Here is a 57671-nt window from a genome sequence, read left to right as displayed (position 1 = left end):
GCCGTGGATGTGGTTCACCGGCTCGGTCTCCGACTCGACGCGCGCGTTCATCAAGGAGACCAAGCTCATCCGGTCGACGACGATCCCCCGCAGCATCTGGGTCGCACGGGTGGTCGCGTCGAAGGGCATCGAGTTCCTCCTGAGCTTGCCGGTGCTCGCGGTCTTCGTCATCGCCACCGGCGCGACGGTGCACTGGGAACTCGCCCTGTACCCGCTGGCGATCGTCCTGCAGTGCGGACTCGTGTACGGCCTCGGCCTCATCGTCGCGCCGCTCGTGGTGTTCTTCCGCGACCTCGAGCGTGCCGTGAAGCTCGTGCTCCGCTTCCTCTTCTACGCATCCCCGATCATCTACGGCACGCAGGCGCTCCCGGACAAGCTGCACGACCTCGCCGCGTTCAACCCGCTGAGCGGCATCTTCGGCATCTACCGGTCAGCGTTCTTCCCGAAGCAGCTCGACTGGTTCGAGGTCGCGGTGTCGGTCGTCGTGACGGTGGTCGTCCTCGTGATCGGGCTCGTCGTGTTCCGCCGCAGCGAGCACCGGGTCCTCAAGGAGCTGTGATGACCGCCACCGAACAGACCGACCGGACCGCGGTCGTCGCGCCCGTGATCTCGGTGCGTGGCGCCGGCATCCGGTTCAAGCGGAACCGGCGGGCGAGCCGGAGCTTCAAGGACCTGTTCGCCGGCAGCAACCGGCGGAAGCGCGCGGACGAGTTCTGGGCGCTGCGAGGCGTGTCGTTCGACGTCCGTCCGGGCGAGGCGATCGGCGTCGTCGGCCGGAACGGTCAGGGCAAGTCGACGCTGCTCAAGCTCGTCGCCCAGGTGATGCTGCCGGACGAGGGCCGCGTGCACGTCGGCGCCGGCGTCGCGCCGCTCATCGAGATCACCGGCGGGTTCGTCGGGGACCTCTCGGTGCGGGACAACGTCTACCTCACCGCGGGGCTGCACGGCATGTCCCGTGCGGAGATCCGGGACGCCTTCGACGAGATCATCGAGTTCGCCGAGATCGGCGACTTCGTCGACACCCCCTACAAGCACCTGTCGAGCGGGATGAAGGTGCGCATCGCGTTCGCCGTCATCTCCCGCCTCGACGAGCCGGTGATCCTCGTGGACGAGGTCCTCGCGGTGGGCGACAAGGGGTTCCGCGAGAAGTGCTACAAGCGCATCGAGGAACTCCTCGCCGGCGGGCGGACGCTGTTCTTCGTCTCGCACAGCGACAAGGACCTCCGACGCTTCTGCGATCGCGGGCTCTACCTCGACAAGGGGCAGCTGCAGTTCGACGGTCCGATCGAGGAAGCACTGACCCGCTACTCGGCCGACTACGGCGTCTGACGGCCGAGCACTCTCCTCCACAACCAGGGTTCCCCGCGCCTCCCTCCACAGCCGTCGACGCCGACGGCCGGAACGGGACCCGGACGTCGGACCCTCCCCCTACGGTGGCGGCATGCACCACCCGACACCGGCCTACGCAGTCCCGTTCACGATCGACCGTTCCCTCGCTCCACGCCGCTACGACCTGGTGAACGCCGGCGACGAACCCGTCGACGGTCTCACCCTCACCCACCTCGGCAACGGCTACTGCCCGCCGCTCGCCGTGCGCCGGCTCGAGCCCGGTCGTGGGCTCTCCATCGCCGTGTTCGGCGCCGACCCCGAGGACACCGGCGTCGTGGTCGTCCGCTGGCGTCGACCGGACCGCTCCGAGTACCTGTGGCGGATGTCGCTCGTCGGTGACGATCGTGCTGCCTGACCGGGCGACCCGGCCGCGGCGCTCAGTCCTCGCCGCGCTCCGACGCGACCTCGTGCCAGCGGGCGAGCAGCCGTTCGACCGCGCCGTGGAACCGTGCGGTCGCCACGCCGGGCGTCGTGTCGCCGAAGTACCGGTGCACCCAGTGCCGGAGCTTCGCGAGCTCCTCGGCGTCGTTCGCGGCGGCGTCGACCCGTGCGACGATCTCGGACGCATCGGATGCCCGCAGCCAGTTCGCGTCGCTCAGGTACCCGCGCTCGTCGACGTCCGCCTCGTCCGCGACGGGACGGGTCACGATGAGCGGCTTCCCGACCGCGAGCCGGTCGTAGATCATCGCGCTGATGTCGGTGATCGCCACGTCGGCGTCCGCGAGCTGCCAGCCGAGCTCGGGCCCGTCGTCGTACACGTGGTGCGCGCTCGGGTCGGCGGCGTTGGCACGGGCGATCGCGGCGACGATCCGCTCGTGCGCGGCCTTGTAGTCGGCCTCACGGACGCCGCTGCGGGGGTGCGGGCGGTACACGAGCCGGTGCCGGGGCGACGCGAGCACCTGGTCGGCGATGGTCGTGCCGTGGCTCGCGATCGATCCGTACGCCGCGGCCGGGCGGTCGCCCTCCCACGTCGGCGCGTAGAGCACGACGGTGCGGTCGTCGGACGGGTAGGGCACCGCTCCGGCGAAGTGGTCGGCCTGGGGGCGACCGATGGCGATCGCTCGGGCGTCGAGGTCGTAGTCCCACAGGGCGTCGGCGAGACGGTCACGAGCGGCGTCACCGGCGATCAGGGCGTAGTCGTACGCCTTGAACTGGTTCGTCGTCATGTACATCTTGTCGCTCTCGCCGTGGTTCACGAAGACGTGCCACATGCGCCCGTACCGCATCATCTGGAAGTTGCGGGCGTTCTGGTTGACGTAGAGCACGACCTTGGGCGCCTGCTCGTCCACGAACCGCTCGAGGTCGACGACCTGGCGCGCGTAGACGGCGGGCACCGGGGACTCCTCGAGCAACTTCAGCATCGTGCCGGGGCTGCGCGAGATGATCGCGACCGGGTGCGTCGCGGCGAGTTCGGCGAGCGGCGCGTACCACTGCCGGACCTGGTACATGTTCACCGGACCGTCGGCGAAGTACACCGCGATCTCGATCGTGCCCGGGGTGGGGACGGGAGCCGACGGCAGTTGGCGAGCGAGGTCACGACGGCTGCGGCGCGACTTGAGCAGGCGCTCCGCGAGCCGGACGGCGGTGCGCACGTCGCTGAGGATCGGCATGGTCCCTCTTCCGGTGTCGGCGTGGTGGTCGGGTCAGATGACGGGCGGGCGGCCGGCGAGCGTCATGCGCCCGATCGTCAGCCATCCCATGATGTGCACGGGTCCGCAGTCGGTCGTCCAGCCTTCGCGGACGCCGCCGAACCAGGTGGCCAGGCGACGCGGGTGCCGCCACCAGCGAGCGACCTGGATCGCGGCCCACGAGCCGACGTACAGCGGACGGAGCACGGCCGGCAGGTTGCGGCGGGCGAGCCATACCCGGTTGCGTGCGTTCAGCCGGTAGTACTCACGGTGTCGTGCCGGGTCGATGGCCGGGTGGTTCGCGACGAGGTCCCCGGCGTACCAGGCGCGGCGGCCGGCTTCCCACACGCGCCAGGCGAGCTCGATCCCCTCGTGGGCGTAGAAGTACGGGGCGCCCCAGCCCCCGGTCGCACGGTAGACGTCCATCGGCAGGACGACAGCGCCCTCCCAGACCGAGAACACCGGCGACGAGTGGTCGGCGTCGCCCTTCCGGATGCGCGGGATCCAGCGGGTGGGGTTCGCCACGCCGGTGGGGTCGACCACACGGGGCTGCACCAGCCCGAGCGACGGATCACGTTCGAACAGGCTGATGGCGTCACGCAGGAACGTCTCCGACGGCACCGATGCGTCGTCGTCGAGGAAGAAGACGTAGTCGCCGTCGACGACCTCGACCCCGGCGTTCCGCCCGGCGGGGATCCCGACGTTCTCGGGCAGTGCGAGCGCGCGGACACCGTCCGGCAGACCCGTCGGCTCCCAGCCGTTGCCGACGCACACCACGTCGAGCTCGACCTCCTGCTGGGCGAGGACGCTCTCGAGCCCACGGCGCAGGTCGTCCGGCCGGGTGCCCTGTGACAGGCTCACCACGGCCACCCGCGGCCGTTCGCGGTGCGGGACCGCGTGCCGACGGACCGTGCCGGGAGTCATCCGCGGACCCGCTTCGACGCGAGGATCGCGACGAAGTGCCCGAACGTCGCCAGCACGGCGAGCGGCAGGAGCGCGCCGACCAGGATCCGGTCGGCCAGCGGGTGCCCGATCACGAGCGCGAGCAGGGCGAACACGAACGCCAGCATCGTCAGCTCGACCGAGTGGTACAGGCGGTGGAACGGCAGGAACCGAGCGGCCCGGCGCAGGGTCGCGAGCCGACGGCCGGACGGGACCGTGCCGGCGTCGCGGCGGTCGACGAGCTTGTCGAGGCCGGAGTTCGCACGGGCGACGTGCACCATGTCGTTGAGGGCCTTGTTGAGGACGATCACGAGGCCCAGGGCGCACCCGATCGTGGTCCACATCCAGTCCGCGCCGTGGATCGGCCACGTGGCCGCACGCACACCGAGCGCGATCGGGATCAGGCCCTCGGTCGTGTAGTGCCCGACCTTGTCGAGGAAGACCCCGGCGGGCGACCGGGTCCCCCGCCACCGCGCGACCTCCCCGTCGGAGCAGTCGACGAGCATCTGCAGCTGTCCGAGGACGAGCGCGAGCAGCGCACCCCAGATGCCCGGGATCAGCAGCGCCGCGGCGACGCTCCAGCCGACCAGGATCATCAGGCCCGTCACCTGGTTCGCGGTCACCCGCGTCTTCAGCAGCAGCCAGGTCAGGTAGGGCGAGACGTCGCGCAGGTAGAGGGACGCGGTCCAGTGCTCGGCGTTCGCCCGCGAGCGGACCTCGTGCGGCTGGGCGACCGCGCGGAGCTCGGCGATCGAGGTCGGGCGGGAGTCGCCGCGACCGGTGGTGTCATCGGTCAAGAGGTCAGTTCACCGTCCCGTGTGGGTGGTCAGCTCGGACGTCCGGGTGAGGAAGCCGATGATGAAGCCGACACCCCAGCCGACGTGGATGCAGGGCAGCACCACGAGCAGCCAGAGGAGCGTCGGCAGCCCCGAACGCCGGGCGACCGCGACGGCCCCCAGGACGACGAAGACGATGTAGACGGCGGGCACCACGAAGCCGAGCAGCGCCCAGGCCGCTCCGGTCCCGAGGGCCGCGCCGATGATCCCGACGACGCCGGCCACGATGCCGAGCGCCATCGCCGCGACCATCGCCGGCGGGACGAAGTAGCGCAGTCCGTTGTTCGCGGGGAACCGGCGAGCGAGTTCGCCGCGCCAGAGACCGGTCGCGACGAACTGCCGGACCAGCCGCTTGAGGCTCGGCCGCGGACGGTACGTCACCACGAGTTCGGGGGTGAACCACACGGTGCCGCCGGTCTGGCGCAGCCTGCGGTTGAGTTCCCAGTCCTGGCCGCGCTTGATGCCCTCGTCGAAGAGGCCGACCTCGAACAGGCGGTCGCGTCGGAACACGCCGAGGTACGCGGTTTCGGCCGGTCCCGCCTGCCCGCCGACGTGGTGCGGGGTACCGCCGAGCCCGACGCGGCTGCCGTACGCCAACGCGACGGCCCGCTCGAAGGGCGTGCGGCCCTCGGCGTGCATGATCCCGCCGACGTTGTCCGCGCCCGAGTCCTGCAGCACCCGGACCGCGATCCGCGTGTAGTCCGTCGGCAGCACCGAGTGCGCGTCGACACGGACCACGATCGGGTGCACCGACGCCCGGATCGCCACGTTGAGGCCGGCGGGGGTCGACCCGACCGGGTTGTCGATCGCCCGGATCCGGGGATCGGCGTCGCTCATCTCGGCCACCAGCTCGTTCGTGCCGTCGATCGACGGTCCGAGCGCGAGGATGACCTCGAACGCACCGGCGTAGTCCTGGTCGAGCAGGCTCTGGACGGCGGCGCGGACCTCGGTGACCTCGTTGAGGACGGGCATCACGTACGAGACGCCCGGCAAGGGCTGTCCGTCTGTCTGCATGCGTACCTCGGGGTCCTGGCTGGGTGCACGGGACGCACCGCGGACGGTGCCGCCCCGCAGAGCGACCCTGAGCCTATCAAGGACACCACCCGTCGACGACGCGACCAGCGGCCCGGGACCCAACCCGGAGACGGACGGGAGGCATGGTGCCAGCTGGCACCGTGCCTCCCGTCAGGCGTGTCCTGCGTCGACCGCCTCAGCCCTTGTAGGTCCCGAGCGTCACGTCCGTCTCGCGGGTCTCCCCGCCACGGAGGTAGGTGATCGTCGTCTTCGCGCCACCCGCGAAGTAGCGGACCTGCGCCGTCAGGTCGGTGGCGTCGGAGACCGTCGCCGAACCGATCTTCGTGACCACGTCGCCCTTCTGCAGGCCGGCCTTGGCCGCGGCTCCGCCCGACGAGACGGACTTGATGAGTCCGCCCATCTGGGTGGCCTTGGCGTCCTCGGCGGCGTCGCCGACCGTGGCTCCGAGGAGCCCGTGCGTCGCCGAGCCGTTGTCCTTGATCTCGTTCGCGACACGCTTCACGAGGTTCGCCGGGATCGAGAAGCCGACGCCGATGCTGCCCGACTGGCTCGTGGAGTCCGACGAGCTGCTCGCGCTCGCGATCGCCACGTTGATGCCGATCAGCTTGCCCTTGGAGTCGAGCAGCGCACCGCCGGAGTTGCCCGGGTTGATCGACGCGTCCGTCTGGATGACCGGCAGGGACACGGTGCTGGTCGAGGACGAGCTGCTGCCGTTGTCGCCGTTGCCCCAGAAGTCGAACGGGCCGCCGCTGCCGTTGCCGCCCTCGTTCGAGTCGCCGCCCTCGCTGGGCGCGCTCGACGTGACCTGGATGCTGCGGCTGAGGGTCGAGACGATGCCGTCGGTCACGGTGTTCGACAGCCCGAGCGGCGCACCGATCGCGACCGCGGTGTCGCCCACGTTGAGGTTGGACGAGTCCGCGAAGCTGATCGGCTTCATCCCGCTGGCGTCGATCTTGATGACCGCGAGGTCGACCGTCGGGTCGGTGCCGACGAGCTTCGCCGGGTAGATCTTGCCGTCCGAGGTCGTCACCGTGATCGTGCCGTTCGAGCTGTCACCGTCGAGCGTCACCACGTGGGTGTTCGTGACGATGTAGCCGTCCTTGCTGAACACGACGCCCGAGCCGGTGCCGGCCTCGCTGCTCGACGAGACGTTGATCGTCACGACCGACGGGGTCGCCTGCGCGGCCACGGCGGTGACGACGGTCGCGTTGTTGTAGTCGTTGACCGTCAGGTTCCCGCCGCCCTGCGAGGACGAGGAACCGACGACGGTGCCGCCGTCCTGCGAGGACCCGGCGAGCCAGCCCGCGCCGCCACCGACGAGACCGGCGACCACGAGGCCGGCGATGATCGGGAGGACGAGCTTGCTGCGACCGTCCCTCGAGCGGGTCCGGGTCGCGGTGCCGACACCGGCCGCGCCTGCTGCTCCCGCGGCACCCGCGTCGCCGAAGTAGTGGCCGTTCCGCTGGTTGGAGCCGTCGACGTCACCGAACGCGCTCGTCGCGGAGCTCGGTGCCTGCGCCGAACCGGCGGTGGCGTACTCGGACGCGGACGCCGGGGCGGAGGTCGGCTGGGCGTACTCGCCGTAGCGGGGCTGCTGGCCGTACTGACCCGCCTGCTGGCCGTACTGGTCGCCCTGCTGCTGGCCGTACTGACCCGCCTGCTGGCCGTACTGGTTGCCCTGCTGCTGGCCGTACTGGCCCGCCTGCTGGCCGTACTGGTCGCCCTGCTGCTGGCCGGACTGGGCGTGGTCGCCGCCGTAGGGGCTGGCGTGCTGCCCGTAGCCGGCCGACTGCCCGTACTGCGGTGCCTGGCCGTACTGGCTCGGCTGCCCGTACTGCGAGGTCTGGCCGTACTGGCCCTGATCGGCCGCGCCCTGGCCCTGGCCCTGGCCCTGGCCCTGGCCCGACACTGTCGGGTACGGCGCTGTGTAGCGGTCCGTGGGGTGGTCGGTCGACGCCTGGATGACGTCGGTCTCGTTCGCGGGAGCGGGGTCGATCACGTCGGTGTGGTCCGCTCGCGCGCTCGTCGGAGCATCGTTCACGTGCTGGGAGTCGTTCGGCGATGCGTCCTCGGCGGCGGCCTGTGCTGCCGAGTCGTCCGGACGGAAGTCGTCGCCCTGCCCGTTGGGCGTGGTGTTCGTCATGCTGGACGTGCTCCTTTCAAGCTCGTGCAGTCTGTCGGACGCACCTGAGCGGTGCTCCTGGCGACGCTGCGAGCGACCTATGGCGATCTTATGCGTGACCTGTGGGACCGTTCCCGGATGGTGCTCCGAGGGGCCGCTAGGTTGGATCGGATCGACGGGTCGCGGAGCCGTCGGGACCACGTCGGAGGGAACCACATGCGTCAGGCAGGACCCTGGTTGCGAGCAGCCGAGGGAGCGATGCTCCTCGGACCGGACGGCGTCCCGGCCCCGACCGTCTTCGCCGAGATGAGCGCCCTCGCCGCCGCGACCGGGTCGATCAACCTCGGGCAGGGGTTCCCGGACGAGGACGGCCCCGCCGAAGTGCTCGACGCGGCCGTCGACGCCATCCGCCAGGGCGTCAACCAGTACCCGCCGGGGCGTGGGACCCCGGACCTCCGCGCGGCGATCAGCGAGCACCAGGCGCACTGGTACGGCCTGCAGGTCGATCCGGACCGCCAGGTGCTCGTCACGGCCGGCGCGACGGAGGCCCTCGCCGCCACGCTCCTCGCCCTCGTCGAGCCGGGCGACGAGGTGATCACCTTCGAGCCCTTCTACGACGCGTACGGCGCCCTCATCCGGCTCGCCGGAGCGACCCACGTCACGGTCCCCCTCACCGCGCCGGACTTCCTGCCCGACGAGGACACGCTCCGCGCCGCGTTCTCCGACCGCACCCGGGCCGTGCTCGTGAACACGCCGCACAACCCGACCGGTCGGGTCCTCCCGGCCGAGGTGCTCGCCACCGTCGTCGAACTCGCGGAGCAGTACGACGCCCTCATCGTCACCGACGAGGTCTACGAGCACCTCACGTTCGACGTCCCGCACGTGCCGATCGCGACGCTGCCCGGCGCCGCCGAGCGGACCGTGACCGTCTCGAGCGCTGGGAAGACCTTCAGCACCACGGGCTGGAAGGTCGGCTGGCTCACGGCTTCGCCGGCCCTCGTCGACGCGATCACGACCGTCAAGCAGTACCTGACCTTCGTGAACGGCGCACCGTTCCAGCCGGCGGTCGCCACGGGGCTCCGGCTGCCGGACACGGTGTTCACCGGCATCGCGGCCGAGCTCTCGGCGAAGCACGAGCTGCTCGCCGGCGGGCTCCGCGCCGCGGGCTTCGACGTGATGCGCCCCGACGGCGGGTACTTCGTCCTCGCCGACGTGGCACCGCTCGGCTACACCGACGCACGGGAGTTCTGCCTCCGCCTGCCCGAGCTCGCCGGCGTCGTCGGTGTGCCGGTCTCCGCGTTCGTCCGGCCCGACCACGCCGTCGGCTACCGCTCACTCGTCCGGTTCGCGTTCTGCAAGCGACGAGACGTCCTCGCGGACGCGGCGGCCCGTCTGTCGGGTCTCGCGGACCGCACCTGACGGCCTGGAGGCGCGACCCGCCTCCACAGCACCCGTCACCTCCCACGCATGGTCGGCACCGACCACCGTGGCACGTCGGGAAGGTGCGTCACGCTGGGAGGTGCGCCGCGCCTCCAGGCTGCTCGCGCAGCACCACGTCGTAGCGGCGCAGTGACAGCGAGGGGTTGGTCTGCCGGACCGCGTCCGTGACCGTCGTGTCGACGGTCGCGACGAGCGTGCCGGGCACGGCGCCCGCCGCGGCCACGGCGACTCCGGAGGGGTCGAGCACGACCGATCCGCCGATGCCGATCGGCGGGGTCTGACCGACGCCGACGACCCACACCGTGTTCTCGATGGCGCGGGCGGTCAGGAGCGTCCGCCAGTGGTGTTCCTTGCCGGGGCCACGGACCCACTCGGCCGGCAGGACCACGACGTCGGCGGCGCCGTGCTCGGGGGCTGCGAGGCGGCGGGTGACCTCGGGGAAGCGGAGGTCGTAACAGGTCTCGAGGCCGATCCGGACGCCCTCGAGGTCGAACACCGGCAGCTGTTCCGGGTCGCCGGACTCGATGCGGTCGGACTCCCGCGAGCCGAACGCGTCGTAGAGGTGCACCTTCCGGTACGCCACGGCGATCTCGCCGTCGGGTCGGACTGCGACGAGGGTGTTCCGGAACCGGTCCGGCACGTCGGCCGTCTCGGCGACGCCGACGACGAGCGCGATGCCGGTCGTCCGCGCGATCTCCTGCAGGCCGGCGACGAACGGGCCGTCGAGCGGTTGCGCGGCGGCCACGAACCGGTCGTCGATGTCGGGCGTGAAGTACGACGTGTACTCCGGGGTGACGAGGAGCGCTGCGCCGCGGGCGGCGGCGTCGACCGCTGCCACCCGGACCGTCTCGAGGTTCGCGTCCGGGTCGTCCACGGGCGCGAACTGCGCCGCCGCGATCGTCAGGGTGCCCATGCGCCGAGCGTAGTCGGCGGGGGCGCGGCCGTCGCCGTCGCCGTGGCCGTCGCCGTGGCCGTGGCCGTGGCCGTGGCCGTGTCCGTGTCCGTGTCCGTGTCCGTGTCCGTGTCCGTGTCCGTGTCCGTGTCCGTGTCCGTGGCCGAGTCTCGGCCCCGCGGACATCCTGCGCGTGCCGGAAGCCGCCAACTGCCCGCTCAGCCGAGACTCGGCCCCGCGGACATCCTGCGCGTGCCGGAAGCCGCGAACTGTCCGCCCGGCCGAGACTCGGCCCCGCGGACATCCTGCGCGTGCCGGAAGCCGCCAACTGCCCGCTCAGCCGAGACTCGGCTCCGCGGACATCCTGCGCGTGCCGGAAGCCGCGAACTGTCCGCCCGGCCGAGACTCGGCGCGGCGGGCTCGGCGCGGCGGACTCGGCGCGGCGGACTCGGCGCGGCGGACTCGGCGCGGCGGACTCGGCGCGGCGGACTCGGCGCGGCGGACTCGGCGCGGCGGACACGATGCGGCGCCGGAACGAGCACCGGTACGCCGGGCACACGAAGAAGGCCCCGGTCCGACTGGACCGGGGCCTTCTTCGTTTTCTGTGACGCTTGGTTGCGGGGGCAGGATTTGAACCTACGACCTCTGGGTTATGAGCCCAGCGAGCTACCGAACTGCTCCACCCCGCGGCACATTGAATAGCCTACACGGGGCCGTGGCGAGGCACAAATCGAGTGCCCCGCCACGGTGTGTCAGCTGCCGCTCTCGGCCTCGGTCGCGGCCTGGATCGCGTCCTGGAGACGCTGGTCCGCCTCTGCGGCAGCGACCAGGTCGTTGTCCGCGTAGGCGTCCTGGCGGTCCTGCAGCGCCTGCTTCGCATCGCTCAGGGCCTTCCGCAGCGCGGCGTTGTCCGTGGTGCCCGAACCCGAATCACCCGTCGAACCGCCGGTCGAACCGGAGTCCGACGAGCCCGAGTCCGAGGAACCCGAGTCCGACGAGCCGGAGTCCGAGGAACCAGAGTCCGAACCGGAAGCGCCCTGGTCACCCGCGGCAGCACCGGAGTCACCGCCGAACAGGCTGTTGAGTGCTTCGTCGAGGGTGTCCTCGAACGCGATCTTGTCGCCGAAGGCCACGAGCACCTTCTGCAGCAGGGGGTACGAGCCGCTCGACGTCGACTGGACGTAGACGGGCTGGACGTAGAGGAAGCCGCCACCGACCGGGAGCGTCAGCAGGTTGCCCTGCTTCACGGTCGAGTTGCCCCGCTTCAGGATGTTCAGCTCCTGCGACACCGTGGTGTCCGAGTTGAAGAGGTTCTGCACCTGCGCCGGACCTGGGATGTTGTCCGTCTTCGGCATCGTCAACAGCGTGAGTTTGCCGTAGCCGGAGCCCTTCTTCCCCTTGCCGGCACCGCCCGCGTCGGAGTCCACCGCCAGGTACCCGGTGAGCACGTTTCGGTTGTTCGACCCTGCCGACTGCTGCGGTATGTAGGTCGTGTACAGCGTGTACGCGGTCCCCTGCCCCGGCACCTTCATCGTCAGGTAGTACGGATCCTGCAGGTTGGCCCGGGTCGTCGTCGTGGTCGTCCCGAGAGCACTCGTCCCCGAGTTCGTCGTGGTCGACGTGTCGGCGGTGTCGGACGTGTCGTTCGTGCCCGACGTCGGTTCCTGTGGCGTGTTCCACGCGTCGTCACCCGAGTAGAACGAGTTCGCGTTCGTCACGTGGTAGGTGCCGAGGATCGACCGCTGCACCTTGAACAGGTCGGTCGGGTACCGCACGTGGTCGAGGAGCTCGGCGCTCATCTGCGACACCGGCTTGACCGACGTCGGGAAGATCTTCTGCCAGGTCTTCAGGACCGGGTCCTTCGTGTCCCACGAGTACAGCGTCACCTTGCCGGTGTACGCGTCGACCGTGGCCTTCACGGAGTTCCGGATGTAGTTCACCTGGTCGGTGCGGTAGGCCGAGCTCTCGGCCCCCGCGATGCTGTCCGACAGGCTCTGGCTCTGCGAGTACGGGTACGCGTCGCTCGTCGTGTAGCCGTCGACGACCCACTGGATGCGGTGGTCGACGATCGCCGGGTAGGCGTCGCTGTCGAGCGTCAGGTACGGGGCGACCTTCTGCACGCGGGAGATCGGGTCGCGGTCGTAGAGGATCTGCGAGTCCTGGTTCACCGCGTCCGACAGCAGGATCTGCTCCGACTGGAACTTCGCCGCGTAGACGAGTCGGTTGAAGAAGTTGCCGAGGCTCGGTCCACCGTTGCCGGAGTACGTCGTCGTGGCGTTGCCGCCGTTGTCGTCGTCGGAGCCGGACGGGTAGTCGAGCTCGACGTTCTTCGACCCCTTCGGCGCACCCACGATCGAGTACGCCGGCGAGGTCTCGCCGAAGTACACGCGCTGCTGGAAGTCACCCAGTGCACCGTTCGACGGGATGCCCGACTCGAGGAACACCGGCTTGCCGTCGCTCGCGCGCTGGTTGCCGAACGCCGCGGTGACGCCGTAGCCGTGGGTGTAGACGAACGCACGGTTGTACGGCGTGTTGGCCTGCGAGCTCAGCCCGTCGAGGTCGATGTCGCGGACCGCGATCACGGTGTCCTCGGTCTGGCCCTTGACGTCGTAGCGGTCGACGTCGAGCTCGTCCGGGAACTGGTAGTACTGCCGGTACTGCTGCAGCTGGCTGAAGGTGTCGGAGACGATCTTCGGGTCGATGAGGCGGATGTTCGCCGTCGTCTGGGCGTCCTGCGCGAGGGCGCCGGAGCTCGCCTCGGTCGTGGCGTCGTAGTTCTGCTCCTGCACACCCGAGACGCCGTACGCGTCACGGGTCGCCTTGATGTTGCGCTCGATGTACGCGGACTCGAAGGTCCGCTCGGACGGCTTCACCTGCAGGCGCTGGACGATCCACGGGTAGATGCCGCCGATGACGATCGCCGCGACGAGCAGCAGCCCGGTGCCGACGATCGAGATGCGCCAGCGGCCGATGACCGCCGTGACGATGAAGAGGATCGCGACGATCGCCGCGATGCCCGCCATGATCTCGCGGCCCGGGATGACCGCGTTCACCTCGGTGTACTGGGCACCGGTGATGAGCGAGTTCGACTTGGTGAGCGCCGCGTACTGGTCGAGCCAGAGGCTGACGGCCTGCAGGGCGATGTAGACGGCGGCGGTGATCGCGAGCTGGATCCGCGCGGCCTTCGAGATGCGGACCTCACGCCCGCCGAAGCGCATCGCCCCGTAGAGGTAGCAGGCGGCGAGCGCGGCGAGGCCGGCGATGAGCACGACGGCCGACGAGTACGCCACGATCGAACGCCAGAACGGCAGCTCGAACACGTAGAAGCCGATGTCCAACCCGAACTGCGGGTCGGTCTTGCCGAACGGCGTCCGGTTGAAGTACTCGAGCACCATGCTCCAGCGCCCGGCGGTCGACAGCCCGGCGAAGATGCCGAGCACGACCGGGATGCCGATCATGACGGCGCGGCGCAGCGGCTCGATGACCTGCTGGTAGCGGTCCAGCTGCGAGTTGAGCTTCGCGTACACCGGCCGGAACCGGAAGGCGATCGCGATGCTCAGGTAGACGGGGACCGCCATCCCGAGGAAGCCGGCGAAGAACATCAGCGTCCCGGCGATCCACCGCGTGGTCAGGACCTGCTGGAAGCCGAGCTGCGCGAACCACGCGTAGTCGGTGTACAGGCTCGCGAAGATGAAGAAGGCGATCACCAGTGCTGCCAGCACGATGATCGTGACCACGATCGGGACCCGCGGCGATCGCCGCCCGGAAGGAGAAGAACCCGAGGTGGACGAGGTTGTCGTCACTTGATGTGCTCCAGACGTGTCGAACCGGCGGGCCCGGCGCGGCGGGCCGTCAGTGCATCGATCCTATGTGGCCTGACCACGTCTGAAACTGTACGGCGACTCAGGAAGGCGATCCGCGCCTCCAGGACCGGGTCAGGAGCCGCAGCGCGCGAGCTTCGCGGTGCTCTTGCCGGAGGCGATGGTCTGCAGGTCGGTGACCGCCTGGTCGAGTGTGGCGACCTTGTAGACGTCGAGTCCGTCGGGGACGTGTCCGACGACCTCGTCGCAGTTGTCGGCCGGTGCGAGGAACACCGTCGCCCCCGCGTCCTTCGCGCCGTACAGCTTCTGGCGGATGCCGCCGATGGCACCGACCTCGCCGTCGGCGCTGATCGTGCCGGTGCCGGCGACGTGCTTGCCGCCGTTGAGCTTGCCGGGCGTGATCTCGTCGATGATCCCGAGCGCGAACATCATGCCGGCCGAGGGCCCCCCGACGTCCTGGAGCTTGATGGAGACCTTGAACGGGAAGTCGTACTCCTCGGTCACGCCGACGCCGATGAGCGCGGTGCCCTGCTCGCTGCGCGGGGTGAGCTGGACGGTCTTCTCGGCGCCGTCGCGCTCGAGCACGACCGTCGCCGGACCCGAGGTGCCGTGCTTCGCGACGAGTTCCCGGAGCGAGGTCGCGTCGGCGTTCGTGGTCAGGGACGTGCCGTCGAACGACCGGATGACGTCGCCGTCCTCGATGACGCCGTCGGCGGCCGACCCCTTCTGGACGGTGCCGACCTCGAGGTCCGTGGGCAGGTCGAATCCCTGCTGGATGAGGGCGGCCGCCACCGCGGACTGCTGCGAGGCCTGCATGTCGGCTGCGTCCTGCTGGTTCACCTGGTCGGTCGTCGTGCCCGTCGGGTAGATCGCCTCGACCGGGATGACCGCCTCGGACCGGCTGAACAGCGCGCGGATCACGCTCGTCCAGGACGGCCGGTTCGTGGCGTCGCCCTGGATCCCCACCGTGAGCATGTCGAGCGCGCCCGCGGTCGGGTAGGTCGGGTGCCCGGTGACCTGGATGAGCTGGACGTCCTTCGCGTCCTTGCCCGTCCCCTGCTTCTGCGTGCCGATGGTGTTGTAGACCGGCCCGGGCACCTCGATGAGGTACGGGCTCGGCAGGATGCTCGCGAGGAGCCCGAGGACCACGGCGCCGATCACGAAGGCCCACCCCACCGTCCGGGAACGCGAACGACGACGGGGTTCGGCGGCGAAGAGGGTCACGGACGTCCTTCCACGGGGGCTCGTTCGCCCCTTCGACAGGTGCTGTTCGCCCTCGGCGCAGCGGTTCGGGCGTTCCCACGGGGGCGTCCCAGGTGCGGCCCCGTGAGCAGCGATTAGCGTAGTCGTCATGCCTGATGAACCGCAGCCGGGGCCGGACGACGACTTCCAGGAGATGCTCCGGAAGCTCCTGTCCGGCGAGGGCCAGATCGACCCGTCGCAGCTCGCCGGTGCCGCCGGCCTGCCGAACGACCCGGCCTTCGTGGCGAACCTGATGGGCCAGCTGCAGCGCGCCGCGCAGTCCGGCGGGGACGGCATCGACTTCACCGTCGCGTCGGAACGCGCCACGGCCATCGCTCGTGAGGGCGGCCACCCGGTCGACCCCGCGACCTCGCAGGCGGCCGACCAGGCGTTCCAGGTCGCCGCGCTCTGGCTGGACGAGGCGACCACCGTCGCCGAGCTCACCGCGACCCCGAGCCTGTACACCCGTGAGCAGTGGGCGAAGGCGACCACCCCGGTCTGGGCGCAGATCGCCGAGCCGGTCGCCCTGAGCATCGCGAACGCCCTCACCGAGGCGATCGAGCAGCGTGCACCGGAACAGTTGAAGGCCATGCTCGGCGACGTCTCGAAGGCGATGCGCGGCGTCGGGGGTGCCCTCTTCGCGATCCAGCTCGGCCAGGTCGTCGGTCAGCTCTCGAAGGAGGTCGTGTCCGGCGGCGACGTCGGCGTCCCGCTCCTCGACGAGCAGGTCGCCGCACTCCTGCCGCAGAACGTGGCCGAGTTCGCGGAGGGCCTCGACGTCCCCGAGGACGAGGTCCGCATCTACCTGGCAGTCCGCGAGCTGGCGCACGCACGGCTGTTCCGTTCGGCACGGTGGCTGCGCCTGCACATCATCTCGTCGATCACCGACTACGCGCGGGGCATCCACATCCCCTTCGACCGGGTCGAGGAACTCGCGTCGGAGATCGACCCCACCAACCAGGAGCAGCTCCGGGACGCGCTGGCGTCCGGTGCGCTCATCCCGCCGCGCACCGAGGAGCAAGAGGCAGCGCTCGCCCGGCTCGAGACGATGCTCGCGCTCGTCGAGGGCTGGGTCGACACCGTGACCGCGGCCGCGACCGAACGCCTGCCGAAGTCCGGCGCGATCGCCGAGATGGTCCGCCGCCGCCGTGCCGCGGGCGGTCCCGCCGAGTCCGCGTTCGCGACGCTCGTCGGGCTCGAGCTGCGTCCCCGTCGCCTCCGCGAGGCGGCCGCGATGTGGCAGCACCTCACCGACGAGCTCGGCACCGACCAGCGCGACGCCCTCTGGTCGCACTTCGACGCCGTCCCGACGTCGGAGGACATCGACTCCCCCGAGGCCTTCGTGCTCCGGCTCCGGAACCCCGGCCGCTCCGCCGAGGACGACGAGTTCGACAAGGCCCTCGAGGACCTGCTCAACGACTCCACCGGCGACCGTCCGCGCGAGGACGAGAGCGGACACGTCGACGAGGGCGGGACCCCGGACGACGACGCACCGTCCCGCTAGTTCTCCACAGATCGTCCGCTGCTCCCCCGCTGCGCCGTCCGTTCGGCCAGCGTGGGGGCATGGGCATCCGCATCGATCCGACGCTCGAGTTCGTCTGGCGCGACCCGGCGACCGTCCAGCTCGGCGTCGATCCTCCGCGCGCCGTGGTGCCGGTTCCGACCACCGGCGAGGAACGGTTCCTCAGCGCGCTGCGCCGTGAGACCGGACGCGACGCCCTGTCCGGCGTCGCTGTGTCGACGGGCTGCCCACCGGGGATCGCCGCCCGCGTCCTCGGGGCGGCCTCACCCGCGGTCGTCGACGTCCTGCCGGAACCGCTGGCACGCGTCGAGGTGCACGGCACCGGCGCGTTGCCGGACGCGGTCGCCGAACTGCTCTCCGGCGAGGGCGTCACCGTCGCCCGCACGAGCGCGCCACGTGGCGGTCCCGTCCTCCTGCCCGAGCAGGACCCGCGCCTGGCGGTCGTCGTGGCGGACCACGTCGTCGACCCGGCCCTCCGCGCCGCGTGGACCCGCCACGGCGTGCCGCACCTGGCGGTGGTCGTCGGGGACGGACGGATCCGCGTCGGGCCGTTCGTCGTGCCGGGCGCCGGACCCTGCCTGCAGTGCGTCGAGTACGCGCACGCCGAGGACGACCCCGCCTGGCCGGCGATCGCCGCGCAGGTGTGGGGTCGGCCGGCGGCGCCGCTCTCGCCGTACCGGATCGCGGCGATCGGGGTGGCGGCCACCCGTCTGCTCCTCGAACGGCTCCCGCGCACGACGCAGCACCCGGGCGACGAGCAGCTGGTGTTCGAGCGCGACGACCTGTCGGTCAGCCTGCAGCCGGTGGCGTTCCATCCGCGCTGTGCGTGCCGAGCGCTGCCAGGAAACGACTCGCCGCCCGGGCGCCCCCACGCGTGGAACCCAGTCGCGACCACGTGATCGTGACCGTGCGGCGGGCACGGGTCAGGCCGACGTAGAACAGCCGGCGTTCCTCGTCGACCTCGGTGTCGGTCGTCGCGTACGAGATCGGCAGCAGACCCTCGGCGGCACCGATCACGACGACGTTCTGCCACTCGAGGCCCTTCGACGAGTGCAGGGTCGCGAGCGTGACGGCGTCGAGATCGGGCTCGTGGTGGGTCGCGGCACGGTCGACCAGGTCCTGCGTGAACTGCTGCATCGTCGTGCCGGCGGGAGCGGCCTCGGCGAGCCCCATCACCGCCTGCAGGGCCTCCCACTGTTCGCGGACCGCTCCGGTGCCCTCCGGCGGGGTCGGCGTCCACCCGCTGACCTGCAGCACGAGCCCCACCCGCCGGGTGAGCTCGTCATCGGTCTGCCGGACCGCCTCGCCGCGCATGTGGTGCACGGCGAGCTTCACCTCGGGCCGGTCGAAGAACCGGGTGCCGCCCTGCACCCGGTACGGGATCCCGGCTCGGCCGAGCGCGGACTCGATCGCCGCCGACTGGGCGCCCAGCCGGTAGAGGACGGCGCAGTCGCCGTACGCCGCGCCACCGCCGACGAGCTCCGTGATCCGTCGAGCGACCGTCTGCGCTTCCTCGCCGTCGTGCGCGCAGGCCACGACAACGGGTTCCGGTCCGGTGTCGACGGTCTGCGCGACGAGGTCGAGTGCACCGGGTTGCCCGCGCATCAGCGCGTTGGCGGCGTGCACGACCTCCGGCGTGGACCGGTAGTTCCGCTCGAGTCGCAGGACGGACCCGCGCGGGAACTCCGACCCGAACCCGAGCAGGTAGCGGCTCGACGCGCCGGCGAACGAGTAGATCGTCTGGCTGGCGTCGCCGACCACGCACAGGTCGTCGCGGCCGCCGAGCCACGCCCGCAGCAGGTCGTGCTGCACGGGCGAGACGTCCTGGTACTCGTCCACGACGAAGAACCGGTACTGCTGCCGGACGTACGACGCGACCCGCGGCTCGGACTCGACCATGCCGAGCGTGGCGAGCAGGACGTCCTCGAAGTCGAGCTGCCGGCGGTCGTCCTTGAGCTGCTCGTAGGCGCGCATGAGATCGAGCACCCGGCGCGGCGCGGTGTCCCGCGGCATCACCCGTTCGGCCGCGGCCGCCTCGTACTCGTCGTAGGAGAGCATCTGCACCTTGCGCCACTCGACCTCGCTGGCAAGGTCCCGCAGGGTCGGGGTGTCCACCTGCAGGCCGACGGTGTCCGCCGCGTGCGCGATCATCCGGCCCTTCGACTCGACGATCCGCGGGGCGTGGCCGCCGACGGTGTCCGGCCAGAAGTAGCTGAGCTGTGCCATCGCCGCGGCGTGGAAGGTCCGCGCCTGCACCGTCCCGGCCCCGAGCGACCGGAGCCGCGACCGGAGTTCGCCGGCCGCGCGGGTCGTGAAGGTCAGCGCGAGGACGTGGTTCGGGGCGTAGGTGCCGGTCGCGACCCCGTAGGCGATGCGGTGGGTGATCGCGCGGGTCTTGCCGGTGCCGGCACCGGCGAGCACCGCGACCGGACCGAGCAGGGTGCGGGCGACGGCCTGCTGCTCGGCGTCGAGGGCGGCGAGGAGCTCGTCCGGTGACGGCGGCCGGACCTCGGCCGACGGCGACCCCGACCCGGACCCCGGCCCCGGCCCCGGCCCGGGCCCGCGCCCCGACCCGCGCGCGCCGTCGCTCACGGCAGATCCAGCGGCCCGCCGTACCACTCTTCGATGATGGCGCGGGCGATCGAGGTCCTCCCCGGCAGGAGCAGGGTGTCGCCGGCACGCTCACGGATCTCGTCGCGCGAGAACCAGCGGACGTCGAGGATCTCCACCCCGTCGGGCCGAGCGGTGTTCGGGTCGCCGTCGACCGCGCGGGCACGGAAGCCGACCATGAGGGACGCGGGGAACGGCCACGGCTGGGACCCGAGGTACTCGGGCTCTTCCACGTGGACCCCGGACTCTTCCCAGACCTCACGCCGGACGGCGTCCTCCAGCGACTCCCCCGGCTCGACGAAACCCGCGAGGAGCGAGTACCGGTTCGCGTCCCACGCCGCGTTCGAGCCGAGCAGGATGCGGTCGTCGGCGTCGGTCACCCCGACGATCACCGCGGCGTCGGTGCGGGGGAAGTGCTCGTGTCCCTCGGGGTCGCGGCGGACCCAGCCGCCGGTGACGACGTCGGTCGGGGACCCGGTGCGCGGCGAGAAGCCGTGCACGGCGTGCCAGTTCGCCATCGCGACGGCCTCGACCGCCAGGCCCTGGTCGCGCGGGGAGAGTTCGGTGCCGAACATGCGCAGGCTCTGCCATGCGTCGTCGTCCGGCTCGATCGCCGTCGCGGTCGCCGGGTCGACGAAGGCCGCGACGAAGCGGGTGCCGGCGGGGGCGTCCGGCGCATCGGACACCGCGCGGCCGAGGTAGAGCGTCACGGTGTCCTCGGGGACCTCCGCGGCGGAGACGAAACGGAGCGTGCCGTCGTCGTTCCGGAGCATCTCGGACCCATGCAGGGGCAGGAACCGGGTCGCGGGGTCCGCACGGAGGACCCGTTCGAGGTCGGGGGTCGTGCGGAACTCGCCGTCGCGGTCGAGTTCGTTTCGGGAGAGCGGGAGCCGGCTGGCGAACTCGACGGTCACGGCAGGGGGCTCCTCGGGTCGGATCAGGTCTGGAGTGCGGGGCGCCGTGCGCGGTCCGGGGCTGTCGCGGGCCAGCGTGGCGCACGCTCGACCGGGGGCTGTGGACCTACCCTGAGGGGCATGGCGGGATCCCAGTTCACTCTAGCCGCGTTGGCCACCACGGCCGTCCCAGGCCTCGTCGTCACGGGCACGCGCACGCTCGGCTCGGCAGCGTCCGGGGACTACGAGTCGGCCGTCCTCCGCGACGCCGACGGCGCCGAGACGGCGATCCGCCGTCCACGCAACCAGCGGGCCGAGGCCCGGCAGTCGGCCGACCTCGTCGCGATCCGTGCGCTGAGCGCCGGGATCCGCACGCGCCTCCCGTTCGGTGTGGCCGAGTACCGCGGTCAGGCGCCGATCGGCTCGACGCGCGCCATCGTCACCACCTTCCTGCCGGGCTCGCACCCGACCCTCGGGACGCTCGTCGAGCGGCCCGAGCTCGCCACCAGTGTCGGCCGTGCGGTCGCCGCGATCCACCAGCTGCCGACGAGCTTCGTCACGGACGCCGGCCTGCCGTCGCTGACGCCCTTCGAGGTGCTGCGGTCCGCCGTCTCGGTGATGGACCGCGCCGTCGCCACGAAGCTCGTCCCGGCCGCGCTCAAGGAGCGCTGGGAGGGTGCGGCCCGCGACCAGCAGCTCTGGCAGTTCACGCCGACCGTCGTGCACGGTTCGCTCGGCACGCCGACGATCCTCGTCGACGGCGACGCGGTCTCCGGGGTCATCGACTGGGGCGAGCTGCGGCTCGGCGACCCGGCGAAGGACCTCGCGTGGGTGCTCGCCGGCCGGAAGGACGCGTTCGACACGGTGCTCAGCGCCTACGAGGCGAACGGCGGCGGCCGTGACCGGCAGCTCGCGCAGCGCGCGCGGGTGCACCACGAGCTCGAGACGGCGCAGTGGCTCCTGCACGGCGTCCAGGCGAAGAGCACCGAGGTCGTCGACGACGCGGTCGCGATGATGCACCGGCTGGTCGACGCGGTGCACGCCCCGAGCGGTGCGCCGCTGCAGTCGGTGTCACCGGAGACGATGGAGATCGGCGAGGTCGAGCAGCTGCTGTCGTCGACCGAGCGTCGACACGGCTGACGCGACTCCCCCCCTGCCTGGAGGCACGGTGCGGGTCCGCCCCGCCGGCCCGGCCGGTCAGCCGATCGCGTCCCGCCACGCCTGCTCGAGTCCGGCACGGTCGAGCAGTTCCCGAGGCCGGACCTCGAGGTCGTCGGCGACGAAGTAGAAGACCGCGTCGACCTCGTCGATCGGGCGCCCGGTGAACTCGGCGTAGGCGACCCGGTACAGGGCGAGCTGCAGCTGCCGCTTCGCCAGGTCGTCGGCGCCCTTCGGCGCCTTGCCGGTCTTCCAGTCGACGACCTCGGCCCGACCGTCGATCTCGTAGACGGCGTCGAGCTTGCAGACGACGCTGTGCCCGAGGAACGGGATGTGGATCTCCCGCTCGACCTCGACCGGCGTGAGCCCCGACCAGCGTGAGCGGGCGAAGGTGGCCTGGAAGTCCGCCAGCCGCCGGGCATCGTCGTCCGTGACCACGGCGTCCGTCGAGGCGTCCACCAGGTCGTCACGGTCGACGTCCAGCTCGCCGTCCCACGCGTCGAGCGTCTCGAGCGAGCCACCGCTCCGGGCCCGCTGCTCGACCCACTGGTGGAACAGCGTGCCGAGACGGGTCGCGCGGTACGGCCGCTCGGGCATCGGCCGGCGGAGCCGTTCGGCCACCGCGTCCGGCTCGGCGAGGTAGTCCTTGAACCCGGACGCCGGCACCCGGTGCGGCACGACCACACGGTGACGGGCACTCCGGTTGGCGGTGCGTTCGGCGAGGAGCAGGTCGATGTCGGCGGCGAACCGGCCAGCCGCTGCGGGGTTGGCGTTCCGCACCCGGTCGGCCGCGGCGACGACCCGCGCTGCGCGCTGTCCGAACGGCACGTGCGGCCACGACTGCGTCGCACCGGCGTCGCCGAGGGGGTTCTCCTCGTGCTCGGTGGTGTCCGGGATCGCCGCGCCGTCGACGACACCCGCCTCGACGAGGTCGCGGAGGTACCGGCTCGGCTCGGTGGGCCGGACGCCACCGGCCCAGAACGAGCCGCTGACGAGCAGGTCGTGCTTGGCGCGGGTGAGTGCGACGTAGGTCAGTCGGCGTTCCTCGTCCTCGTTGCGGGCCTTGACCTGTTCCTTGTACGCGTCGATCGCGAGCGTGACGTCCTTCTGGTTGTCGTGCCCGCGCCAGTCCAGCCGTGGGAGCTCGTCGGCGTCGCCCCGGAACTCGTAGGGCAGCCGGCCGAAGCCGATCCAGCCGGACGAGCCCTCCTGCGGGCGGGCCGGCAGTGCCCCCTCGACCAGGCGCGGCACCGCGACGGCGTCCCACTCGAGGCCCTTGGACCCGTGGATCGTCAGGATCTGCACGGTGCCGGCCTCGGGCTCCTCGGATCGGGGACCCATGTCGTCGCGGCGGGCGGCGGCGTCGATCCAGCCGAGGAACGCGCCGAGGTCGGCCCGGTCGTCGGTCGTGACGAAGCCCGCGAGCTCGTCGATGAAGGCGTCGAGGAACGCCGCGCTCCCCTGCTCGTGGGCGGCGACCTCGACGTCGAGACGCATCTCCTGCACGACGAGCGTCACGAAGTCCACGAGATCGCCGCCGGCGCGGGACCGGAGCGTCGCGAGCTGCTGCCCGAGCTCGCGCATCCGGCGGCGTCCGACGTCGCTGATGTCGGCGAGCGCGCCGTGCTCGTGGGGCGCCGTCGCCACGAAGTCGAGCGCGTCGACGATCGAGCCGTGCTCGCCCGCGGCGACCGACGCCCGGAACGCCGCGGTGAGGGCGTCGTCGAGTCGGTGCTGGGTGTGGTCACGGCCGAACAGCCAACGGGCGAGGGCGTGCAGGGCGGCGATGTCCGCGGCCCCGATCCGCCACCGGGCGCCGGCGAGCACCCGGATGAGGTCGTTGCCCGCGGCGGGGTCGTGCAGGACCCGGAGGCACGCGACGAGGTCGACGATCTCCGGCCGTTGGAGCAGCCCGCCGGTGCCGAGCACGTGGTACGGCACGCGGTGGTCGGCGAGTGCGCCGGTGAAGGCGGCGAGGTCCTTCCGGGAGCGCAGCAGGAGCGCCAGCGAACTCGTGCGGTCGGCGGCACGGCGGTCGGCGAACCACCGTGCGACGGCCGCGGCTTCCTCGGGTAGGGTCTCCGGGAACACGGCGTGCACGGTGCCGGCGTCCGCCCCCGGGCGTGGGGACAGCCGCTCGACGTCGACCTCGGACGCCTCGGACAGCGGCGCGACGACCGCGTTCGCACCGGCGAGGACGTCCACCGGGTTCCGCCAGCTCGTCGAGAGCGCGAACGTGACCGGTACGGCACCGGCCCCGCCGGACGCGTCGGCCGCTGCACCGAAGTCCCGCGGGAACCGGGCGAGGTTCGCCGCACTCGCGCCACGGAACCCGTAGATGGACTGGTGCGGGTCCCCCACCGCCATCACCGGGTGCCCGCGGAACAGCCGCGCGAGGAACCGGGTCTGCACCACGGAGGTGTCCTGGTACTCGTCGAGCAGCACGACGCCGTAACGCTGCCGCAGGTCGGTGACCACGCGCGGGGCGGACTCGGCCGCGGCGAGCGCGAGGGCGATCTGGTCCGAGAACTCCACGAACCCGCGGTCGACCTTCTGCCGACGGAACTCCTCGACCAGGTCGACGAGGGGCTCGAGCGCGCCGATCGCCGCGACCGCGTCGGTGACGGCCTTGTACGGGGTGCCACGGTTGTTGCCGGGCAGTTCGAGCAGTCCGGCAAAGTCGATCGCGAACCGTCGGAGCCGCTCGGGTTCCACGAGGTGCTCGGACACCGCACCGGCGAGCGCCACGACCGCCGCGGTCACGGTGTCGACGTCGCGGTCCAGTCCGGCGAGCCGGTCGTCGCGCGCGCCGACGACCACGCGGCGGGCAAGCTGCCAGGCGGAGGGTTCGGTGAGGACCTGCGATTCGCCGTCGCGGCCGACGAGCAGGGCGTTCTCGCGGAAGACCGAGTTCGCGAAGGCGTTGTACGTGGACACCGTCGGGGCCTCGAAGGCGTCGCCGGCGTCCAGGAGACCGACGTCCTCGAGTGCACGGATGCGGTCGTTGATCCGGACCGAGAGCTCACCGGCGGCCTTGCGCGTGAAGGTCAGCCCGAGGATGCCGTCGGGGCGGACCATGCCGTTCGCGAGCAGCCACACGACACGGGACGCCATGGTCTCGGTCTTGCCGCTGCCGGCGCCGGCCACCACGAGCGCGGGCTGCAGCGGCGACTCGATGACGGCGCGCTGCTGTGCGGTCGGGCGCGGACGACCGAGGGCGTCCGCGATGGCGTCGGCGTCGCGCCGGGTGACCGCCGCCGTCGCGCCCGCTGCGGGGGCGCCGAGCACCTGCTCCTCGTTCACCAGGTCACCTCCCCGACGACGTGGATCCGGCACTCGACGCCGGTCCGGGCCTTCTCGCAGTGGTCGTCGACGTTCGCCAGGAACGTCCGGCCGGCCATGCCCCGCGCGACCGTGTGCAGCCGCTCGCGGTAGGCGTCACGGGCGTCGGCGTCGAAGGCCTGCTGGGTCCGCTCCGAGTACGCGCGGCCGCCGCGGGCGTTCTGCACGAACACGAGGCGGGCGTCCGTCATCACCGACCCGGCGGGGACGCCCTCGACGGCGCCGTCCTCGACCGCCAGCTGGTAGGCGCCGAGCTGGGGGTGCTCCGGCATGTCGTTCTTCTCGCTCGGCATCGACCGCCCGGTCTTGAGGTCGACGACGCTGACCCGGCCGTCGGGGTCGACCTCGATCCGGTCGATGCTGCCGCGCATCCGGGCGGGACCGGTGACGAGGGCGAACGAGGTCTCCGCGCCGAGCAGCTGCCGTCCGGCGCTCGCGAAGGTGCGGAGGTAGTCGCTCAGGCCCTCGACCATCCGGCGGGTCCGGGCGCGCTCGCGGTCGGCCACCCAGGGCGACTCGAAGGTCAGCTCGTCCCAGCGCCCCTCGACGTGGGCCCACAACGACTCGACGTCCACCTCGGTCGCGTGCTCCATCGCCTCGTGCACGATCGTCCCGATGCCCATCGCCGGGCTCGGGGCGCTGCCGCCGAAGGTCTGCACGAACCAGTGCACGGGGCACTCCTCGAACGTGCCGATGCGGGACGGCGAGACGGACACGGTCGGGGCCACGGGCTCACCTGCCCGTGGGTCGTCCGGGTCGAGGCCGTCGGGACCGGGCTCGGGGGGCACCGGCTCGGCGTCGAGGTCGACCAGCGGCGTCTCGGTGGAGGGCTCCACCAGGCCGTACCAGTCGTCCGGCGAGGTACCCGGCACCTCGGCCTCGGCCAGCCGGGCGAGGGCGGAGGCGGCCTCGTGGTCACCGGACCCGACGACCCGGCGTCGGAGGGAGCCCGCGAGTCCGCGGAGCGACAGCGGGTGCACGGTCGGCTGACGGTCCGGCGGGACCGGCACGAGGCGCACGAACGGGGACGGGGCCTCGTCGTCGTTGGCGACGGTGCCGATGACGACCTGGGTCGTCGCGCGGGACACCGCGCGGGCGAACAGGCGCAGCTCGTCGGCGATCACGGCGGCACGGTCGTCGACGGTGGCGTGCTCGACACCCTGGGCGGCGCGGACGAGGCCGTCGGGGTCGAGCAGGCTGCCACGCACGCGGGTGTTCGGCCAGACGCCGTCCTGCAGCCCGAGGACGACGACCACGTCGCACTCGAGGCCGATCGTGGCCGACGGCGTCAGGACGCGGACGCGACCTGCGGTCCGGTCGGGTCCGATCGAGTCCTCGGGCAGGTCGGAGCCGAGCAGGTCGTCGACGAACACGCGTGCCGGAGCGTCCGGGGTGCGCTCGACGAACCGCTTGGCGGCGGTGAAGAGGCCGACCACGGCGTCGAGGTGCCGGTCGGCTTCGGCCGCGCCCACCCCGCCGGCCGCGGACTGCGCACCCCACGTGCCGGCGAGGCCGCTGCGCTCCCAGAGCCCCCAGAGGATCTCCTCGATGCTGGCGTCCGACTCGGCGTCGGTGCGGGCCTGCACCAGGCTGCGCGCGAGACGGGTCGCACGACGGGCGAACCCGGCGTCGACCGTCGCGAGGCGTTCCGGGGCGCCGAGCGCGTCGACGAGCAGCTCGTCGGCCGTGCGGCTGCCACCGCCCGCCAGCTCCTCACGCCGCAGGGCGAGCCGGAGCCGGCGCATCGCCAGGGTGTCGAGTCCGCCGAGCGGGCCGGTCGCGAACGCGGTGGCGAGCGCGGCGTCGAGCGGGAGCACCCCGAGCGCCACGGCGGCGGCATCGAGGAGCGACCGGGCCGCGGTGTCGTCGCGGGGACGGACGGGTGCTGCGCCGGCGGTCGCGGGGACCTCGGCGACGGAGAGCGCCCGCACGAGTTCGGGGATCGCGGCACCGCTGCGGGTGACGACGGCCATCCGGTGCCACGGCACCCCGTCGAGCAGCCGGTGCTCACGGAGTCGACGGGCGACGGCGACGATGAGGGCCGCACGACTCGCACCCTCGAGGTGCACCACGGCGTCGGGTCGGGCGTCCGCCTCGGTCGCGGTCGCCGTGCGCTGCCGTCCGGCCGCGGCCGCTCCGATCCGCGCGGTGATCCCGGAGACGAGCGCCCGGATCGGGGCCGGGTACCGGTGCACGGTCGTCAGGACGATCTCGTCCACCCGCGCGACACCGAGCCGCACCGCCAACCGACCCAGCACGTCCGGTTCGGCGCCGCGGAACGCCGAGGCGGCGATGTCCGGGTCGCCGAAGGCCACGATCTGCACGCCGGAGCGTGCGAGGGCGCCGAGCAGCGCGATCTCCCCCTCGACCAGTTCCTGCGTGTCGTCGACCACGACGAGCCGGAGTGCGGCGACGCTCGCGGGGAGCTGCCCACGGAGGACCGCGGCGGTGGCGTACGCGACGAGTTCGGCGGCGTCGAGGCTGGTGGAGCGGAAGGAGGTCACGGCCGCGCGGTACTCGTCGACGAAGTCCCCGACGGCCCGCCATTCGGGACGCCCGGTGTCGTCGCCGAGCTCGCGCATGTCCTCGGGCTCGACCCCCGCTGCGACGGCGCGCATCATGACGTCACGGAGGGCCGTGCGGAACCCGGCGCGCTCGCGGACGACCGCGGTGATCGGTGCCGGCCAGTCCGGGCCGGCACCGTCGAGCTCGTGCCCCTCGAGCAGGTCGGCGATGATGCGGTCCTGCTCGCCGCCGGTGAGGAGTGTCGGGGTCTCCTGCCCCTGCACGGCGGCGGCGTGCGCGACGATCTGGAACGCGAGGGAGTTCACCGTGCGGGCGAGCGCACCGGGCACCACGCGGTCGACCGAGACGGCCAGCCGGTCGCGGAGCGCGGTCGCCGCCGTCCGGGCCGACGTGAGGGCGAGCACGGAGGCGTGCCCGTCGGGCGAGATCGCGTCCGGACGACCGAGCCGTGCGGCGACGAGCCGGGACAGCGTCGTCGTCTTCCCGGTGCCCGGGGCCCCGATGACCGCGGCGTGCCGACCGTCCGGCAGCGCGAGGACCGCCGCCTGGGACGGGTCCGCCGCGAGGGCCCGGGCGACGTCCTCGGGTCCGGGGGCGGTCGTCAGCGTGGTCTTCGGCACCCTCGTACGGTAACCGCCGCTACCGACACCGCCCGGCAGGCGCGACCAGGGCGGCCAGCACCGGCCGACAGCCGGCACAGTGCGCCTGCGGCGAACGGTCGATGTGCCGATGGGTCGCTCGGATACGCTGTCGTCGTGGACATCAAGATCGGCATCACCAACAGCCCGCGCGAGATCGCGTTCGAGACCGCCCAGACCGCCGACGAGATCGAGAAGGCCGTGTCTGAGGCCCTCGCGGCGAAGTCGACGCACCTCTCGCTCCAGGACGAGAAGGGCCGTCGGTTCATCGTGCCGGTCGGCTCGCTCGCCTACGTCGAGGTCGGCGCCGAGGAATCCCGCCGTATCGGCTTCGTCGCCTGACGACGTGGAACTGCTCTTCGCGGTCCTCGGCGGCCTGATCGTCGGGGCGATCGCCCACGTCGTGCTGCCGTGGCGATCGACCCGCGGCTCCCTCATCGGACCGGCGGTCGGCGGCATCGTCGCCGCGGTCCTCTGGGAGGCCCTGTCGTGGGCGGGCTGGAAGTACGACGCGACCTGGATCTGGGTCGTCACCCTCGTGGGTGCCGCCGTCCTCGCCCTCGTCACCGAATGGGTCCTCGGGAAGCGCCGTACGGCGGCCGACGCGGCCTACTACGAGCGCATCAAGGCCCAGGGCGCCTAGGCGCCAGCGCACCTCGGCGACAGGGCGCCAGCGCGCCTCGGCGATGAGCCCGGCGGCAGCGCTTCAGGCGGTCAGCCCGAGCGCGTCCATCCGCCTGGTGTGCGCGGCGATGAGTTCGGTCCAGACCGGCTCGAGCCGCTCCTGGTCCTCGCGGGCGTGCGACGCGAGTGCCGACCGGGCCACCAGCAGCGTGTCCCCGACGAGCCGCCGGCCCCACATCGCGAGACGCGAACCGACCTGCGGGTCCTCTTCGATGCGTGCGGTCAGTTCTTCGACGACGGCCGCTTCCTCACGCGCGTCGAACACGGTGCGGAGTCGCTGCCGGACGTCGGTCGGCAGCGACCGGAGCAGGCTGCCGAACAGGTCGTTGAGGATGCCCGCGGTCACGTACCCGGTGAGCATCGACTCGTACCAGTCCGCACCGCTCGTCCGTTCGAGGAACAGGTCGATCGCCTCGCGGTGGGGGGCCATCAACGCGGCGGGGTCGCCCCCGCTCCGCTCGATCTCTGCGACGATGGTCCGGTGCCGCTCGAGCGCGGTGGTCGCGAGCACACCCGTGACCAGCCGGCCGGACAGGGTCGGGGCACCGGCTCCGGCGCGGCCCATGGTCTCGTACAGCGACAGCTGCAGGTACGCGGCCTGGCCCAGGTAGACGTCGAGCTCGGGGCTGACGTCGTCCAGCTGCAGGCGTTCGACCGGCGAAGCACCCCGCGGGTTCCGCGACGCGATCCACGCGGCTGCGAGCTGCGCAGCGCGCTTCCGGTTCCACCACGACACCACCCGAAGAGCATAGCGGGAACCTCCCCGCGCCCACGCCCGACCGGCCCATCGGTAGACTGGTCGGGACTTCCACCAGAACTAAGGTGATTCTTTGACTTTCTCAGACCTCAACATCGAGCAGGACCTGGTCGATGCGCTCGCCGGCAAGGGCATCATCGAGCCCTTCCCGATCCAGCAGCAGACCATCCCGCTCGCCCTCACCGGCCAGGACATCATCGGTCAGGCCAAGACGGGGACCGGCAAGACCTTCGGCTTCGGTCTCCCCCTCATCCAGCGACTCGGGGCCGACCCGGAACCCGGCGTGAAGGCCCTCGTGGTCGTCCCGACCCGCGAGCTCGCGGTGCAGGTCACCGAGGACCTCGAACTCGCGGCCTCGAACCGGCCCACCAAGATCGTGTCGATCTACGGCGGCAAGGCGTACGAGGGCCAGATCGAGCAGCTCAAGGCCGGCGCGCAGATCGTCGTCGGCACGCCCGGGCGACTCATCGACCTGCAGCGTCAGCGCATGCTCGACCTCTCGCACGTGCAGGAAGTCGTCCTCGACGAGGCCGACCGCATGCTCGACCTCGGGTTCCTGTCGGACATCGAGCGGATCTTCCAGGCCATCCCCGAGGTGCGGCACACGATGCTGTTCTCGGCGACGATGCCGGCCCCGATCGTGGCCCTCGCCCGCCGGTTCATGAGCCGCCCGGTGCACATCCGCGCGAGCGACCCGGACGAAGGCCTCATGCAGGCCAACATCAAGCACCTCATCTACCGCGCGCACTCGCTCGACAAGGACGAGGTCATCGCCCGCATCCTGCAGGCCGAGGGTCGCGGCAAGACCGTCATCTTCACCCGCACGAAGCGTGCCGCGGCGAAGCTCGTCGAAGAGCTCAAGGACCGCGGGTTCAACGCCGCGGCCGTGCACGGCGACCTCAACCAGGAACAGCGCGAGCGTGCGATGGCCGCCTTCAAGGCCGGCAAGCGCGACGTGCTCATCGCGACGGACGTCGCGGCTCGCGGCATCGACGTGGACGACGTCACGCACGTCATCAACCACACGATCCCGGACGACCCCGACACGTACCTGCACCGCGCCGGGCGCACCGGCCGTGCGGGCAAGACCGGCATCGCGGTCACGTTCGTCGACTGGGACGACCTGCACAAGTGGACGCTGATCGACAAGGCCCTCGAGTTCGGCATCCCCGAGCCCGTCGAGACCTACTCGTCGTCGCCGCACCTCTTCGAGGAGCTCGACATCCCCCAGGGCACCAAGGGTCGTCTCCCGGGCGCCTCGGCGCACGCGGCGTCCGCCGGCCTCGCCTCCGAGAAGAAGACGGGCGACCGTCCCCCGCGCAGCGGCTCGCGTCCGCCGCGCACCCGGACCCGGCCCGGAGGCACGGAGCAGTCCGCCTTCCAGGCTCCGGTCGCCGAGTCCTCGGCTTCCGGGTCCGCAGCTTCCGGATCCGCGGCCTCCGAGCCCACGGCCTCGGACTCCACCGGCGCACCCGCCGATGCGGGCTCGGCCGACGGGGCGGCGAAGCGCCGTCGTCGGCGCCGTCGTCGCGGAGCCGGCACCGGGTCGTCCGAGGCGACCGCCTCGGCACCGCAGGGCACGTCGGACGGCGAGTAGCGCCTCCAGGCAGAAGGGTCCGTCGCTGACGCGGCGGGCCCTTCGTCGTCCGCCCCCGGGCGGTGGGTTTCGTGCTGGGCGACAGTTCACGCCGCCGCAGACCCGTGAACTGTCGCTGAGGCCGTGACTCGGGCGCGAGCTCCGACGGGGGGGGGGGTCAGGTCAGGCGCGAGCCGGAGCCGACGACGGGCGCGCTGCCGGTGGCCTCGGACCGGATGGCGTCGAACGCGGCGAGGGCCGTCCGGTGCTCGCCGAGCCGGTTCGGCTTGCCGGTGCCGTGGTAGTCGCTCGAACCGGTGACGAACAGGCCGTATCGGTCGGCCCAGTCCAGGAGCGTGCGCTTGCCGTGCGCGAGGTTCTCGCGGTGGTCGACCTCGAGCCCCGCGAGACCGGCCCCGACGAGCTCACGGAGCATCGGTTCGTCGATGACGATGCCCCGGGAGGACGCCGCGGGGTGCGCGATCACGGGGACACCGCCGGCCTGCCGGATGAGTTCGACGCCCCGGAGCGGGGTCGGCGCCTCGTGCGGTTCGTAGTACCCCGAGGCCGGGTGCAGGATGCCGCGGAACGCCGCGCTGCGGTCGGACTCGAGCCCGCGGGCGACGAGGGCGTCGGCGATGTGCGGACGGCCGATCGTGGCACCGTGCGACGACTGTGCGAGGACGTCGTCCCAGGTGATCGGGTGGTCCCGCCCGATGCGGTCGACCATGCGGTGCGCACGGGCGAGGCGGCCGTCACGGATGCGGAGCGTCTCCTCGACGAGGCCGGGGTGCTCGGGGTCGACCAGGTAGCCGAGCACGTGGACGCTGCGGTGTCCGACGCGCGTGCTGAGTTCGAGGGCCGGCAGGAGCGTGATCGGCATGCTGCGGGCCGTCGCGGAGGCCTCGGCCCAGCCGGCCGTGGTGTCGTGGTCCGTCAGGGCGACGGCGTCCAGCCCGGCGGCTGCTGCCGCTCGGACGAGGTCCGCGGGTCGCTCGGTGCCGTCGGAGACGCTCGAGTGCGCGTGCAGGTCGATGAACGGATCGGGCACGTGCCCAATGCTATCCACAGGTGAGGAGCCGCACAGGCCGAGGTCCCCCGGGCGGTGCGATGATGGGTGCATGTCCGACACCACGCCCCGCGCGACGAGCAACCGTTCCACCACTCCCGGGTCCTCGACGTTCAAGGACTACATCGGTTCGCAGTGGGCCGACCGCGACCGTCCGCTGCCCGAGCCGCGCGAGCAGGCCGCGTTCGCCGCCGAACGCCGCGCACGGATCTCCGAGCTGCACCCGGGCCGCACGATCGTGGTGCCGGCCGGCCAGGCCAAGGTGCGCTCGAACGACTGCGACTACCCGTTCCGCCCGCACTCCACGTTCGCGCACCTGACGGGGTGGGGCACCGACACCGTCGTCGGCTCCGTGCTCGTGATGACGCCGAACGGCTCCGGCCACGACGCCACCGTCTACTTCCGGGCCACCGCGGGTCGCAACTCCGAGGAGTTCTACGCCAACCCGGAGATCGGCGAGTTCTGGGTCGGACCGCGGCCCTCGCTCGAGGAAGTGGCAGCGGACCTCGGGCTCGCGACCGCCGACCTCGGCGCCTTCGACACCGTGACCGCCGGGCTCGACGCCTCGACCCTGCTCGTGCGCGATGCGGACACCGACCTCACCCGTGCGCTCGACGAGCGCCTCGGCAGCGCCGTGGGCGGTGCGCCCGAGGCCGACGGCGTGCCCGCGACCGACGACGCCCTCGCCCGCGACCTGTCCGAACTCCGACTCGTGAAGGACGCGTACGAGGTGGGCGAGCTCCGCAAGGCCGTCAACGCGACGAAGGCCGGCTTCGACGACGTCATCGCCGACTTCGACGCCGTGCTCGCGCACCCCCGTGGCGAGCGCATCGTCGAGGGCACGTTCAACCGCCGTGCCCGTGCCGACGGCAACACGGTCGGCTACGACACGATCGCCGCGTCCGGCCACCACGCCTGCATCCTGCACTGGACCCGGAACGACGGTGCCGTGCAGCCCGGGGACCTCATCCTCATCGACGCCGGGGTCGAGGTCGACTCGTTCTACACGGCCGACATCACCCGCACGCTGCCCGTGAGCGGGACCTTCACCGACGTGCAGCGCATGGTCTACGACGCCGTGCTCGAGGCCGCCGACGCAGCCTTCGCCATCGTCAAGCCGGGGATCACCTTCCGCCAGGTGCACGCCACCGCGATGGAGGTCATCGCCCGCAAGACCGCCGAGTGGGGCTTCCTGCCCGGCACCGCCGAGGAATCCCTGCAGCAGGACAACCAGTTCCACCGCCGCTACATGGTGCACGGCACGAGCCACCACCTCGGCCTCGACGTCCACGACTGCGCGAAGGCCCGCCGTGAGATGTACATCGACGGCATCGTGCAGCCCGGCATGGTCTTCACGATCGAGCCCGGACTGTACTTCCAGCAGGACGACCTGACCGTGCCGGAGGAGTTCCGCGGCATCGGCGTCCGCATCGAGGACGACATCCTCGTGACCGAGGACGGCGCCGAGAACCTGTCGGTCGGCATCCCTCGGACCCCCTCGGAAGTGGAGGGGTGGATCGCCCGCTCCGGCCGCTAGCCTGAGCGGGTGACGACGCCCGAGGTCTCCCCCAGCACGAACCCCGCCACCCCCGCGGACGGTTCGACCGTGTTCGCGATCGACGTCGAGCACTTCGACTCCCCCGACGCGCAACGGCTTCGCGCGGCGCAGCGTCTCGAGATCGACCGTGCCTACGGCGGCGACACCGAACCGGGCGAGAAGCCCACGGCCGACTCGATCGCGGTGTTCTTCGTCGCGCGTGACGACGACGGCACGCCGCTCGCCTGCGGGGGCCTCCGCGTGGTGCAGGACGGCATCACCGAGATCAAGCGCATGTACGTCCGGCCGGAGTCCCGCGGGTCAGGGGTCGCCGCGGCGATGCTCCGCCGACTCGAGGAAGCCGCGCTCGACCTCGGGTCGCCGGCACTCGTGCTCGAGACCGGCAACGAGCAGAAGCGGGCGATCGGGTTCTACGAGCGCGAGGGGTTCTCGCGCATCGCGAACTTCGGCCCGTACGTCGGGGCGCCGCTGTCCATCTGCTACTCGAAGGTCCTGTAGGCCGGACGCCCGCCGGCGCCCGCAGCCCGCGAGATCGCACTTCCGCGGACATCACTGCCGCCGAACCGCGCCGGAGTGCGATCTCAGCGGGACTCGTCGTCCTTCGCGTCCGATGACGACCCCGACGACCCCGACGACGCCGAGTCCGATGGGGATGCCGGCGCCGAGGTCGGCGTGGCACCGGCGACCCGCTCGCCGTAGCGCGGCGGCTCCTCGGGCCGGGGCTGCGCCGCGGCCGGGGGCTCGGTCGGTGCGGGTGCCGTCGCGGGGGTCTCGCCGTAGCGCGGCCCGTCGTTCGTGCCGTACCGCGGCGCTCCCGCCTGCCCGGCGGGGGCCGACGTGCCGGGCTGCTGCGTGCCTCCAGGCTGCTGGTGCGGTGTGGCGTGTCCACCGTAGGGCGATCCCTGGGACTGGCCCGGCTGCCCACCCTGCGGACCCGGCCGCCACGGCTGCTGCGGCGGCTGCCCCTGGAATCCGGCCCCGGGGGCGCCGGGCGCACCGGGCGTGCCCGGGTTCCAGTGCGTCGCCGGCGCGATGCCGGCCTCGCCGAGGATGCGACGGGCCTGACCGGTCAGCTGCGGGGCGACGACGATCTGGTAGTTCGTGGCGAGCACCTGGTGGACGCTCGTGAAGTCGCGCTGCCGCTTCGTGATCGCGAACGAGACGATGCCGTAGAGCATGCCGAAGGCGGCACCGATGATGGCGGCGGCGAGGATCAGGCCACCGGCACTCGGCGAGAACAGGGTGAGCACGATGCCGAAGAAGATGCCGAGCCAGAGGCCGGACAGGGCGCCGGCGATCGCGGCACGGCCGTAGGTCATCTTGCCGGTGACCCGCTCGACCGTCTTGAGGTCGTTGCCGACGATCGAGAGCTGGTTGACCGGGAAGTCGGCCTCGGCGAGCTTCGCGACCACGCGCTGCGCATCGGGGTAGCTGTCGTAGGTGCCGAGGACGTCGCCCTTGGGCAGCGTCGGGAAGGCCTGGGCGGTCCTGCCTGCGAAGGGGCTCTGATTGCTCACCCAGCCATCATTCACCGAACACCTTGCGATCGCACGTGCACCACCGGGGAGAAGTCCCCGACGACGCGGCCGTCGCGCGGAACGTCGCGGGCACGGCGCGGCCAGGCGCAACGACTACGCTGGGTCGGGTGAGCGCCACGAAGGTCTTCGTCGCCCGCCTCGCCGGGTGCTCCGTCTTCGACCCCGCGGGCGACCGCGTCGGCAGGGTGCGGGACGTGCTCGTCGTGTACCGCCGCGCGGATCCGCCGCACGTCGTCGGGCTCATCGTCGAGGTGCCGGGCAAGCGCCGCATCTTCGTCAGCATCGGCCGGATCACGTCGATCGGTGCCGGACAGGTCATCACCACGGGCATCGTGAACATGCGCCGCTTCGAGCAGCGCGGTGGCGAGGTCCGGGTGATCGCCGAGATGCTCGGCCGCAAGGTCCTCATCAAGAAGGAGCGCATCCGCGCCACCATCGAGGACGTCGCCGTCGAGGACCGCGGGCAGGGCGACTGGGAGGTGTCGCAGCTCTTCCTCCGCAAGCCGAAGACCACGCCGTCGCCGTTCGGCAAGGGTCCGACGACCTTCGCGACCTGGAACGAGGTCACCGAGGACGAGCTCCCGGGCGAGGCGCAGTCCGCCGAGCACGTCATCGCCGCCTACTCCGACCTGCTGCCCGCCGACCTGGCGTCCACCCTGCTCGACCTGCCCGAGGAACGCCGGTTCGAGGTGGCCGAGGAGCTCCCCGACGACCGTCTCGCCGACGTGCTCGAGGAGATGCCGGACCAGCAGCGCATCGAGATCCTCACCCGCCTCGAGGACGCCCGCGCCGCCGACGTCCTCGACCACATGCAGCCGGACGACGCCGCCGACGTCCTCGCGCAGTTCTCCGACGAGCGCAGCGAGGCGCTCCTCCAGCTGATGGAGCCGGAGGAGGCGCAGGACGTCCGCATGCTCCTCGAGTACGAGCCGGACACCGCCGGTGGTCTCATGACCACCGAGCCGGTGATCGTCTCCGCCGACGCGACCGTCGCCGAGGGGCTCGCCCTGGTCCGTCGCCACGAGCTCGCCCCGGTGCTCGGCGCCGCGGTCTGCGTGACGCTGCCGCCGTACGAGCCGCCGACCGGCCGGTTCCTCGGACTCGTGCACTTCCAGCGCATGCTGCGGTACCCGCCGAACGAACGGCTCGGCACGCTCATCGACCAGCAGACCGAACCGGTCCGGGTCGATGCCAGCGCCGCCGAGGTCACCCGCATCATGGCGACCTACAACCTGCTGTCGGTCCCCGTGGTCGACGACGCCCACCGACTCGTCGGGGTGGTGACGATCGACGATGTCCTCGACCACGTCCTGCCGGACGACTGGCGAAGTCAGGGCGAGGGGGAACCCTCACCGCTCCCACGCCAACGCCCGCGCAAGACGCCCGTGACGACGGGAAGGAGGACCACCCGTGGCCCGAACGGATGAGAACCGCCAGGAGCGCCTCGAGCGACAGGAGCGCCTCGACTCCCCGAAGGGCATGCGCACGCGCGTGCTCCCGACCCGCCGTCGATCCGGTCGGGGGGACACCTTCGGCCGCGCCACCGAGGGCATCGCCCGTGCGATGGGCACGCCCTGGTTCCTGGTCGGCCTGACCCTCTTCTGCGTCGTCTGGATGGCCTGGAACGTCTTCACGCCGAAGGCCCTGCAGTTCGACTCCGCGGCGATCGGCTTCACCGCGCTGACCCTCGTCCTCTCGCTGCAGGCCTCGTACGCGGCACCGCTCATCCTGCTCGCCCAGAACCGGCAGGACGACCGCGACCGGGTGCAGTTCGAACAGGACCGGCAGCGTGCCGAGCGGAACCTGGCGGACACCGAGTACCTGGCGCGCGAGGTCGTGGCGCTCCGCCTGGCGATGCGGGACATGGCGTCGAAGGACTTCATCCGGTCCGAGATCCGGTCGCTGCTCGAGGAGCTCGACCGGCGCGACGCGATCGACGACGGGGAGCCGGAGCGCTCGGCGGACGTCCGTGGCTGACGCCACGACCCCGGGGGACGACCAGGCGCTCGGCTCGCGGGTCCTCGCTGCGCTCGCCCGCGTCATCGACCCGGAGATCCGTCGGCCCGTCACGGAGCTCGACATGATCCGTGGTGTCGACGTGCAGCCTGGAGGCGCGGTGCGCGTCGACCTGCAGCTCACGATCGTCGGGTGCCCGGCTGCCGACACGATCGAGCGTGACGTGCGTGCGGCCGCCGGTTCCGTGGACGGTGTGGCCTCGGTCGCCGTCGACGTGTCGGTGATGGCGCCCGCGACGAGGGCCGCGCTGACCGAACGCCTCCGCGCCGGACGCCCCCGCGGCGTGCAGTTCACACCGGACTCGCTCACCCGGGTGATCGCGGTGACGAGCGGCAAGGGCGGTGTCGGCAAGTCCACCGTCACCGTGAACCTGGCTGCCGCCCTCGCCGCCCGTGGGCAGCGCGTGGGCATCGTCGACGTCGATGTGCACGGCTTCAGCGTCCCCGGGTTGATGGGGCTGACCGACGAACACGGCGTGGCGCCGCGCCCGACACGGGTCGACAGCATGATCCTGCCGCCGGTCGCGCACGACGTGAAGGTCGTCTCGATCGGCATGTTCGTCGACGACGTCTCGACCGCGGTGTCCTGGCGCGGACCGATGCTGCACCGGACCGTCTCGCAGTTCCTCACCGACGTGTACTTCGGCGACCTCGACGTGCTCCTGCTCGACCTGCCGCCGGGCACCGGGGACGTCGCGATCTCGGTCGGACAGCTGCTCCCGCACGCCGAGGTGATCGTGGTGACGACCCCCCAGGCCGCCGCGGCCGACGTCGCCGAGCGGAGCGGGGTCGTCGCACGGCAGACCGGGCAGCGGGTGATCGGCGTCGTCGAGAACATGGCGGGCCTCGTGCAGCCCGACGGTTCCGTGCTGCACCTCTTCGGCGAGGGCGGCGGCGCCGAGACCGCCTCCCGGCTGTCGCGCGGGCAGGACTCCCCCGTGCCGGTGCTCGGCAGCGTGCCGCTGTCGATCCCGCTCCGTGCGGGCGGCGACACGGGTGTGCCCGTGGTGCTCGGCGTGCCCGACGACCCGGCAGCGGTGGCGCTGGTGGCGATCGCGGAGCGGATAGCCACGATGGGACGGGGTCTCTCCGGCCGGAAGCTCGGGCTCTCGCTGTCCTAGGCTCGTCCGCATGAGCACGGACCACGTCAGCGTCGACTGGGAGCACGCCCGCGACACCAACCGCGCGAACTGGGACGACCGGGTGCCGATCCACGAGGGTGCGTACGAGATCGATGCACTGGCCGACCCCGAGCACCGTTCGACCGTGGTCCGCGAGGACCTGCCGGTGCTCTCCCCGTGGCTCCCCGGCGGGTCGCTCGACGGCCTGGACGTCTGCCACCTGCAGTGCCACATCGGCACCGACACCGTCTCACTCGCACGCGAGGGCGCGCGTCTGACCGGTGTCGACTTCTCGCCCGCCGCCCTCGCTTCGGCCGCACGGCTCGCCGAGCGGCTCGGGCTCGACGTCACCTGGGTCGAGACCGACGTCCTCGACGCCCGGGCCGCCGTGGTCGGCGACTTCGACGTCGTCTACACGAGCATCGGGACGATCTGCTGGCTCGCGGACCTCGACCGGTGGGCGGCGCAGGTCGCGGCGCTCCTCCGTCCCGGCGGGGTGTTCTTCATCCGCGACGGGCACCCCGCGCTGTACGCGCTCGACGAGTCCGCCGACGAACTCGTCACCCGGTACCGGTACTTCCCCGACGGCACCGCGCAGCAGTGGGACGACGCCGGCACGTACGCGGGCGAGGGCGCGGTCGCCAACACCCGCACGTTCGAGTGGCCGCACCCGCTGTCGGAGATCGTGAGCGCCCTGCTCGGCGCGGGCCTCCGACTCCGGGCGCTCGACGAGGGCCGGACCCTGCCGTGGCGGTTCAGCCAGCGGATGGAGGACACCGGCGAGGGCTCGTGGGCCTGGCCCGAGGCCGATCGCGTCCGCGTGCCGACGACCTTCACGATCGTCGCCACCCGGGACTGACCGGGTCGGACCGTCCGGTCGGCGCGCACCTGTACGTCCTTTCATGGACAGGTCGTTCCACCCGAGAGCAATATGCAGGGGTATTCCACAATGCTCCTGCGAAATCAGGTCGCAGGGGTTCCATCCGCCGGACGACGACGTCCGGCCGAGGACAGGAGAACCGCGTGCAGAAGAACACCCGGGTACGGATCGGCCTCGTGGCCGCCGTCGTGGCGACGATCGCAGGGGGATCACTCGCCGCAGCACCAGCACTCGCCGCGACACCCTCGTGTGCGACCGCCTGGAGCGCCGGCACGGCCTACAACGGCGGCGCCACGGTCAGTGAGGCCGGCACGAACTACACCGCGAACTGGTGGACGCAGGGCGACGACCCCGCGACGCACTCGGGGGTGACGGGCAGCGGGCAGCCCTGGACGTCGTCCGGTGCCTGCACGGGCGGCAGCACCGGTGGGGGCACGGGCGGTGGGACCGGCGGCGGGACGACCACGCCGGGCGGTGGGAGCGCCGGCACCGCGAGCGGGCTCGTCTTCAGCCCGTACAAGGACGTCACGGTGAACCTCGACTGGAACACGAACGTCATGAACACCGCCGTCACGGGGACCCGGATCCCCGTCGTCGGGTCGAGCAACAGCCTCGTGTCCACCCGCGAACCCGGTCTCAAGGCGATCACCCTCGCCTTCGCGACCGGCACGTGCGGCAGCGAGAACTGGGGCGGGGTCGCCGCGGACGCTTTCGCGAGCGCCAACATCCCGAAGCTCGACGCCGCGGGGGTGAACTACATCGTCAGCACCGGCGGCGCCGCGGGCTCCTTCAAGTGCTCCGGCACCGCCCTGCAGTCGTTCATCGCGCGCTACGCCACGCCGCACATGATCGGTGTCGACTTCGACATCGAGAGCGGGCAGTCCACTGCCGACGTGCAGAACCTCGTGAACGCCGCGGCGCTCGCACAGACGAAGTACCCGGGGCTTCGCTTCTCGTTCACGCTGGCGACCCTCGCCGCTTCGGACGGTTCGTTCGGCGGGCTGAACAGCACCGGTGACGCCACCGTGAAGGCGATCAAGGCGTCGAGCCTGACGAACTACACCGTCAACCTCATGACGATGGACCTCGGCCGGGCCACCGCCGCGAACTGCGTCCTGTCCGGATCGACCTGTGACATGGGGAAGTCGTCCGTCCAGGCCGTCACCAACCTCGAGCACACGTACGGCATCGCGCCGTCGAAGATCGAGGTCACGCCGATGATCGGCGTGAACGACGCCACCGACGAGGTCTTCACACTCACCGACGTCGACACGCTGTCCGCGTACGCCAAGGCGAACGGCCTCGCCGGCGTCCACTCCTGGTCGCTCGACCGCGACACCCCCTGCGCCTCGACGACGGCGTCGTCGACGTGCAGCTCGGTCCCGAGCGCACCCGCACTCGCGTGGACGGACCGGTTCCTCGCCGACCTGCGGTAGCCGCGACCACTGACGGACTGGAGGCGCGGTGCCAGCTGGCACCGCGCCTCCAGTCCGTCATCCGGTCAGGTGACGTGCGTCAGGTCGCCTGGGCGTCGAGCGTCAGGTCGTCTCGGCGTCGTGCGTCAGGTCGCCTCGGCGTCGTAGGGTGCGGCCTCGCCGACGGCGAGCGGCACCACCGGTGCCGTCGCGCGCACCTTGGAGGCGGTGACCTGCGCCGTCTGCACGGCGGCAGCACTGCCGCCGGAGTCGAGCAGGGCATCGCGGATGATCCGGCGCGGGTCGTACTGCCGCGGGTCGAGCTTCTGCCAGTCGACCTCGTCGAACTCGGGACCCATCTCCTCGCGCATGCGGTCCTTCGCGGTGTCGGCGAAGCGACGGACGGCCTTCACGAACTCGGCGAGCTTCTGGGCGTACATCGGCAGCCGCTGCGGCCCGAGCAGGAGGACGCCGATGATCCCGATCACCAGGAACTTCTCGAAGCCGTCGAACACGGTACGAGCGTAACCCGTCCCGGCCCGACAGCACCCGTAGAGTTGTCACCCGAACGGAGTGTGCGTGTCAGAGAAAGAGTCGAACTGGAAGTTCGCCGAGGACATCGTCTCGGAGTCAGAGGTGATCGCCCGCGCGCGTGAGCACTCGCTCGAGCTCGGGGTCGAGGCGATCTCCCCCGCCATCGGTGCACAGATCGGTGTCATCGCCGCCGCCTCCCGCGCGACGAGCATGATCGAGATCGGCACCGGGCTCGGCGTCTCCGGCCTGTACCTGCTCGGCGGCGCGCCGAACGCCACCCTCACGACGATCGACGTCGAAGTGGACCACCAGCAGTACGCCCGCGACGCGTACATCGCGGCCGGCTCCGCGCCCGCACGCATCCGGCTCATCCCGGGCCGCGCGAACCAGGTCCTCCCCCGGATGAACGAGGCGTCGTACGACGTCGTCCTCGTCGACGCCGACCCGGAGCACGTCATCGAGTACGTCGAGCACGGGCTGCGGCTCGCACGCCTCGGCGGCACGGTGCTCGTGCCGCACGCACTCTGGCGCGGGCGCGTGGCGGACCCGGTGAAGCGGGACCGGGCGACGACGGACTTCCGGTTGCTCCTCACCGAGGTGTCGACCTCGGGTGCGGTCATCAGCTCGCTGTCGCCGGCGGGCGACGGGCTGCTGCAGATGACGAAGGTCTCCGCGTAGCCCACCCGATCGCCAGGTCTCCTCAGGACAGGTGGCGCAGGTAGCGCTCCGGCGACTCGAGGAACGCCCGCTGGTTCCGCACCAGGTCGAGGTCGCTCCAATCGGCGCGCCGGATGCCCCACTCGCCGACCTCGTGGATCGCGGCACCGGGGAACGCGGCGAGCACGGGCGAGTGCGTCGACAGCACGACCTGCCCGCGCCCGGTGTCGACGATCGACTGCAGGAGCCCGATGAGCGCCAGGCAGCCGGAGAAGGACAGCGCCGACTCGGGCTCGTCGAGGATCCACAACCCTGGCCACTCCGATCGGTCGATCACGAAGTCGAGGAACGACTCACCGTGGCTGCGCTCGTGGAAGACTGGTTCGGGGCGCGCACCGGGGTGGTCCTCCAAGTACGTGAAGACCCCGTGCATCGTCTCGGCGCGGAGGAAGAAGCCGCTCTTGGCCGCGCCGAGCTCCCGCACGAGGACGAGGTGCTCCCACAGCTGCGACTCGGACGGCCGCGTCGAGTGACCGGACATCGTGGAGCCGCCCTCCGGCCCCATCCCGAACGCGAGCGCCATCGCCTCGACCAGGGTCGACTTCCCGACGCCGTTGTCGCCGACGAGGACCGTCACCGGGGCGAGGTCGAGCCCGTCGTCGAGCAGCTGCTGCACGGGCGCGAGGGTGCCGGGCCACTGCGCGCGCGGGAGCGGCTCCGGCGCGTACTCCTCGACGCGGCGGATCGGCAGACGGGTCCGTGGCACACCCTCATCGTGCCGGAGAGCACCGACAGACCCGGCCGGGGGCAGCGGCAGAGCCCGGCGCGTACACGCTCCGGGCTCTGTCGTTCAGTGCTTCGACGTACTAGGCCGAGACGACCTCAGCGAGTGCGTCATGGAGTTCCTTGGCCTCGGCATCGTTGACCGAGACGACCAGGCGGCCTCCACCTTCGAGCGGAACCCGCACGACGATGAGTCGACCCTCCTTAACAGCCTCCATCGGCCCGTCACCGGTCCTCGGCTTCATGGCTGCCATCAGATGTCCCCTTTCGCGCAGTACATGCACGCCCATTATCTCGTATCGATGGGGGAACTGCGAAACCGCCCAGGTTGGGGGTGGCGAATCGGGACGTTCTCGCGGCTCGGATTCCTAACCTTGGCGGATGCCGAACATCCGCTCCATGCGCCGTCGAGCCCCTCGAACGCCGTCCGAGAGCGCCCCGGCCGCACCCGTCGGCGCTGGCCGGTCGGACGACGCGGTTCCCGCCGGGATGCGTGTCGCAGCCGGATTCTCGTGGCGTCTGCTCGTGGTCGCCGGGCTGCTGGCGGTCGTCATCGCGCTCGTCGTCCTGTTGCAGGACATCGTCGTACCGTTCCTCATCGCGCTGCTCGTCTGCGCGCTGCTCGCGCCGATGTCGGCGTTCCTCCAACGGCACCGTTGGCCGAAGTGGACCGCGGTGCTGTCCTGCTTCGTGGCGATCGTCCTCGCCATCGGCACCCTCGCGCTGGTGGTCACCGCGCAGATCCGGTACGACCTGCCGTCGCTCGAGCACCGGCTGCACCACAGCGTGCGGTCGCTGCAGTCCCTGCTCGACAGCCAGCCGTTCGGCATCACGGCGAAGGACGTCAACACGTGGGTGTCCGACGGCTCCGACTACCTGCAGGCGCACGCCTCGTCGATCCTGTCCGGGTTCCAGGCCGCGGGGTCCGGCGCGTTGCACGTCTTCGAGGGTCTCTTCATCATCGTGTTCACGACGCTGTTCGTGCTCATCGACGGGCCCCGGATCTGGGCGTGGGTGGTCCGACTCTTCCCGCGCAGCGCCCGTCCGCGCATCGACGTCGCCGGTCACGCCGGCTGGAAGACGCTGACGAGCTTCATCCGCATCCAGCTGCTCGTCGCCGTCACGGACGCGCTCGGCGTCGTGATCGGGGCGCTCGTCCTGCAGATCCCCCTGGCCATCCCGATCGGCGTGATCGTGTTCCTCGGGGCGTTCGTCCCGGTCGTCGGAGCGATCGTCGCCGGGATCGTCGCCGTGCTCATCGCGCTGGTCTTCAACGGCTGGGTGACGGCGCTGATCATGCTCGGCGTCGTCGTGCTCGTGCAGCAGCTCGAGAGCCACGTCCTGCACCCGTTCCTGACCGGGCAGGCCGTCAAGGTGCACCCGCTCGGGGTGGTCCTCGGGGTGACCGCGGGCACCACGATCGCGGGGGTCGTCGGGGCGTTCTTCGCGGTGCCGTTCATCGCGACCGTGAACGCGATGGTCACCGCCGCGGCGGCGTGGCGGCCGGGCGACGACGCCGCGGCAGCGCAGCGGCCGGGCGACGCCGCCGCGGCGCAGCGGCCGGGCGACGCCGCCGCGGCGCAGCGGCCGAGCGACGGAGCCGCTGCACGGCGGCCGAGCACATCAGCGGCCGGCGCCGATCACGGCGGGGTCCAGTCGTAACCGTCGACCCACCAGCAGAAGTACATCCACGCCCACTGCAGGGCGAGGAAGGCCACGACGACGGCCACCCGGTAGACCCGTGACCGCGGCAGCGCCACGATCCCGAGGAGCGGCGCGATCGGCAGCAGGATCCGCCACGTGCTCGACTGCGGGAAGAACACCGCGAGCAGGTAGACGAGGTAGGCGACGCCCCACAGCCGGAGCTCGAGGCCGATCCGCCGTGCCGCGGGCAGGAACACGAACGCCGCGAACCCGACGACGACCACGGCGAGCAGGATGCCGCCGGCCGGCTGCCGGAACCACCAGCCGAAGCCCTGGATCCACGGCGCGAAGGGCACGAGCTCCTTCCAGCCGATGTACGACGACCGCCACGCGAGCTCGGTGTCGGTGTAGGCCTTCGGGACGCCGGTGACCGCCCACGCGATCGCCGGCCAGGCCAGGCCGACGAGCCCGGACACGACGGCCACGACCGCGGGCGGCACGAACCGGCGGACGGTCAGCGGTTCCGACGACCGGATCCAGGCCGGTCGGACGAACCAGACGCCGAGGAACAGCACGATGAGGAGCGCGAACGCCAGTCCGGTCGGGCGGGTCATGCCGAGCAGCAGCACGACGGGCAGCATCGTCCACCAGCGCCGCTCGACCATCAGCAGGAGTGCGACGAGGAGCAGGAACAGCCCCATCGACTCCGCGTAGGCGACCTGGAACATCGCCGAGACCGGCGCGACGCAGAACAGGACCGTGGCGAACGTCGCCCGCGCCGGGTCGAGGAACCTGCCCATCAGCCGGCGGAACACCAGTGCCGCGCCCCAACCGCACAGCAGCGAGACCGACACCGCGACGAACTCGAACGACGCCCCGGTCAGCGCCATCAGGGCCCGGACCAGGAACGGGTACGCCGGCATGAACGCCCACGCGTTCTCCGTCACGTGCCCGGCCGCGTCCACGGGCAGCGTCGACGGGTACCCGTTCGCCGCGATCACCCGATACCAGGCGCCGTCCCAGATCGAGGCGAACGACAGGTACGACGGATGCTGGACGGTGAACGAGTTGGCCGCCTGCACACTCGCGAACGCCGTGAGCATCGCGCCGGTCACCAGGCGCGCCACCGCGTAGACGACCGTGATCCGCACCCACCACGGAACGACCCGGTAGCGGGCGTGCCAGCGGGCTCGAGCAGGGCTCAGCCGGGTGGTCCCGGCCGTCGTCAGGCCGTCAGCCACCGACGCAGACCGTCCTCGACCGAGGTGATCTGGTCGACGGGGACCTGCTCGTCGTCGTGGTGGGCGAACACCGGCTCGCCGGGGCCGTAGTTGACGGCAGGCACGCCGAGCTCGGAGAACCGGGCGACGTCGGTCCAGCCGTACTTCGGACGCGGCGCCGGTCCGCCCACGGCCGCGACGAAGTCCTGCGCGAGGGGTGCGTCGAGGCCCGGTCGGGCACCGGCCGCGAGGTCGACGATCTGCACGTCGTACCCGTCGAACAGCTCACGGATGTGCGCCACGGCCTCGTCGGCGCTCCGAGAGGGGGCGAACCGGTAGTTGACGTGCACCATCGCCTCGTCGGGGATGACGTTGCCGGCGATCCCGCCGGAGATACCGACGGCGTTGAGGCCCTCGCGGTACTCGAGCCCGTCGACCGTCACCGTGCGGGGTTCGTACGCCGCGAGCGTGGCCAGGATCGGCGCGGTCTTGTGGATCGCGTTGTCGCCGATCCAGCTGCGGGCGCTGTGCGACCGCTTGCCGAACGTGCGGACCTCGGCGCGGAGGTTGCCGTTGCAGCCGCCCTCGATCTGCGCGCCGGACGGTTCGCCGAGGATCGCGAAGTCACCGGCGAGGAGCTCCGGACGGGTCCGGGCCAGACGACCGAGGCCGTTCAGCGCGTCGCTGACCTCCTCGTGGTCGTAGAACACCCAGGTGACGTCGACGCTCGGCGCGGACAGGTCGTGTGCGAGCTTGAGCTGGACGGCGCAGCCGCCCTTCATGTCGACGGTGCCGCGTCCCCAGAGGATCTCGGTGCCGTCCTCCGCCGTGCGGAACTCCGTCGGCAGGTTCGCGTTGAGCGGGACGGTGTCGATGTGCCCGGCGATGACGACCCGGCGGTCGCGACCGAGGTTCGTCCGCGCAACGATCGCGTCGCCGTCACGGATCACCTCGAGGTGCGCGAGGGGCGACAGGGCGGCTTCGATCGCGTCGGCGAGCGGCCCTTCGTTCCCGGACACCGACTCGATGTCGCAGATGGCACGGGTGATGTCGATGGACGAGGCGGTGAGGTCGAGCTGCTCCGGCATGCGGTCACCTTATCGGCAGCCCCTTGCGACCCGCTGCCCCGCCGCCACCCCGTCCAGGGCCTGGAGGCGCGGTGCGGCCCCGCAACGCCCGTCCGGCCGGACGGCTGTCCGCTCCGGCACCTCGGTACCCTGGTCCCGTGACCGACACGACCGCACAGCCAGAACCGACGGACGGGGCCGACCGCCCGACCCACGCCTGGGGCCACGGCCTCGCGACGATCGCCGCCGACGGTACGACGCTCGACACCTGGTACCCCGAGACGCACCTCGGCGCGCTTCCCTCCGACGCCGTGTTCCCCGCCGAACTCCGGGCACACGTCGGTGACGACCCCCGCCGCGAGGTCCGGATCGAGGCCGTCACCACCGAGCTCACGATCGACGCGGCTCCCGCGAGCACCCCGGACGCCTACCTGCGCCTGCACCTGCTCAGCCACCTGCACGTGCGTCCGAACGAGATCAACCTCGACGGTGTCTTCGGGCACCTGCCGATCGTCGCCTGGACGAACGCCGGCCCCGTGCACCCGGACGACCTCACCAGGCTGCGTCCGGGGCTGCAGCGCGCCGGCATCGCCGTCCACGCGATCGACAAGTTCCCCCGTCTCGTCGACTACGTCGTGCCGGACCGCGTCCGCATCGGCGACGCGAACCGGGTCCGCCTCGGTGCGCACCTCGCCCCCGGGACGACGGTCATGCACGAGGGCTTCGTGAACTTCAACGCCGGCACGCTGGGCGACGCGATGATCGAGGGCCGCGTGTCCCAGGGCGTCGTCGTCGGCAACGGCACCGACATCGGCGGCGGGGCGTCCATCATGGGCACGCTGTCCGGCGGCGGCACGCACCGGGTCTCCCTGGGCGAGCGCGCACTCCTCGGCGCCAACGCCGGCCTCGGCATCTCCCTCGGCGACGACTCCGTGGTCGAGGCGGGTCTGTACGTGACCGCCGGCACGAAGGTGGTCCTCGTCGGAGCGGCCCCGAACCCGGACGGCACCGCGAGGACGGTGAAGGCCGCGGAGCTCTCCGGCACCCCGAACATCCTGTTCCGCCGCAACTCGGTCTCCGGCGCCGTCGAGGCACTCCAGCGCCAGGGGCAGGGCATCCAGCTCAACACGGCGCTGCACGCGTAACGCTCCGCAGAGAACGCACCGCACGGAGCGCCCTGCGCCCACACCGACCGCCTGGAGGCGCGACGCAGGTCCCGGCGACCGGCACCGCGCCTCCAGGCGGTCGCCGTCTCCCCCACGGACGCCTCCGCGCGGGGTCGAGGGCGCGCCGCGAGCGCAGCACCCGAGGCCGTAGCCGGATGCAGCGGCCGAGCCCCGCGCCCGCGCCCCGCACCCCCGTGGCCGAGCTCCATGGTCGAGCGGGCGAAATACCCGGGTGCGATCTCACGCGAACCGGGTGTTTCGCCCGCTCGATCTCGTACCGGCAACGTCCATGCCCCTGCACGTACGCGTCCCCCTCCCGATTCGCGAGCGGGCGAAATGCCAGGGTGGTCGCGCGCTGTGACCCCGGTATTTCGCCCGCTCGACGGTGAAGGCGTGCCGCTGTCTGCATGCGCAGGGCCACGCGCACGTCGAGCGGGCGAAATACCCGGGCGGACGCAGCACGGACCGCGGTATTTCGCGCGCTCGACAGCGGGCGGCGGCTCTCGCGTGGCGGGCGAGCGCGTTGCGGGCGAGCGCGTTGCGGGCGGGGCGCAGGCAGGCGGGCGCGCGGTGGCGGGCAGCCGGCGACGCGCAAGAGGCCCGGTGGCGGTCTCGGGACCGGGGCCGGGCCTCGAGGCAATGGCGTCCAGTGCACACGGCCTGCGCCCGTCAGGCGGCACGGGACGCACCCCGAAACGGACATCGCGCCCCGTCAGGACGGGGCGCGATGTCCGCGCGGGGGTGCGACCGAGGTCAGCGCTTCGGCAGGTCGCGCTCCGGGTGCCCCACGTACAGCTGCTGCGGGCGGCCGATCTTGTTCTGCGGGTCGTTGTTGAGCTCGCGCCACTGGGCGATCCAGCCCGGAAGCCGCCCGATCGCGAAGAGGACCGTGAACATCCGCGGCGGGAAGCCCATCGCCTTGTAGATGATGCCCGTGTAGAAGTCGACGTTCGGGTAGAGCTTCCGGTCGATGAAGTACTGGTCGGACAACGCGATCTGCTCGAGCTCCTTCGCGATGTCGAGCAGGTCGTCCTGCACGCCGAGCGACTCGAGGACTTCGTCGGCGCTCTCCTTCACGAGCTTCGCGCGCGGGTCGTAGTTCTTGTAGACGCGGTGCCCGAAGCCCATCAGCTTCACCCCGCGGTCCTTGTTCTTCACCCGCTCGACGAAGCGCTGCACGGGCTCGCCGGAGTCCTTGATCTGCTGGAGCATCTCGAGGACGGCCTCGTTCGCGCCACCGTGGAGCGGGCCGTACAGGGCGTTGATGCCGGCGGAGATCGACGCGAACATGTTCGCCTTCGTCGACCCGACCATGCGGACGGTGGCTGTCGACGCGTTCTGCTCGTGGTCCTCGTGCAGGATGAGCAGCCGGTCGAGTGCCTTGGAGAGCACCGGGTTCGGCTGGTACGTCTCGGCCATCGTGCCGAAGTTCAGCCGGAGGAAGTTGTCGACGAACGACAGCGAGTTGTCCGGGTACAGGAAGGCCTGCCCGATGGACTTCTTGTGCGCGTAGGCGGCGATGACCGGGAGCTTCGCGAGCAGCCGGACGGTCTGCAGCTCGACCTTCTCCGGGTCGTCGACGTCCATGTCGTCCTCGTAGTACGTCGACAGGGCGCTGACGGCGCTCGAGAGGACGGACATCGGGTGCGCCGAGTGCGGGAGGGCGTCGAACAGACGACGGAGGTCCTCGTGCAGCAGGGTGTGCCGACGGATGCGGGCGTCGAAGTCGGCCAGCTCGGACTCGGAGGGCAGCTCGCCGTAGATGAGGAGCCACGCCACCTCCAAGAAGGTGCAGTTCGAGGCGACCTGGTCGATGGGGTAGCCGCGGTAACGCAGGATGCCCTGGTCGCCGTCGATGTAGGTGATGGCGCTCTTCGTCGACCCGGTGTTCACGAACCCATAGTCGAGCGTGTTCATCCCGGTCTGCTTCTTGAACGTCGAGATGTCGACGGTGGACGCACCGTCGACGCTCGGCAGGATCGGGAACTCCGCGGTGCCGCCCGGGTACGTCAGCGTCGCGGTCTCCGTCGTCTGCTCGGCGGCGGGACTCACGGGGACGGGCGTGGTGGGCGGTGTGGCCGTCTTCTGAGCGTCGTTGGCAGTGTCAGTCACGAGGACAGCCTAATCGCGGCGTCTGTCGCTCGTGCACATCCAGGAGCTCGGGACTTGGTGGGAACCACGGATTGCGCTCGGCGCGAAAGCAACGCGTGAACGCCGCGCGGACGACGCGCGAACGACGCACGAACGCAGCGCGGACAACGCGCGAACGACCCAGGACCCCTAGGCGGACTCGAGCCGACGTCCGCTCGCCAGCCGCTGCGCCGCCGCCGCGATGCGCTCGTCCGTCGCGGTCAGGGCAACGCGGACGTGCTGCTCCCCCGCCGTTCCGTAGAAGGTGCCGGGCGCGACGAGGATGCCGCGCTCCGCGAGCCACGCCACGGTGTCGAGCGCCGGCTCGCCCCGGGTGGCCCAGAGGTACAGCCCCGCCGAGCTGCGGTCGACCCGGAAGCCGGCGCCCTCGAGTGCCCGGCGGAGCATGTTCCGCCGCGCCCGGTAGAGCACCTTCTGCTGCTGCACGTGGGTCTCGTCGGCGAGCGCGACGATCATCGCCTGCTGCACGGGCAGCGGCGGCATCATGCCGGTGTGCTTCCGGACGGCGAGCACGTCGGCGAGGATCGCGGCGTCGCCGGCGACGAAGGCCGCACGGTAGCCGGCGAGGTTCGACTGCTTCGAGAGCGAGTACACGCTGAGCACGCCCTCGAGCGAGTCCCCGACGACGCGGGGGTCGAGGATCGTCGGCGTCGGCGCGGTGTCGTACGGCGCTTCCCATCCGAGTTCGGCGTAGCACTCGTCGCCGACGATGACCGCGCCGAGTTCGCGGGCTCGTTCGACTGCGGCACGGAGTTCGTCGACCGACAGCACCCGTCCGTCCGGGTTGCCCGGCGAGTTCAGCCAGACGAGCTTCGTCGTGTCGGGCCAGACCGCCGGGTCATCCGAGGCGAGGGAGGCCGCACCGACGAGGGCGGCACCCAACTCGTAGGTCGGGTACGCAGCAGCCGGGAAGACCACGGTGTCGCCGGCGCCGATGCCGAGCCAGAGCGCGAGTCCGGCGATGAACTCCTTCGAGCCGATCGTCGGCAGGGTGTTCGCCTCGGTCAGCTGCACGCCGTGCCGCCGGCCGTACCAGGCGGCGATGGCCTCGCGCAGCGCTGGCGTCCCGGCGACCTGGGGGTAGGCGTGCGCGTCGGTGGCCTCGGCCAGGGCCGTGCGGATGACGGCGGGGGTCGGGTCGACGGGCGAACCGACGCTGAGGTCGACGATGCCGCCCTCGTGCGCCGCGGCCTGCTGCTTGAACGGGACGAGCTGGTCCCAGGGGAAGTCGGGGAGGTCGAGCGCCACGTGCGTGCTCCGGTTCAGCCGCGGGGCGGTTCGGCCATGACGACCGGGTGGTCCTTGTGGATCACACCGACCTTCGCCGCGCCACCGGGGGAACCGACCTCTTCGAAGAACTCGACGTTGGCCTTGTAGTAGTCGGCCCACTCGTCCGGGAGGTCGTCCTCGTAGTAGATCGCCTCGACGGGGCAGACGGGTTCACACGCACCGCAGTCGACGCACTCGTCGGGGTGGATGTACAGCGACCGGTCGCCCTCGTAGATGCAGTCGACCGGGCATTCGTCGATGCAGGCGCGGTCCTTGACGTCGACACAGGGCTGGGCGATCACGTACGTCACGGCTGGGGTGCTCCCTTCGGACTGAGCAAGGACGAGTCTACTCGCGGCGAGGAGCGCGACCGGACGCAGCAGACCCGGACGCGACAGACCCGGACGCGACAGACCCGGACGCAGCAGACCCCGACGCAGCAGCAGCCGCCCGCACCCCGGACAGGTCCGGCCACGCGAGCACCAGCGCCGCGATCACGGCGGGTGCGAACGTCCACACGTACCCCGCGGTGTTCGCGAGCACGAGCGGGGAGCTCTGCCCACCGACGGACACGAGCACCTGCGTCGCGACGATGACGCCGATGCCGATCGCGGCGACCATGGCCCGCGAGCGGTACAGGAGCCGGATGCCGACGGTCAGGCCGATGACGACGAGGGTCGTGAGCACCATCCCGATCGGGAACGCGCCGACGGTCTGCTGGTGGGTGACGGTGCCGAGGCCGCCCGCGACGAGTCCGAGCACGAGGGCGACGACCACCGCGGTGGCCTTGCCCTGCCCGGACATCTCGGCGAAGGTCTGCGGCGCGGGGGCGGCGGGAGCGTCGGCGTGCCGGAAGGCCTCCACCGCGGGTGCCTGGTGGCGGGCACCGTGCGGCATCACCCACGAGAGCGCCGTCGGGTCCGAGGGGTCGGCGGGGTCGACGGTCACCTGCGACCGGTACTGCTCGACGGCGGCACGGACCTTCGCCCGGACGGGCAGCACGTCGACCGTGACGTCGGCCTCGGTCGTCGTGGGGTCGACGATCATCGAAAACGGGAGCTCCTCGGCCTTCGCCGCGTACTGGGCGGCGTGGTGCACGCGGACGTGGTCCGGGTGGCCGTACCCGCCGTCGTCGGCGTAGCTCACGACGGCGTCGGCACCGACCGAGCGGATCGCGGCGCGGATGTCGTCGACGACCTCGCCGAGGTCGGCTGCGGTGAGCGAGTCGGCCGGGGCGTCGTCGGCGGCGACGGCTCGGCCGTCGGCACCCCACTGCATCCCGGAGTCGGTGTAGTGACGCTCGGGCAGGTCGGTCGGTCGGGCGCCGGGTCCCCCGAGCCACAGGTGGCGCGGACCGCCGAGCGCGGCCAGCGCCCCGGCGATCTCGGTCTCGCGGTGGCGCGCGACGCGCGGCCCGTCGCCGTACATCGGTGCGAGCTCCGTCGTGAGCATCTCACCGCGCTCGCCACGGGTGGCGGTCAGCACGGTCACGTCGGCGCCGAGCTCGAGCAGGGTGGCGATCGTCCCACCGGACGCGAGGGTTTCGTCGTCGGGGTGGGCGTGCACGAACAGGACGCGCTCGGGGCGGGTTGCGGGGACCTTCGACATCGGGTCCAAGCGTACGGGCTAGCGGGGCGTCACGATGTAGGTCGCGGTGACGCCGTCGTTCCCGTCCGAGAAGGTGAGCACGACCCGGTAGGCGTCGCTCCGGAACATCCCGAACGCGCTCGACGTGTCCGCACGCTTCGCCGACTCGGTGAAACCGGCGTCGGTGAGCTGCTGGTCGGCCGCCGCGAAGTCGCCCACGGACGAGGCCCGCACCTGCGCGACCCACCCCGCGCCGTTCGGCCCCGATCCCCCGCCGAGCACGGTGCCGTCGACCAGCGGGACGTCCTTCGACGGGAACCCGTCGGGCACCTTGCCGTCGGACGTCACGTTCGCGCCCTCGAGCGCGGTGTCGAGTGCACCGTCGATGCCGCCGGCGACCGAGGACATGCCGTCCTGGATGGCCTTGCCGTCGATGCCCTGCACGCCCTCGGCGACGCTCGAGGCGACCGAGGACCCGAGGTCGGTCGCCTGCTGCACGGCGTCGGCCGAGCAGCCGGTGAGTCCGGCGAGGGCGATGCCGGCTGCGACGGCGGCGATCAGGGTGCGGGTCGGGGTGCGCATGGGCAGAACCATAGAGGGCCAGCCGGGAGGCGCGGCGTGAGTCCCCTGGGAACGTCACGTGGGCAGCGGGTCGCCGCTCACCACCGTCCCGCCCCCGCTGGACCGGTCAGGCCACGTAGGCGCGCGTGGCGGCCACGAAGGCGTCGACACCGACCGGGATCGCGGTCTCGGCCTGCGGTGCGTAGAACGGCGAGTGGTTGCTCGGGATGTCCTCGCCGCGACGGAAGAGCTCCGGGTCGGTGATGCCGGTGAACCAGTACACGAGCGGTGCCCCCGCGGCCGTCGCGAGCTGCCCCACGTCCTCCGACGCCATGGCCAGCCCGATCTCGAGGTCGCGGGCTCCGGGGACCTCGGCGCGGATCGCGTCGAGCACGATCTGGGCCGCGGACGGGTCGTTGACGGTCACCTCGGCGCCGGGCGCGCGGACGATGGTCGGCTGGGGCAGTCCGCCCGCCTCGCTCTCGGCGCGGACGATGCGCTCGATCGAGGAGATGATCCGCGCGCGGGTCTCCTCGTTGCGGGCGCGGGTGGAGATCTCGATGACGGCCTCGTCGGGGATGATGTTCGCCCGGGTGCCGGAGTGGAAGCTGCCGACGGTGACCACACCCGCGTCGCTCGGGGAGACCTCCCGGGACACCACGGTCTGCAGTCGGACGACGGCCGACGCCGCGGTGACGATCGGATCGAGGGAGGCCTGCGGCGCCGAACCGTGCGCGCCACGGCCGTTGAACGTCACCGTCAGCCGGTCGCTCGACGCCATCACCGGACCGCTGCCGACCGCGACGATGCCGACCGGCGCCGGCGCAGAGTGCTGTCCGAGGACCACGTCCGGCTTCGGGAAGCGGTCGACGAGCCCGTCCTCGACCATCGCCCGTGCACCCGAGATGACCTCTTCGGCGGGCTGGAACACGGCGACGACGGTGCCGTGCCAGTCGTTCGTGGTCGCCACGAGCCGCTCGAGCGTGCCGAGCAGCCAGGTCACGTGGATGTCGTGCCCGCAGGCGTGCATCGTCGGGACCTCGTTGCCGTCCTCGTCGATGCCGTGGTGCTCGCTCGCGTACGGCAGGCCGGTGCGCTCCTGCACGGGCAGCCCGTCCATGTCGGCGCGGAGCCACACGACGGGGCCCTCGCCGTTCGCGAGGACGCCGACGACACCCGTGCCGCCGACACCCGTGGTCACGTCGATGCCGCCGATCTCCGCGAGCCGGTCGGCGACGATGCCGGCGGTGCGGTGCTCCTGGAAGCCGAGCTCCGGGTGGGCGTGGAGGTCCTGGTACAGCGAGAAGAGGTCGAGGGTCACGCGCACCACGCTACAACCGACAACGGCCCGGCCACCTCGATGAGGTGACCGGGCCGGTCGTGGAGGGCGTGCCTCCAGGCGGTGTGCAGCTGCTGCTTACGCGTCCTGACGCTTCAGGCGGGCGTACGAACGCTGGCGGGCCTGCGCGTCCAGCTCGACCTTGCGGATCCGGACGACGGCCGGGGTGACCTCGACGCACTCGTCCTCGCGGGCGAACTCGAGGCACTCCTCCAGCGAGAGCTGGCGGGGCGGCGTCATCGACTCGAAGGTGTCAGCGTTCGCCGAACGCATGTTCGTGAGCTTCTTCTCCTTCGTGATGTTGACGTCCATGTCGTCGGCGCGCGAGTTCTCGCCGATGACCATGCCCTCGTAGACCTCTTCGGTCGGGTTGACGAAGAACGTCATCCGCTCCTGGAGGTTCGTGATCGCGAACGGGGTGACGACACCGGAGCGGTCGGACACGATCGAGCCGTTGACACGGGTCTGGATCGGGCCGGCCCACTCGTCGTAGCCGTGCGAGATCGCGTTCGCGATGCCGGTACCGCGGGTCTCGGTGAGGAACGACGTGCGGAAGCCGATGAGGCCGCGCGACGGGACGATGAACTCCATGCGCACCCAGCCGGTGCCGTGGTTCGTCATGTTCTCCATGCGGCCCTTGCGGGCGGCCATGAGCTGCGTGATCGCGCCGAGGTACTCCTCCGGCGTGTCGATCGTCATGTGCTCGTACGGCTCCAGGAGCTTGCCGTTGTCGTCACGCTTGGTGACGACCTGCGGCTTGCCGACCGTGAGCTCGAAGCCCTCACGACGCATCTGCTCGACGAGGATGGCCAGCGCGAGCTCGCCGCGACCCTGGACCTCCCACGCGTCCGGACGACCGATGTCGAGGACCTTGAGCGAGACGTTGCCGATGAGCTCGCGGTCGAGGCGGTCCTTGACCATGCGCGCCGTGAGCTTGTGGCCCTTGACCTTGCCGACGAGCGGCGAGGTGTTCGTGCCGATCGTCATCGAGATCGCCGGGTCGTCGACCGTGATGGTCGGCAGCGGACGGACGTCCTCGGGGTCGGTCAGGGTCTCACCGATGGTGATCGTGTCGAAACCGGCGACGGCGACGATGTCACCGGGGCCCGCCGACTCGGCCGGGTAGCGCTCGAGCGCCTTGGTGATGAGGAGCTCGGTGATGCGGGCGTTCACGACGGTGCCGTCGTGCTTGACCCACGCGACCGTCTGGCCCTTCTTCATCGTGCCGTGGAAGATGCGCAGCAGCGCGAGGCGACCGAGGAACGGCGACGCGTCGAGGTTCGTGACGTGGGCCTGGAGCGGGTGCTCGTCGTCGTACTTCGGCGCCGGCACGTGCTGGAGGATCGCTTCGAACAGCGGCTCGAGGTCGTCGTTGTCGGGCAGCTCGCCGTCGTTCGGCTTGTTGCGCGACGCGGCACCGTTGCGGCCCGAGGCGTAGACCACCGGGACGTCGAGGATGGCGTCGAGGTCGAGGTCGTCGACCTCGTCCGACAGGTCCGAAGCGAGGCCGAGGAGCAGGTCCTGGGACTCGGAGACGACCTCGTCGATGCGGGAGTCGGGGCGGTCCGTCTTGTTGACGAGCAGGATCACCGGGAGCTTCGCGGCGAGGGCCTTGCGGAGCACGAAGCGGGTCTGGGGCAGCGGGCCCTCGGACGCGTCGACGAGCAGGACGACGCCGTCGACCATGGAGAGGCCGCGCTCGACCTCACCGCCGAAGTCGGCGTGGCCGGGGGTGTCGATCACGTTGATCGTGATGGGGCCGTCCGCGCCGAACTCGCTCGCGTGCTTGCCGTTGTAGAGCACCGACGTGTTCTTCGCGAGGATCGTGATGCCCTTCTCGCGCTCGAGGTCGTTCGAGTCCATCATCCGGTCTTCGCCCTCGAAGTGGGCGTCGAACGAGTTGGTCTGCGTGAGCATCGCGTCGACGAGGGTGGTCTTGCCGTGGTCGACGTGTGCCACGATGGCGACGTTGCGCAGGTCGGACCGGGTGGCGAGCGCCATACAGGACATCCTTCGAGTTCTGGGAGAGGGTTTCGGACCGGCAGCCTCCCGGCGCCACGTCCACGGGCAGAACGCCCGACACACCAGTCTACCGGTAGTTCGCAACCGACAGGAGTACACACGATGAGCCGTCGGCGAACATGGATCGAGATCACGATCGTGCTCATGCTGTCGCTCGGCGGCAGCGCCCTCTACTCGGTGCTCCAGATCATCGACGACCTGTCCCAGACGACGCCGCTCGGGCAGCAGTCCACGGCGCTCAACACCTCGACGACCACCGTGCAGTACGTCGACCTCGCGCGGCAGCTCGTCGGCATCGCGGTCGACCTGGCCCCGGTCGCGCTGGTGTGCTTCCTGCTCTGGAGCACGACCCGCCCGCACCTCGACCGTCTCGGCGTCGACCGGTTCCGCGTCCGACCCGACCTCGGTGGCGCGGCGCTCATCGCCCTGTGCATCGGCATCCCCGGGCTGGCGCTCTACTTCACCGGCCGCGCGATGGGGTTCACCGTGAACGTCAACCCGGCGGCGCTCGACTCGTACTGGTGGACGATCCCGGTCCTGCTGCTCTCGGCGATCCGCTCCGGGCTGCAGGAGGAGGTCATCGTCGTCGGGTACCTGTACGAGCGGCTCGGCGGGCTCGGCTGGGGCCGCTGGCAGGTCATCCTCTCCACCGCGGTCCTGCGCGGGAGCTACCACCTCTACCAGGGCTTCGGCGCCTTCGTCGGGAACGCCGTGATGGGCATCGTGTTCGGCTGGATCTACACGAAGTGGGGGCGGCTCCTCCCCCTCGTCATCACGCACTGCCTCCTCGACGCCGCAGTCTTCGTCGGCTACCCCTGGGTCGCCCACGCCTTCCCCGCACTCTTCCGCTGACGCGCGCGCCGTCCGGTGACACGCGCGCGACGCTCGGACCGCCGCGCGACCGCCCCGGTCACCACCCCCGTTCGGGCGTCGGCGATGCTGTGGACCCGCTCGACCCCGACTCGGCGATCCCACAGTGAACCCACAGCGCGCCGCAGCACGGCGCCGATCCCCCGGCCCTA

The 57671-nt window shown here is 71.6% G+C and carries 48 protein-coding genes and 1 tRNA gene (1 of these 49 cut by a window edge); 21 read left to right on the top strand and 28 right to left on the bottom strand.

The window, feature by feature from the left end:
- From DEJ28_RS04870 to DEJ28_RS04860, 3 genes are all read left to right on the top strand, one after another.
- A protein-coding gene (locus DEJ28_RS04870) for an ABC transporter permease (protein WP_111116098.1) crosses the window boundary here: on the top strand, nt 1–559 show its 3' portion. The gene continues 266 nt to the left of window position 1, outside the view; the window shows 559 of its 825 coding nt (coding positions 267–825); its start codon lies beyond the left edge, outside the window; the stop codon is at nt 557–559.
- Nucleotides 559–1329, top strand: coding sequence for an ABC transporter ATP-binding protein (locus tag DEJ28_RS04865; protein WP_111116096.1), 771 nt, complete (start codon nt 559–561; stop codon nt 1327–1329). The genes DEJ28_RS04870 and DEJ28_RS04865 overlap by 1 nt, the downstream gene beginning before the upstream one ends.
- A 112-nt stretch (nt 1330–1441) precedes the next feature.
- Nucleotides 1442–1744 (top strand): hypothetical protein, encoded by a 303-nt coding sequence (locus DEJ28_RS04860; RefSeq protein WP_111116095.1) that lies wholly within the window; start codon nt 1442–1444, stop codon nt 1742–1744.
- 22 nt (nt 1745–1766) lie between these two features.
- Here DEJ28_RS04860 and DEJ28_RS04855 read toward each other — a convergent pair whose 3' ends face one another.
- From DEJ28_RS04855 to DEJ28_RS04835, 5 genes are all read right to left on the bottom strand, one after another.
- Nucleotides 1767–2999: a CDP-glycerol glycerophosphotransferase family protein gene (locus DEJ28_RS04855; RefSeq protein ID WP_111116093.1), complete on the bottom strand. Its 1233-nt coding sequence runs from the start codon at nt 2997–2999 to the stop codon at nt 1767–1769.
- Between the two features lie 33 nt (nt 3000–3032).
- Nucleotides 3033–3941 carry a glycosyltransferase family 2 protein gene (locus DEJ28_RS04850; RefSeq protein WP_111116092.1) on the bottom strand — a complete coding sequence of 303 codons (909 nt, stop codon included), beginning with the start codon at nt 3939–3941 and terminating at the stop codon, nt 3033–3035.
- Nucleotides 3938–4756: a CDP-alcohol phosphatidyltransferase family protein gene (locus DEJ28_RS04845; RefSeq protein ID WP_111116090.1), complete on the bottom strand. Its 819-nt coding sequence runs from the start codon at nt 4754–4756 to the stop codon at nt 3938–3940. The genes DEJ28_RS04850 and DEJ28_RS04845 overlap by 4 nt, the downstream gene beginning before the upstream one ends.
- Nucleotides 4757–4765: 9 nt before the next feature.
- On the bottom strand, nt 4766–5809 hold the full coding sequence (locus tag DEJ28_RS04840) for a glycosyltransferase family 2 protein (protein ID WP_111116089.1): 1044 nt from the start codon (nt 5807–5809) through the stop codon (nt 4766–4768).
- Nucleotides 5810–6005: 196 nt separating this feature from the next.
- Nucleotides 6006–7973, bottom strand: coding sequence for a S1C family serine protease (locus tag DEJ28_RS04835; protein ID WP_258368109.1), 1968 nt, complete (start codon nt 7971–7973; stop codon nt 6006–6008).
- A gap of 195 nt (nt 7974–8168) precedes the next feature.
- Between DEJ28_RS04835 and DEJ28_RS04830 the strand changes: the two genes are divergently transcribed.
- Complete coding sequence (locus DEJ28_RS04830) at nt 8169–9371, top strand: aminotransferase class I/II-fold pyridoxal phosphate-dependent enzyme (RefSeq protein WP_111116087.1); 1203 nt, start codon at nt 8169–8171, stop codon at nt 9369–9371.
- Nucleotides 9372–9459: 88 nt separating this feature from the next.
- Here the strand turns inward: DEJ28_RS04830 and DEJ28_RS04825 are convergent, their stop codons facing one another.
- The 4 genes from DEJ28_RS04825 to DEJ28_RS04810 all read right to left on the bottom strand — a co-directional run bounded on the left by DEJ28_RS04825 (nt 9460) and on the right by DEJ28_RS04810 (nt 15329).
- Nucleotides 9460–10305 (bottom strand): carbon-nitrogen hydrolase family protein, encoded by an 846-nt coding sequence (locus DEJ28_RS04825; protein ID WP_111116085.1) that lies wholly within the window; start codon nt 10303–10305, stop codon nt 9460–9462.
- Between the two features lie 591 nt (nt 10306–10896).
- Nucleotides 10897–10973 (bottom strand) — tRNA-Met (locus DEJ28_RS04820).
- A 63-nt stretch (nt 10974–11036) separates the two neighbouring features.
- Nucleotides 11037–14021 (bottom strand): UPF0182 family membrane protein, encoded by a 2985-nt coding sequence (locus DEJ28_RS04815; protein WP_181433751.1) that lies wholly within the window; start codon nt 14019–14021, stop codon nt 11037–11039.
- Nucleotides 14022–14219: 198 nt separating this feature from the next.
- Nucleotides 14220–15329, bottom strand: coding sequence for a YlbL family protein (locus tag DEJ28_RS04810; RefSeq protein ID WP_258368108.1), 1110 nt, complete (start codon nt 15327–15329; stop codon nt 14220–14222).
- A gap of 127 nt (nt 15330–15456) precedes the next feature.
- Between DEJ28_RS04810 and DEJ28_RS04805 the strand changes: the two genes are divergently transcribed.
- Together DEJ28_RS04805 and DEJ28_RS04800 are read left to right on the top strand one after the other, a co-directional pair.
- On the top strand, nt 15457–16851 hold the full coding sequence (locus DEJ28_RS04805; protein ID WP_111116078.1) for a zinc-dependent metalloprotease: 1395 nt from the start codon (nt 15457–15459) through the stop codon (nt 16849–16851).
- Between the two features lie 59 nt (nt 16852–16910).
- On the top strand, nt 16911–17768 hold the full coding sequence (locus DEJ28_RS04800; RefSeq protein ID WP_146248870.1) for a hypothetical protein: 858 nt from the start codon (nt 16911–16913) through the stop codon (nt 17766–17768).
- Here DEJ28_RS04800 and DEJ28_RS04795 read toward each other — a convergent pair.
- Both DEJ28_RS04795 and nudC read right to left on the bottom strand, forming a co-directional pair.
- Nucleotides 17659–19461: an ATP-dependent helicase gene (locus DEJ28_RS04795; protein WP_111116076.1), complete on the bottom strand. Its 1803-nt coding sequence runs from the start codon at nt 19459–19461 to the stop codon at nt 17659–17661. The genes DEJ28_RS04800 and DEJ28_RS04795 overlap by 110 nt on opposite strands.
- Nucleotides 19458–20393, bottom strand: coding sequence for an NAD(+) diphosphatase (nudC, locus tag DEJ28_RS04790; RefSeq protein WP_111116075.1), 936 nt, complete (start codon nt 20391–20393; stop codon nt 19458–19460). Before nudC ends, DEJ28_RS04795 begins: the two co-directional genes overlap by 4 nt.
- A gap of 120 nt (nt 20394–20513) precedes the next feature.
- On the opposite strand from nudC, the gene DEJ28_RS04785 reads away from it, so the two are divergent.
- Nucleotides 20514–21512, top strand: a complete 999-nt coding sequence (locus DEJ28_RS04785; protein WP_111116074.1) for a phosphotransferase — start codon at nt 20514–20516, stop codon at nt 21510–21512.
- Nucleotides 21513–21569: 57 nt separating this feature from the next.
- Here DEJ28_RS04785 and DEJ28_RS04780 read toward each other — a convergent pair whose 3' ends face one another.
- Entirely contained in the window at nt 21570–24833 is a 3264-nt protein-coding gene (locus tag DEJ28_RS04780; RefSeq protein ID WP_258368107.1) for an ATP-dependent DNA helicase, read from the bottom strand.
- On the bottom strand, nt 24830–28018 hold the full coding sequence (locus tag DEJ28_RS04775) for an ATP-dependent helicase (protein WP_181433750.1): 3189 nt from the start codon (nt 28016–28018) through the stop codon (nt 24830–24832). Before DEJ28_RS04775 ends, DEJ28_RS04780 begins: the two co-directional genes overlap by 4 nt.
- 135 nt (nt 28019–28153) lie before the next feature.
- On the opposite strand from DEJ28_RS04775, the gene DEJ28_RS04770 reads away from it, so the two are divergent.
- Nucleotides 28154–28378, top strand: coding sequence for a DUF3107 domain-containing protein (locus tag DEJ28_RS04770; protein ID WP_092094477.1), 225 nt, complete (start codon nt 28154–28156; stop codon nt 28376–28378).
- 4 nt (nt 28379–28382) lie between these two features.
- On the top strand, nt 28383–28679 hold the full coding sequence (locus tag DEJ28_RS04765) for a hypothetical protein (protein ID WP_111116072.1): 297 nt from the start codon (nt 28383–28385) through the stop codon (nt 28677–28679).
- 63 nt (nt 28680–28742) lie between these two features.
- On the opposite strand, the gene DEJ28_RS04760 is transcribed toward DEJ28_RS04765, so the two are convergent.
- The gene (locus tag DEJ28_RS04760; protein WP_258368106.1) at nt 28743–29459 is read right to left on the bottom strand and encodes a ferritin-like fold-containing protein; all 717 of its coding nucleotides are present in this window, start codon (nt 29457–29459) and stop codon (nt 28743–28745) included.
- 91 nt (nt 29460–29550) lie between these two features.
- On the opposite strand from DEJ28_RS04760, the gene DEJ28_RS04755 reads away from it, so the two are divergent.
- On the top strand, nt 29551–31074 hold the full coding sequence (locus DEJ28_RS04755; RefSeq protein ID WP_111116071.1) for a DEAD/DEAH box helicase: 1524 nt from the start codon (nt 29551–29553) through the stop codon (nt 31072–31074).
- Nucleotides 31075–31231: 157 nt separating this feature from the next.
- Here the strand turns inward: DEJ28_RS04755 and DEJ28_RS04750 are convergent, their stop codons facing one another.
- Nucleotides 31232–32104, bottom strand: a complete 873-nt coding sequence (locus tag DEJ28_RS04750; protein WP_258368105.1) for a PHP domain-containing protein — start codon at nt 32102–32104, stop codon at nt 31232–31234.
- Nucleotides 32105–32174: 70 nt separating this feature from the next.
- On the opposite strand from DEJ28_RS04750, the gene DEJ28_RS04745 reads away from it, so the two are divergent.
- Both DEJ28_RS04745 and DEJ28_RS04740 read left to right on the top strand, forming a co-directional pair.
- Complete coding sequence (locus DEJ28_RS04745) at nt 32175–33659, top strand: aminopeptidase P family protein (protein WP_111116069.1); 1485 nt, start codon at nt 32175–32177, stop codon at nt 33657–33659.
- A gap of 9 nt (nt 33660–33668) precedes the next feature.
- The gene (locus DEJ28_RS04740) at nt 33669–34178 is read left to right on the top strand and encodes a GNAT family N-acetyltransferase (protein WP_349774944.1); all 510 of its coding nucleotides are present in this window, start codon (nt 33669–33671) and stop codon (nt 34176–34178) included.
- 83 nt (nt 34179–34261) lie between these two features.
- Here the strand turns inward: DEJ28_RS04740 and DEJ28_RS04735 are convergent, their stop codons facing one another.
- Nucleotides 34262–35197, bottom strand: coding sequence for a YflT domain-containing protein (locus tag DEJ28_RS04735; RefSeq protein WP_111116068.1), 936 nt, complete (start codon nt 35195–35197; stop codon nt 34262–34264).
- Between the two features lie 128 nt (nt 35198–35325).
- Here DEJ28_RS04735 and DEJ28_RS04730 point away from each other — a divergent pair, with 128 nt between their 5' ends.
- From DEJ28_RS04730 to DEJ28_RS04710, 5 genes are all read left to right on the top strand, one after another.
- On the top strand, nt 35326–36645 hold the full coding sequence (locus tag DEJ28_RS04730) for a magnesium transporter MgtE N-terminal domain-containing protein (protein WP_111116067.1): 1320 nt from the start codon (nt 35326–35328) through the stop codon (nt 36643–36645).
- A 52-nt stretch (nt 36646–36697) separates the two neighbouring features.
- Nucleotides 36698–37195, top strand: coding sequence for a DUF1003 domain-containing protein (locus DEJ28_RS04725; protein ID WP_111116115.1), 498 nt, complete (start codon nt 36698–36700; stop codon nt 37193–37195).
- The gene (locus DEJ28_RS04720) at nt 37188–38354 is read left to right on the top strand and encodes an Mrp/NBP35 family ATP-binding protein (RefSeq protein WP_111116066.1); all 1167 of its coding nucleotides are present in this window, start codon (nt 37188–37190) and stop codon (nt 38352–38354) included. The genes DEJ28_RS04725 and DEJ28_RS04720 overlap by 8 nt, the downstream gene beginning before the upstream one ends.
- Before the next feature lie 10 nt (nt 38355–38364).
- Nucleotides 38365–39213 carry a class I SAM-dependent methyltransferase gene (locus tag DEJ28_RS04715; RefSeq protein ID WP_111116065.1) on the top strand — a complete coding sequence of 283 codons (849 nt, stop codon included), beginning with the start codon at nt 38365–38367 and terminating at the stop codon, nt 39211–39213.
- A gap of 164 nt (nt 39214–39377) precedes the next feature.
- Nucleotides 39378–40670, top strand: a complete 1293-nt coding sequence (locus DEJ28_RS04710; RefSeq protein ID WP_181433749.1) for a carbohydrate-binding protein — start codon at nt 39378–39380, stop codon at nt 40668–40670.
- Nucleotides 40671–40795: 125 nt separating this feature from the next.
- Here the strand turns inward: DEJ28_RS04710 and DEJ28_RS04705 are convergent, their stop codons facing one another.
- A complete protein-coding gene (locus tag DEJ28_RS04705; RefSeq protein ID WP_111116064.1) occupies nt 40796–41164 on the bottom strand; it encodes a twin-arginine translocase TatA/TatE family subunit in 369 nt (122 codons plus the stop codon).
- Between the two features lie 64 nt (nt 41165–41228).
- Between DEJ28_RS04705 and DEJ28_RS04700 the strand changes: the two genes are divergently transcribed.
- Nucleotides 41229–41861: an O-methyltransferase gene (locus DEJ28_RS04700; protein WP_111116063.1), complete on the top strand. Its 633-nt coding sequence runs from the start codon at nt 41229–41231 to the stop codon at nt 41859–41861.
- Between the two features lie 22 nt (nt 41862–41883).
- Here DEJ28_RS04700 and DEJ28_RS04695 read toward each other — a convergent pair whose 3' ends face one another.
- Nucleotides 41884–42606, bottom strand: coding sequence for an AAA family ATPase (locus tag DEJ28_RS04695; RefSeq protein ID WP_111116062.1), 723 nt, complete (start codon nt 42604–42606; stop codon nt 41884–41886).
- Nucleotides 42607–42706: 100 nt separating this feature from the next.
- On the bottom strand, nt 42707–42877 hold the full coding sequence (locus DEJ28_RS04690) for a DUF3117 domain-containing protein (RefSeq protein WP_022905043.1): 171 nt from the start codon (nt 42875–42877) through the stop codon (nt 42707–42709).
- 127 nt (nt 42878–43004) lie between these two features.
- Between DEJ28_RS04690 and DEJ28_RS04685 the strand changes: the two genes are divergently transcribed.
- Nucleotides 43005–44285, top strand: a complete 1281-nt coding sequence (locus DEJ28_RS04685; protein ID WP_111116061.1) for an AI-2E family transporter — start codon at nt 43005–43007, stop codon at nt 44283–44285.
- On the opposite strand, the gene DEJ28_RS04680 is transcribed toward DEJ28_RS04685, so the two are convergent.
- Nucleotides 44264–45508 carry a putative hexosyltransferase gene (locus tag DEJ28_RS04680; RefSeq protein WP_111116112.1) on the bottom strand — a complete coding sequence of 415 codons (1245 nt, stop codon included), beginning with the start codon at nt 45506–45508 and terminating at the stop codon, nt 44264–44266. The two genes, DEJ28_RS04685 and DEJ28_RS04680, sit on opposite strands and share 22 nt — an antisense overlap.
- Nucleotides 45493–46575, bottom strand: coding sequence for a succinyl-diaminopimelate desuccinylase (dapE, locus tag DEJ28_RS04675; protein ID WP_111116060.1), 1083 nt, complete (start codon nt 46573–46575; stop codon nt 45493–45495). Before dapE ends, DEJ28_RS04680 begins: the two co-directional genes overlap by 16 nt.
- A 137-nt stretch (nt 46576–46712) precedes the next feature.
- On the opposite strand from dapE, the gene dapD reads away from it, so the two are divergent.
- Complete coding sequence (gene dapD / locus DEJ28_RS04670; protein ID WP_111116059.1) at nt 46713–47699, top strand: 2,3,4,5-tetrahydropyridine-2,6-dicarboxylate N-succinyltransferase; 987 nt, start codon at nt 46713–46715, stop codon at nt 47697–47699.
- Nucleotides 47700–48473: 774 nt separating this feature from the next.
- Here dapD and DEJ28_RS04665 read toward each other — a convergent pair.
- From DEJ28_RS04665 to typA, 7 genes are all read right to left on the bottom strand, one after another.
- A complete protein-coding gene (locus tag DEJ28_RS04665) occupies nt 48474–49772 on the bottom strand; it encodes a citrate synthase (protein ID WP_111116058.1) in 1299 nt (432 codons plus the stop codon).
- A gap of 228 nt (nt 49773–50000) precedes the next feature.
- The gene (dapC, locus tag DEJ28_RS04660) at nt 50001–51119 is read right to left on the bottom strand and encodes a succinyldiaminopimelate transaminase (protein ID WP_111116057.1); all 1119 of its coding nucleotides are present in this window, start codon (nt 51117–51119) and stop codon (nt 50001–50003) included.
- A gap of 14 nt (nt 51120–51133) precedes the next feature.
- On the bottom strand, nt 51134–51451 hold the full coding sequence (gene fdxA, locus DEJ28_RS04655; RefSeq protein WP_058728223.1) for a ferredoxin: 318 nt from the start codon (nt 51449–51451) through the stop codon (nt 51134–51136).
- 37 nt (nt 51452–51488) lie between these two features.
- Entirely contained in the window at nt 51489–52748 is a 1260-nt protein-coding gene (locus tag DEJ28_RS04650) for a PIG-L deacetylase family protein (RefSeq protein WP_111116056.1), read from the bottom strand.
- Nucleotides 52749–52766: 18 nt separating this feature from the next.
- Nucleotides 52767–53309 carry a hypothetical protein gene (locus DEJ28_RS04645; protein WP_111116055.1) on the bottom strand — a complete coding sequence of 181 codons (543 nt, stop codon included), beginning with the start codon at nt 53307–53309 and terminating at the stop codon, nt 52767–52769.
- 106 nt (nt 53310–53415) lie between these two features.
- A complete protein-coding gene (locus DEJ28_RS04640; RefSeq protein ID WP_258368104.1) occupies nt 53416–54609 on the bottom strand; it encodes an amidohydrolase in 1194 nt (397 codons plus the stop codon).
- A 96-nt stretch (nt 54610–54705) separates the two neighbouring features.
- Nucleotides 54706–56628, bottom strand: a complete 1923-nt coding sequence (gene typA, locus DEJ28_RS04635; RefSeq protein ID WP_111116053.1) for a translational GTPase TypA — start codon at nt 56626–56628, stop codon at nt 54706–54708.
- 123 nt (nt 56629–56751) lie between these two features.
- On the opposite strand from typA, the gene DEJ28_RS04630 reads away from it, so the two are divergent.
- Nucleotides 56752–57501, top strand: a complete 750-nt coding sequence (locus DEJ28_RS04630; RefSeq protein WP_111116052.1) for a CPBP family intramembrane glutamic endopeptidase — start codon at nt 56752–56754, stop codon at nt 57499–57501.
- The last annotated feature ends 170 nt before the right edge of the window (nt 57502–57671 follow it).

The sequence above is a fragment of the Curtobacterium sp. MCPF17_002 genome, from assembly GCF_003234115.2.
In the GTDB taxonomy this organism is placed as follows: Bacteria; Actinomycetota; Actinomycetes; order Actinomycetales; family Microbacteriaceae; genus Curtobacterium.
The sequence above is the reverse complement of the archived record's forward strand: the minus strand, read 5'-3'. Positions and strand labels throughout refer to the sequence as shown.

Coding starts and splice junctions, on each gene's coding strand:
- DEJ28_RS04865 (WP_111116096.1), top strand. CDS start 559: ATGACCGCCACCGAACAGACCGACCGGACCGCGGTCGTCGCGCCCGTG.
- DEJ28_RS04860 (WP_111116095.1), top strand. CDS start 1,442: ATGCACCACCCGACACCGGCCTACGCAGTCCCGTTCACGATCGACCGT.
- DEJ28_RS04855 (WP_111116093.1), bottom strand. CDS start 2,999: ATGCCGATCCTCAGCGACGTGCGCACCGCCGTCCGGCTCGCGGAGCGC.
- DEJ28_RS04850 (WP_111116092.1), bottom strand. CDS start 3,941: ATGACTCCCGGCACGGTCCGTCGGCACGCGGTCCCGCACCGCGAACGG.
- DEJ28_RS04840 (WP_111116089.1), bottom strand. CDS start 5,809: ATGCAGACAGACGGACAGCCCTTGCCGGGCGTCTCGTACGTGATGCCC.
- DEJ28_RS04835 (WP_258368109.1), bottom strand. CDS start 7,973: ATGACGAACACCACGCCCAACGGGCAGGGCGACGACTTCCGTCCGGAC.
- DEJ28_RS04830 (WP_111116087.1), top strand. CDS start 8,169: ATGCGTCAGGCAGGACCCTGGTTGCGAGCAGCCGAGGGAGCGATGCTC.
- DEJ28_RS04825 (WP_111116085.1), bottom strand. CDS start 10,305: ATGGGCACCCTGACGATCGCGGCGGCGCAGTTCGCGCCCGTGGACGAC.
- DEJ28_RS04805 (WP_111116078.1), top strand. CDS start 15,457: ATGCCTGATGAACCGCAGCCGGGGCCGGACGACGACTTCCAGGAGATG.
- DEJ28_RS04800 (WP_146248870.1), top strand. CDS start 16,911: ATGGGCATCCGCATCGATCCGACGCTCGAGTTCGTCTGGCGCGACCCG.
- DEJ28_RS04785 (WP_111116074.1), top strand. CDS start 20,514: ATGGCGGGATCCCAGTTCACTCTAGCCGCGTTGGCCACCACGGCCGTC.
- DEJ28_RS04745 (WP_111116069.1), top strand. CDS start 32,175: ATGTCCGACACCACGCCCCGCGCGACGAGCAACCGTTCCACCACTCCC.
- DEJ28_RS04725 (WP_111116115.1), top strand. CDS start 36,698: ATGCGCACGCGCGTGCTCCCGACCCGCCGTCGATCCGGTCGGGGGGAC.
- DEJ28_RS04715 (WP_111116065.1), top strand. CDS start 38,365: ATGAGCACGGACCACGTCAGCGTCGACTGGGAGCACGCCCGCGACACC.
- DEJ28_RS04690 (WP_022905043.1), bottom strand. CDS start 42,877: ATGGCAGCCATGAAGCCGAGGACCGGTGACGGGCCGATGGAGGCTGTT.
- DEJ28_RS04685 (WP_111116061.1), top strand. CDS start 43,005: ATGCCGAACATCCGCTCCATGCGCCGTCGAGCCCCTCGAACGCCGTCC.
- dapE (WP_111116060.1), bottom strand. CDS start 46,575: ATGCCGGAGCAGCTCGACCTCACCGCCTCGTCCATCGACATCACCCGT.
- DEJ28_RS04650 (WP_111116056.1), bottom strand. CDS start 52,748: ATGTCGAAGGTCCCCGCAACCCGCCCCGAGCGCGTCCTGTTCGTGCAC.
- DEJ28_RS04645 (WP_111116055.1), bottom strand. CDS start 53,309: ATGCGCACCCCGACCCGCACCCTGATCGCCGCCGTCGCAGCCGGCATC.
- typA (WP_111116053.1), bottom strand. CDS start 56,628: ATGGCGCTCGCCACCCGGTCCGACCTGCGCAACGTCGCCATCGTGGCA.
- DEJ28_RS04630 (WP_111116052.1), top strand. CDS start 56,752: ATGAGCCGTCGGCGAACATGGATCGAGATCACGATCGTGCTCATGCTG.